This is a genomic window from Phenylobacterium sp. (genome assembly GCF_030651755.1).
GTDB lineage: Bacteria > Pseudomonadota > Alphaproteobacteria > Caulobacterales > Caulobacteraceae > Phenylobacterium.
The window spans coordinates 1-40,931 of the sequence record NZ_JAUSBZ010000042.1; the positions used below are offsets into that span (position 1 = coordinate 1).

General features: G+C 68.4%; 38 protein-coding genes and 2 pseudogenes. 15 read left to right on the top strand and 25 right to left on the bottom strand.

Going from position 1 to position 40,931, the window contains the following annotated elements; all coding sequences use genetic code 11:
* Nucleotides 1-526, bottom strand: a pseudogene (locus Q7V15_RS03370) (bifunctional uridylyltransferase/uridylyl-removing protein); the annotation flags it as partial.
* 268 nt (nucleotides 527-794) lie between these two features.
* Here Q7V15_RS03370 and Q7V15_RS03375 point away from each other — a divergent pair.
* Nucleotides 795-2,495 (top strand): AIPR family protein, encoded by a 1,701-nt coding sequence (locus Q7V15_RS03375; RefSeq protein WP_304753830.1) that lies wholly within the window; start codon nucleotides 795-797, stop codon nucleotides 2,493-2,495.
* 72 nt (nucleotides 2,496-2,567) lie between these two features.
* Here Q7V15_RS03375 and Q7V15_RS03380 read toward each other — a convergent pair whose 3' ends face one another.
* Complete coding sequence (locus Q7V15_RS03380) at nucleotides 2,568-3,320, bottom strand: molybdopterin-synthase adenylyltransferase MoeB (protein ID WP_304753831.1); 753 nt, start codon at nucleotides 3,318-3,320, stop codon at nucleotides 2,568-2,570.
* A gap of 41 nt (nucleotides 3,321-3,361) precedes the next feature.
* On the opposite strand from Q7V15_RS03380, the gene hslV reads away from it, so the two are divergent.
* Together hslV and hslU are read left to right on the top strand one after the other, a co-directional pair.
* Complete coding sequence (hslV, locus tag Q7V15_RS03385) at nucleotides 3,362-3,913, top strand: ATP-dependent protease subunit HslV (protein WP_304753832.1); 552 nt, start codon at nucleotides 3,362-3,364, stop codon at nucleotides 3,911-3,913.
* A 31-nt stretch (nucleotides 3,914-3,944) separates the two neighbouring features.
* Nucleotides 3,945-5,249 (top strand): ATP-dependent protease ATPase subunit HslU, encoded by a 1,305-nt coding sequence (gene hslU, locus Q7V15_RS03390; RefSeq protein WP_304753833.1) that lies wholly within the window; start codon nucleotides 3,945-3,947, stop codon nucleotides 5,247-5,249.
* Here hslU and Q7V15_RS03395 read toward each other — a convergent pair.
* Together Q7V15_RS03395 and epmA are read right to left on the bottom strand one after the other, a co-directional pair.
* The gene (locus tag Q7V15_RS03395; protein ID WP_370689762.1) at nucleotides 5,246-6,304 is read right to left on the bottom strand and encodes a lysine-2,3-aminomutase-like protein; all 1,059 of its coding nucleotides are present in this window, start codon (nucleotides 6,302-6,304) and stop codon (nucleotides 5,246-5,248) included. The two genes, hslU and Q7V15_RS03395, sit on opposite strands and share 4 nt — an antisense overlap.
* 39 nt (nucleotides 6,305-6,343) lie before the next feature.
* Nucleotides 6,344-7,390 carry an EF-P lysine aminoacylase EpmA gene (gene epmA, locus Q7V15_RS03400; RefSeq protein WP_304753834.1) on the bottom strand — a complete coding sequence of 349 codons (1,047 nt, stop codon included), beginning with the start codon at nucleotides 7,388-7,390 and terminating at the stop codon, nucleotides 6,344-6,346.
* Between the two features lie 141 nt (nucleotides 7,391-7,531).
* Between epmA and efp the strand changes: the two genes are divergently transcribed.
* Nucleotides 7,532-8,098, top strand: a complete 567-nt coding sequence (gene efp / locus Q7V15_RS03405) for an elongation factor P (protein WP_300579140.1) — start codon at nucleotides 7,532-7,534, stop codon at nucleotides 8,096-8,098.
* Between the two features lie 8 nt (nucleotides 8,099-8,106).
* Here the strand turns inward: efp and Q7V15_RS03410 are convergent, their stop codons facing one another.
* Both Q7V15_RS03410 and Q7V15_RS03415 read right to left on the bottom strand, forming a co-directional pair.
* Nucleotides 8,107-8,964 (bottom strand): Ku protein, encoded by an 858-nt coding sequence (locus tag Q7V15_RS03410; protein WP_304753835.1) that lies wholly within the window; start codon nucleotides 8,962-8,964, stop codon nucleotides 8,107-8,109.
* 203 nt (nucleotides 8,965-9,167) lie between these two features.
* Entirely contained in the window at nucleotides 9,168-10,682 is a 1,515-nt protein-coding gene (locus tag Q7V15_RS03415) for a carboxylesterase/lipase family protein (protein WP_304753836.1), read from the bottom strand.
* Nucleotides 10,683-10,942: 260 nt separating this feature from the next.
* On the opposite strand from Q7V15_RS03415, the gene Q7V15_RS03420 reads away from it, so the two are divergent.
* Nucleotides 10,943-11,938 carry a sensor histidine kinase gene (locus Q7V15_RS03420; RefSeq protein WP_304753837.1) on the top strand — a complete coding sequence of 332 codons (996 nt, stop codon included), beginning with the start codon at nucleotides 10,943-10,945 and terminating at the stop codon, nucleotides 11,936-11,938.
* A gap of 13 nt (nucleotides 11,939-11,951) precedes the next feature.
* On the opposite strand, the gene Q7V15_RS03425 is transcribed toward Q7V15_RS03420, so the two are convergent.
* The 3 genes from Q7V15_RS03425 to Q7V15_RS03435 are packed head-to-tail and all read right to left on the bottom strand — an operon-like array spanning nucleotide 11,952 to nucleotide 17,482.
* The gene (locus Q7V15_RS03425; RefSeq protein ID WP_304753838.1) at nucleotides 11,952-15,167 is read right to left on the bottom strand and encodes an error-prone DNA polymerase; all 3,216 of its coding nucleotides are present in this window, start codon (nucleotides 15,165-15,167) and stop codon (nucleotides 11,952-11,954) included.
* Between the two features lie 7 nt (nucleotides 15,168-15,174).
* Nucleotides 15,175-16,716: a DNA polymerase Y family protein gene (locus tag Q7V15_RS03430; RefSeq protein WP_304753866.1), complete on the bottom strand. Its 1,542-nt coding sequence runs from the start codon at nucleotides 16,714-16,716 to the stop codon at nucleotides 15,175-15,177.
* Nucleotides 16,616-17,482: an ImuA family protein gene (locus Q7V15_RS03435; RefSeq protein WP_304753839.1), complete on the bottom strand. Its 867-nt coding sequence runs from the start codon at nucleotides 17,480-17,482 to the stop codon at nucleotides 16,616-16,618. Before Q7V15_RS03435 ends, Q7V15_RS03430 begins: the two co-directional genes overlap by 101 nt.
* 250 nt (nucleotides 17,483-17,732) lie before the next feature.
* Between Q7V15_RS03435 and Q7V15_RS03440 the strand changes: the two genes are divergently transcribed.
* Nucleotides 17,733-18,266 (top strand): NUDIX hydrolase, encoded by a 534-nt coding sequence (locus Q7V15_RS03440; RefSeq protein ID WP_304753840.1) that lies wholly within the window; start codon nucleotides 17,733-17,735, stop codon nucleotides 18,264-18,266.
* Here the strand turns inward: Q7V15_RS03440 and Q7V15_RS03445 are convergent.
* Nucleotides 18,244-19,749 carry an inorganic phosphate transporter gene (locus Q7V15_RS03445; RefSeq protein ID WP_304753841.1) on the bottom strand — a complete coding sequence of 502 codons (1,506 nt, stop codon included), beginning with the start codon at nucleotides 19,747-19,749 and terminating at the stop codon, nucleotides 18,244-18,246. The two genes, Q7V15_RS03440 and Q7V15_RS03445, sit on opposite strands and share 23 nt — an antisense overlap.
* 171 nt (nucleotides 19,750-19,920) lie before the next feature.
* Here Q7V15_RS03445 and Q7V15_RS03450 point away from each other — a divergent pair, with 171 nt between their 5' ends.
* Nucleotides 19,921-20,244, top strand: a complete 324-nt coding sequence (locus Q7V15_RS03450) for a hypothetical protein (protein WP_304753842.1) — start codon at nucleotides 19,921-19,923, stop codon at nucleotides 20,242-20,244.
* Here Q7V15_RS03450 and Q7V15_RS03455 read toward each other — a convergent pair.
* The 5 genes from Q7V15_RS03455 to Q7V15_RS03475 all read right to left on the bottom strand — a co-directional run bounded on the left by Q7V15_RS03455 (nucleotide 20,223) and on the right by Q7V15_RS03475 (nucleotide 24,492).
* Nucleotides 20,223-20,618, bottom strand: coding sequence for a hypothetical protein (locus Q7V15_RS03455; protein WP_304753843.1), 396 nt, complete (start codon nucleotides 20,616-20,618; stop codon nucleotides 20,223-20,225). The genes Q7V15_RS03450 and Q7V15_RS03455 overlap by 22 nt on opposite strands.
* A gap of 41 nt (nucleotides 20,619-20,659) precedes the next feature.
* Nucleotides 20,660-22,237: a phosphoglycerate dehydrogenase gene (serA, locus tag Q7V15_RS03460; protein WP_304753844.1), complete on the bottom strand. Its 1,578-nt coding sequence runs from the start codon at nucleotides 22,235-22,237 to the stop codon at nucleotides 20,660-20,662.
* Nucleotides 22,238-22,339: 102 nt separating this feature from the next.
* Nucleotides 22,340-23,524 carry a phosphoserine transaminase gene (locus Q7V15_RS03465; protein WP_304753845.1) on the bottom strand — a complete coding sequence of 395 codons (1,185 nt, stop codon included), beginning with the start codon at nucleotides 23,522-23,524 and terminating at the stop codon, nucleotides 22,340-22,342.
* Between the two features lie 98 nt (nucleotides 23,525-23,622).
* On the bottom strand, nucleotides 23,623-24,108 hold the full coding sequence (locus Q7V15_RS03470) for a hypothetical protein (RefSeq protein WP_304753846.1): 486 nt from the start codon (nucleotides 24,106-24,108) through the stop codon (nucleotides 23,623-23,625).
* A gap of 51 nt (nucleotides 24,109-24,159) precedes the next feature.
* A complete protein-coding gene (locus Q7V15_RS03475; RefSeq protein ID WP_304753847.1) occupies nucleotides 24,160-24,492 on the bottom strand; it encodes a hypothetical protein in 333 nt (110 codons plus the stop codon).
* Nucleotides 24,493-24,682: 190 nt separating this feature from the next.
* Here Q7V15_RS03475 and Q7V15_RS03480 point away from each other — a divergent pair, with 190 nt between their 5' ends.
* Together Q7V15_RS03480 and Q7V15_RS03485 are read left to right on the top strand one after the other, a co-directional pair.
* A complete protein-coding gene (locus tag Q7V15_RS03480) occupies nucleotides 24,683-26,635 on the top strand; it encodes an ATP-binding protein (RefSeq protein WP_304753848.1) in 1,953 nt (650 codons plus the stop codon).
* Nucleotides 26,636-26,754: 119 nt separating this feature from the next.
* Nucleotides 26,755-27,222: a hypothetical protein gene (locus tag Q7V15_RS03485; protein WP_304753849.1), complete on the top strand. Its 468-nt coding sequence runs from the start codon at nucleotides 26,755-26,757 to the stop codon at nucleotides 27,220-27,222.
* A 153-nt stretch (nucleotides 27,223-27,375) separates the two neighbouring features.
* On the opposite strand, the pseudogene Q7V15_RS03490 reads toward Q7V15_RS03485, so the two are convergent.
* The 3 genes and pseudogenes from Q7V15_RS03490 to thiD all read right to left on the bottom strand — a co-directional run.
* Nucleotides 27,376-28,198, bottom strand: a pseudogene (locus Q7V15_RS03490) (PhzF family phenazine biosynthesis protein); the annotation flags it as partial.
* 79 nt (nucleotides 28,199-28,277) lie between these two features.
* Entirely contained in the window at nucleotides 28,278-28,853 is a 576-nt protein-coding gene (locus tag Q7V15_RS03495) for a nucleotidyltransferase family protein (RefSeq protein WP_304753851.1), read from the bottom strand.
* Complete coding sequence (thiD, locus tag Q7V15_RS03500) at nucleotides 28,850-29,659, bottom strand: bifunctional hydroxymethylpyrimidine kinase/phosphomethylpyrimidine kinase (protein WP_304753852.1); 810 nt, start codon at nucleotides 29,657-29,659, stop codon at nucleotides 28,850-28,852. The genes Q7V15_RS03495 and thiD overlap by 4 nt, the downstream gene beginning before the upstream one ends.
* Before the next feature lie 83 nt (nucleotides 29,660-29,742).
* On the opposite strand from thiD, the gene Q7V15_RS03505 reads away from it, so the two are divergent.
* The gene (locus tag Q7V15_RS03505; RefSeq protein WP_304753853.1) at nucleotides 29,743-30,495 is read left to right on the top strand and encodes an SDR family oxidoreductase; all 753 of its coding nucleotides are present in this window, start codon (nucleotides 29,743-29,745) and stop codon (nucleotides 30,493-30,495) included.
* Complete coding sequence (locus Q7V15_RS03510; protein WP_304753854.1) at nucleotides 30,479-31,246, top strand: hypothetical protein; 768 nt, start codon at nucleotides 30,479-30,481, stop codon at nucleotides 31,244-31,246. The genes Q7V15_RS03505 and Q7V15_RS03510 overlap by 17 nt, the downstream gene beginning before the upstream one ends.
* On the opposite strand, the gene folP is transcribed toward Q7V15_RS03510, so the two are convergent.
* On the bottom strand, nucleotides 31,243-32,037 hold the full coding sequence (gene folP / locus Q7V15_RS03515; RefSeq protein ID WP_304753855.1) for a dihydropteroate synthase: 795 nt from the start codon (nucleotides 32,035-32,037) through the stop codon (nucleotides 31,243-31,245). The genes Q7V15_RS03510 and folP overlap by 4 nt on opposite strands.
* A 219-nt stretch (nucleotides 32,038-32,256) precedes the next feature.
* On the opposite strand from folP, the gene Q7V15_RS03520 reads away from it, so the two are divergent.
* The gene (locus tag Q7V15_RS03520; RefSeq protein WP_304753856.1) at nucleotides 32,257-32,454 is read left to right on the top strand and encodes a hypothetical protein; all 198 of its coding nucleotides are present in this window, start codon (nucleotides 32,257-32,259) and stop codon (nucleotides 32,452-32,454) included.
* 22 nt (nucleotides 32,455-32,476) lie between these two features.
* Here Q7V15_RS03520 and ftsH read toward each other — a convergent pair whose 3' ends face one another.
* Together ftsH and rpsU are read right to left on the bottom strand one after the other, a co-directional pair.
* Entirely contained in the window at nucleotides 32,477-34,360 is a 1,884-nt protein-coding gene (gene ftsH, locus Q7V15_RS03525; protein ID WP_304753857.1) for an ATP-dependent zinc metalloprotease FtsH, read from the bottom strand.
* A gap of 218 nt (nucleotides 34,361-34,578) precedes the next feature.
* Nucleotides 34,579-34,812 carry a 30S ribosomal protein S21 gene (gene rpsU / locus Q7V15_RS03530; protein WP_300574753.1) on the bottom strand — a complete coding sequence of 78 codons (234 nt, stop codon included), beginning with the start codon at nucleotides 34,810-34,812 and terminating at the stop codon, nucleotides 34,579-34,581.
* A gap of 178 nt (nucleotides 34,813-34,990) precedes the next feature.
* Here rpsU and Q7V15_RS03535 point away from each other — a divergent pair, with 178 nt between their 5' ends.
* A complete protein-coding gene (locus Q7V15_RS03535; protein ID WP_304753858.1) occupies nucleotides 34,991-35,659 on the top strand; it encodes a COQ9 family protein in 669 nt (222 codons plus the stop codon).
* Nucleotides 35,660-36,044: 385 nt separating this feature from the next.
* Here Q7V15_RS03535 and Q7V15_RS03540 read toward each other — a convergent pair whose 3' ends face one another.
* Entirely contained in the window at nucleotides 36,045-37,127 is a 1,083-nt protein-coding gene (locus tag Q7V15_RS03540) for a 5-(carboxyamino)imidazole ribonucleotide synthase (protein ID WP_304753859.1), read from the bottom strand.
* Nucleotides 37,127-37,639 carry a 5-(carboxyamino)imidazole ribonucleotide mutase gene (gene purE / locus Q7V15_RS03545; protein WP_304753860.1) on the bottom strand — a complete coding sequence of 171 codons (513 nt, stop codon included), beginning with the start codon at nucleotides 37,637-37,639 and terminating at the stop codon, nucleotides 37,127-37,129. Before purE ends, Q7V15_RS03540 begins: the two co-directional genes overlap by 1 nt.
* 109 nt (nucleotides 37,640-37,748) lie before the next feature.
* Between purE and Q7V15_RS03550 the strand changes: the two genes are divergently transcribed.
* Nucleotides 37,749-38,468 carry a GGDEF domain-containing protein gene (locus tag Q7V15_RS03550; protein WP_304753861.1) on the top strand — a complete coding sequence of 240 codons (720 nt, stop codon included), beginning with the start codon at nucleotides 37,749-37,751 and terminating at the stop codon, nucleotides 38,466-38,468.
* Nucleotides 38,468-39,259, top strand: a complete 792-nt coding sequence (locus tag Q7V15_RS03555; protein WP_304753862.1) for a pseudouridine synthase — start codon at nucleotides 38,468-38,470, stop codon at nucleotides 39,257-39,259. Before Q7V15_RS03550 ends, Q7V15_RS03555 begins: the two co-directional genes overlap by 1 nt.
* 3 nt (nucleotides 39,260-39,262) lie before the next feature.
* Here the strand turns inward: Q7V15_RS03555 and Q7V15_RS03560 are convergent, their stop codons facing one another.
* Both Q7V15_RS03560 and ligD read right to left on the bottom strand, forming a co-directional pair.
* Nucleotides 39,263-40,216, bottom strand: coding sequence for an alpha/beta hydrolase (locus tag Q7V15_RS03560; protein ID WP_304753863.1), 954 nt, complete (start codon nucleotides 40,214-40,216; stop codon nucleotides 39,263-39,265).
* A 75-nt stretch (nucleotides 40,217-40,291) separates the two neighbouring features.
* A partial coding sequence (gene ligD / locus Q7V15_RS03565) for a non-homologous end-joining DNA ligase (protein WP_304753864.1) occupies nucleotides 40,292-40,931 on the bottom strand: 640 nt, incomplete at its 5' end.

The window sequence follows — 40,931 nt, forward strand, 5'->3', positions numbered from 1 at the left end:
GGATGGTGAAGTCTTCCCGGGCGAGCTTGACGCACTCATCCACCGTGCGCGAGGCGTGCCCCACCTTGAAGCCCAGATCCCAGAGCGCATAGAGCATGAACTCGATCACGCTCTCCACATGGGCGGTCTGCTTGTAGGGTCGCAGGAACAACAGATCGAGGTCGGAGAAGGGCGCGAGCGTGCCCCGCCCATAGCCGCCGACCGCCATCACCGCCAGGCGCTCGCCCTCGGTGGGATTGCGCGCCCGGATCATGTGGACGGTGGTGAAGTCGTACAGCGCGGTGACCACCTCGTCGGTGACCCCGGACAGGAGCCGTGCGGTCTCGATGCCGCCGGCCCCATTCTCCAGCCGCTCCTTGGCGATCATCCGGCCGCGAAACAGCGCCTGCTTGAGGATCTCCAGCGCCCGCCTGCGCTGCTCGGCCTCATCGCCGGCCGCATCCAGCGCCGCCGCCGACAACTGTGCCCGCAGCCGCACCCCATCGACGACATATTCCAGGCGGGTCGGCTTCAGACGAGGGGGCATGGGCTCTGGGGGCTGTGGCGGCGCAGGTACAGCATATAGGGGATCAGCCCTGGCGCGTCAGGTCGAGGGGTTTGGGGCCGGGGCAGGGTCGACCATGGCAGGTCAACTAAAGCGCAGGGCAACTTCGCTCTAGTTGCCAACCCTAGCATCTGCGAGCGGTCAGTCGCGGCGCTTCGGCGCGTTCGCCTACGACAGGGCGTCGGCAAGGGAAGTGGCGTTGGATAGACGTCCGCGATACAAAGATAGCGCTTCAAAGGGGGAACTTGTCATGGCGGATAACTCGCAGCAGTTGCTGGACGACGTGCTAAAACAACAGCGTGAGGAACTCGCGCCCGCACTCTCTGATCAAGATTACTTTGAGGTTTTCTGCGCCGAACAGATCCTCAAGGATTATGATCTTTCCTACGAGGAGGTGCAGGCGGGCATTGTGGACGGCGAACACGACGGGGGCATTGATTCTGCTTACGCTTTTGTAAACGGCGAACTTGTCTATGAGGATTTTGACGTCTCTCCGTTCAAGAAGGACGTGCGTATTGAATTGCACATCATTCAGTCGAAGACATCCGGGGGCTTCAGCGAAGTACCAGTTAACAAACTAATTTCCGTTACTCGGCACCTTCTAAAGCTCGATGCCGACTATGATCAATTTCCACAATATAACTCAGCGGTAAAAGGCGTACTAGAAAATTTTCGGCAGGCTTATCGCGGCCTCGCGGCCAAGTTTCCGACGCTCCGAGTCTGCTATCATTATGCTTGTAAGCGCGCCGACTCGGATATCCACCCAAACCTCGAACTTAAGGCAAAAGAACTATACGAGGTTGCTCTAAGTCTCTTTCTGGATGCAGAAGTAGAGATGGAGTTCTTGGGCGCTCGTCGATTGCTAGAGCTCGCCCGGCGCCGTCCGAAGACGACTTACGATCTAAGAATCTCTAAGAACTTAACTGGCACTAATGGCTACATCGTCCTCTGCCCGCTTAAAGAATATTCGCGGTTCTTGAAGACGGCTGATGGAAAAGTGCGTGCAGAGTTATTCGAGTCTAATGTGCGCGACTTCCAGGGCACGACAGAGGTGAACGCAGAAATTGTAGCGACTCTCCAGAACGAGAAGGTAGTTGATTTCTGGTGGATGAATAATGGAGTGACGATACTAGCTAGTCGCGCGACGCTTAATGGCGACGTTGTTACTATCGCCAACCCGCAGATCGTTAACGGGCTTCAGACCTCCACCCAAATAGCCCGCCACTTCGATGAGCAGGCCGATGATCAACGTAGCGTAATGGTAAAAATCGTTTCCTCAGAAGACGAAGAGACACGCGACAAGATCATTAAGGCAACGAATAGCCAGAATCCTGTACAGCCCGCCACCCTTCGGGCGACCGATAAGGTGCAGCGCGATATCGAGGACGCGCTTAAGTCTGCCGGATTGTATTATGATCGCCGCAAGAACTTCTATAAAAATGAGGGCAAGCCGGCCGACAAGATTATAAGCATTCCACTTATGGCACAGGCTGTAATGACGATTTTACTAGGGAGGCCTGACACCGCGCGCGCGCGCCCTTCGTCGTTGATTAAAGACAATGCAGTGTATGCATCAGCCTTTTCCGAAACCTATCCCATCGGGCTCTATACAAATGCTGCGCTTTTGATTCGTATGGTTGATGGAGTACTCAAAACACGCTCCGAAATGACCGGCCGCGACCGTTCGAACGTCCGCTTCTATGCCCTGTTCTGGTTGGCAGCACTGCTAACCCGTAAGGCCGCGCCCAAAGCGGCGGACGTCGCCAAACTCGACATTAAGAGTGTCGATGTCAGCGAGGTGGAGGCTGCGGCAGATGCGGTCTGGGGAATTTACGAGGCGCTGGGTAAAAGCGATCAAGCCGCGAAGGGCTCGGAACTTCGGAAGCTTACAATGGAAGGTGTCGCTAAGCGCGTCGCCGAGCTGAATGTACCATCTCCGAACGCAGCCTAGTTTCACTGATTGGGCGTGGATGAAGCTCGACGTTGTCGGACATATCCACAACCAACCTTCCGGCCGCGCTCGCTAGTTTCTGACAAGGTCCCCCCCACACACCTCACACCCCGGATCAGCGCCAATCCGTACCGTCCGCGTCTCCGCGGCCAGGCCGTCATAGATCAGCAGCCGGCCCTCCAGCGGCTCCCCCGCCCCCGTAATGACCTTGATCGCCTCCAGCGCCATCATCGAGCCGATGACGCCGGCGAGCGCGCCGATGACGCCGACGGCGGCGCAGGTTTCGGCGTCGGGGGGGATGGCGGGGACCAGGCACTGGTAGCAGGGCTGGCCGGTGAAGACGCCCACCTGGCCGGTCCAGCGGCCGATGGCGCCGGAGACCAGCGGCTTGGCATGGGCCACGCAGGCGGCGTTGACCGCAAACCGGGTGGCGAAGTCGTCGGTGCCGTCCAGCACCAGGTCGGCGCCGGCGATCAGGGGCCCGGCGTTGGCGCTGTCCAGGGCCAGGCGGACGGGATTGATCTTCACATGGGGGTTGAGGGCGGAAAGCTCGGCGGCCGCGGCCTCGACCTTGGCCCGGCCCACGTCTGAGGGGCGATAGATCACCTGCCGTTGCAGGTTGGAGAGGTCGGCCTCGTCGGGGTCCACCAGGGTGATCTGGCCCACGCCGGCGGCGGCCAGATAGAGGCTGGCCGGGGCGCCCAGGCCGCCGGCGCCCACGATCAGCACATGGGCGGCCTTCAGCCTCTGCTGGCCCGGCCCGCCCACTTCGCGCAGCACCAGATGGCGGGCGTAGCGCTCGACCTCGGCGTCGGAAAATTCCATGGCGCTTGACCTCACCTGCCCTGGTCGCCACATCCCGGCGGATGTCGCAGACTTCTTCCAACTTCCCCGACTGGCACGGCACGACCATCCTGGCGGTGCGCAAGGACGGCCAGACCGTCATCGCCGGCGACGGTCAGGTCTCCATGGGCCAGACCGTGGTCAAGGGCAACGCCCGCAAGGTCCGCACCCTGGCCGGCGGCCGGGTCCTGGCAGGCTTCGCCGGCGCCACGGCCGACGCCTTCACCCTGATCGAGCGGCTTGAGACCAAGCTCGAACAGTATCCGGAACACCTGGCCCGGGCCTGCGTGGACCTGGCCAAGGACTGGCGCACCGACCGCTACCTGCGCAAGCTGGAGGCCATGCTGCTGGTGGCCGACAAGGACGCCATCTACACGGTCACCGGCGTCGGCGACGTGCTGGAGCCCGAGAGCGGCGTGGCGGCCATCGGCTCGGGCGGCAACTACGCGCTCGCCGCCGGCATGGCCCTGATGGACTCGCAGCTTTCGGCCGAAGAGGTGGCCCGCAAGGCCATGGGCATCGCCGCGCGCATCTGCGTCTACACCAATGGCGAGCTGACGGTCGAACGTCTCTAAGGCGGCCCGTCGGCTCAAACCTAGTGAACCCATGACAGACTTCTCCCCCCGCGAGATCGTTTCCGAACTCGACCGCTTCATCGTCGGCCAGAAGGACGCCAAGAAGGCCGTCGCCGTGGCCCTGCGCAACCGCTGGCGCCGCCGTCGTGTGCCCGACGCCCTGCGCGACGAGGTGACGCCGAAGAACATCCTGATGATCGGCCCCACAGGCGTCGGCAAGACCGAGATCGCGCGCCGGTTGGCCAGGCTCGCCAACGCGCCCTTCCTCAAGGTCGAGGCCACCAAGTTCACCGAGGTCGGCTATGTCGGCCGCGACGTGGACCAGATCGTTCGCGACCTGGTGGAGAGCGCCATCGCCATGGTCCGTGACAAGCGCCGTGGCGCCGTCGCCGCCCGGGCCGAGGCTGCGGCTGAGGAGCGGCTGCTGGACGCGCTGACCGGCCCCGGCTCGACGGCCGCCCGTGAGAGCTTCCGCAAGAAGCTGCGGGCCGGCGAGCTGGACGACAAGGAGGTCGAGCTGACCCTGGCCGATTCCGGCGGCATGCCCCTGTTCGACGTGCCGGGCCAGCCGGGCGCGTCCATGGGGGTGATGAACATCTCCGACATCATGGGCAAGGCCTTCGGCCAGGGCCGCACCAAGACCCACAAGACCACGGTGATCGGCGCCTGGGCGCCGCTGATCGCCGAGGAGAGCGACAAGCTCCTGGACCAGGAGGCTCTCACCCAGGAGGCCCTGCAACTGGCCGAGAACGAGGGCATCGTCTTCCTGGACGAGATCGACAAGGTGGCCAGCCGTTCCGACCGCGCCGGCGCCGATGTCAGCCGCGAAGGGGTGCAGCGCGACCTGCTGCCCCTGATCGAGGGGACCACGGTCGCCACCAAGTACGGGCCGGTGAAGACCGACCACATCCTGTTCATCGCCTCGGGCGCCTTCCACGTGGCCAAGCCCTCGGACCTGCTGCCCGAGCTGCAGGGCCGCCTGCCGATCCGGGTGGAGCTGAAGGCCCTGACCCGGGATGACATGCGCCGCATCCTCACCGAGCCCGAGGCCAATCTGATCCGTCAGAACCAGGCGCTGCTCGCCACCGAGGGCGTGACGCTGACCTTCACCGAGGAGGCCATCGATGCGCTGGCCGATTCCGCCGTGGCGGTGAACGGCTCGCTGGAAAACATCGGCGCCCGGCGCCTGCAGACGGTGATGGAAAAGGTGCTGGAGGAGATCAGCTTCACCGCCGCCGACAAGGACGGCGAGACCCTGACCATCGACGCCGACTATGTCCGCCAGCGCCTGGGCGAGCTGACCGGCGACACCGACCTGTCGCGCTACATCCTCTAGGCTTTAGGCGGATAGGGGTGGCGGACCCCTTGCGGGTCCTCGACCGCGTAGGCGCCATCGCCGCCTTCGATATAGTCCGGGCCGATGGGCGACTTGCCGTGACCGCCGGGGATGTCCAGCACATAGGTCGGCTGGCAGAGGCCGGAATAGTCGCCGCGAAGGGCGCGCATCAGGGCCTGGCCCTCAGCTATCGGAACCCGCAGATGGCTGGTGCCCGGCGCGAGATCCCCCTGGTGAAGGTAGTAGGGCTTGATCCGGGTCTCGATGAAGGCCCGCATCAGGGCGCCCAGGATGGCGACATCGTCATTGATCCCCCGCAGCAGCACGCTCTGGCTGACCATGGCGATGCCGGCGTCGATCATCCTGGCGCAGGCGGCCCGCGCCTCTGGCGTCAGTTCGTCGGGATGGTTGGCGTGCAGGGCCACATAGACCGCCTTGCCGGGCGCGCTTAAGGCCGCGACCAGTTCGTCGGTCACCGCGGCCGGATCGACCACCGGCAGGCGGGTGTGGAAGCGGACCACCTTCACATGGTCGATGGAGGCGAGACCCGCCATCAGTTCGGCAAGCCTTCGCGGCGACAGCACCAGGGGATCGCCGCCGGTGACGATGACCTCCCAGATCTCGTCATGCTCAGCCACATAGGCCAGCGCCGCGGCGAGTTCGGCCGGCGTCAGCGCGCCTTCGCCGCCCGGCCCCACCATTTCGCGGCGGAAGCAGAAGCGGCAATAGACCGCGCAGACATGGGTGATCTTGAGCAGCGCCCGGTCGCCATAGCGGTGGACGATCCCCTTGACCGGCATGTGGGCGTGATCGCCGATCGGGTCGGCGCGCTCTTCGGGCGTGGCCTCCAGCTCGGCAGGATCGGGCAGGTACTGGCGGGCGAGCCCCGGCCCGCCCTCGGCGATCTGCTGGGCGAGATAGGGCGTGATCGCCACGGCGTAGCGGGCGGCGACCGCCTCCAGCGGCGCGATGTCGGCGGGCGCGATCAGCCCGGCCCCGGCCAGGGCGGCAGGCGTGCGCAGGGTCTTGGGCGCCGGGCTCGTCATCGGCGGCATATGGCTGAGATGCGCCCGGCCCGCAATGGAAGCCCCCTGTCAGACCTCGGCCACCGGGGTCCAGATCACCTGTTCGATCCGCTGGGCGCCAGAGGCCAGCATGACCAGGCGATCGAAGCCGAGCGCGGCCCCGCTGGCGGCCGGCATGTGGGCCAGAGCGGCCAGGAAATCCTCGTCGATGGGATAGCGCTCCCCATAGACCCTCGCCTTTTCGTCCATCTCGGCCTCGAACCGCCGGCGCTGTTCATCGGCGTCGGTGAGTTCGCCAAAGCAGTTGGCCAGCTCCACCCCACAGGCATAGAGCTCGAACCGCTCGGCCACCCGGGGATCGCTGGCCTTGGGCCGCGCCAGCGCGGCCTCAGCGGTGGGATATTCACAGAGGATGGTGGGCCGGCCAAAGCCCAGGTTTGGCTCCACCTTTTCGACCATCACCCGGCTGAAGATGTCGGCCCAGGTGTCGTCGGCGGCCACCCGGATGCCCGTGCCCGCCGCCGCTTGAGCCAGGGCCGCCCGGTCGGTGGTCCCGCCATCGCCCACCGTCGCCAGCAGGTCAATGCCTGCGAACTGCGCATAGGCCTGGGCCACCGTCACGCGCTCCGGCTCGGCGAAGGGGTCGGCCTCCGCGCCCCGCCAGGTCAGCACCTTGGCGCCCAGGGTCTGCGCCGCCAGGGCCAGCAGGCTGGCGCAGTCCTCCATCAGGGTCTCATAGGGGGCGTCCGTCCGATACCATTCCAGCAGGGTGAATTCCGGATGGTGCAAAGGCCCGCGCTCGCGATTGCGCCAGACCCGGGCCAGGTCAAAGATCTTCGTCTCCCCCGCCGCCAGCAGCTTTTTGCAGGCGAATTCCGGCGAGGTGTGCAGGTGCATGGCCGCCCGGCGCCCGTCGTGCCCGATGGCCTCTGTCGAAAAGGCGTGCAGGTGCGCCTCATTGCCCGGCGAGACCTGCAGGGCCGCCGCCTCCACCTCGGTGAAGGCCTGATCCTCGAACCAGCGGCGTACGGCCTTGGTGACCTGCCCGCGGGCGGTCAGGAAGGGGCGGCGGTCGCGGTGGGCGTCCCGATCCCACCAGGGCGTCACGTGCGGCATGAAGTTGTCCGGCCAGTAATGGAAAATCAGCGCCAAAGCTGGCGAAAACGCCTGCGATCCTATAGGTGCGCGGGACCTCTATAGGTTTTTGAGATCAAACGGGCCCGCGTCGGCCCGCCCCAGGTTCGAGGAAGACATCACGTGAAGGTCGCCGCCAGCTCGCTCCGCAAGGGTAATGTCGTCGATGTGGACGGCAAGCTCTACGTGGTCCTGACCGTCGAGAACATCCACCCCGGCAAGGGCACGCCCGTGACCCAGCTGAACATGCGCCGCATCTCCGACGGGGTGAAGGTGTCGGAACGCTACCGCACCACCGAGCAGGTGGAGCGGGCCTTCGTCGAGGAGCGGGAGCACACCTTCCTGTACCAGGACGGTGAGGGCTATCACTTCATGAACCCGGAAAACTTCGACCAGCTGGTGGCCCCGGAAGACGTGATCGGCGACGCCAAGGTCTATCTGCAGGACGGCATGGCCGTGCAGCTCTCGACCCATGAGGGCGTGCCCATCGCCATCTCCCTGCCCTCTCGGGTGACGGTCGAGATCACCGAGACCGAGCCGGCCATGAAGGGCCAGACGGCGTCCTCCTCCTACAAGCCGGCCATGACCGACGCCGGCCTGCGGGTGATGATCCCGCCCTACATCACCGTGGGCACCCGCATCGTCGTCCTCACCGAGGATGGCTCCTATGTGGAACGCGCCAAGGACTGAGCCTCGGTCTAGGCGCTCTTCTTCCGGGTCGATTTGGCCGGCCCGCGCTTGGCCTTGGCGCCGGCGCGGCTGGCGGGCTTGCGCCGGGCGCCGCCGGTGTCGCCCAGGCTGCGCTTGAGCTGCTCCATGAGGTCGCTGACCTCCAGGTCCTTGGGCGCCTCAGGCGCCTCGATGGTGTGGCCCTCCTCCTTTTCGGCGATCAGGGCGCGCAGGGCCTCTTCGTAGCGATCGGCGAACATGGCCGGGTCGAAGTCGCCCTCCTGCTGCTCGATGATCTTGGTGGCGATTTCGACCATCTTCTTGTCGGGCTTGAGGTCGGGAATGTCCTCAAAGGCCTCATCGGCGCTACGCACCTCGTCGTTCGAGCGCAGGGTGTAGGCGAGGATGCCCAGGCCCCGGGGCTCCAGGGCCATGACCCGCTCGCGCTGGTGCATGGCCAGCCGGCCCAGCGCCACCTTGCCCGAGGCCTCCATGGCCGAGCGGATCACCGTATAGGCCTCCACCGCCATGTCCCCATCGGGGACCAGGAAATAGGGGGCGTTCCAGTAGAGCCGGTCGATATCGGTCTCGTCGACGAACCGCTCGATATCCAGGCTGCGGGTCGTCTCCAGCTTGACGTTGTTGATCTCGTCCTGGGTCAGGACGACATAGCGGCCCTTCTCGATCTCATAGCCCTTGACGATATCGGCCCGATCCACCGGCCCGCTGTCGGGGTCGGTGGGGATCATGCGGATGCGGTTGTGGGTATCCTTGTGCAGCATGTTGAAGCTGACATCGCCCGAGCGGCTGGTGGCCGTGTAGAGCGTCACTGGGCAGCTCACGAGGGACAGGCGCAGATAACCCTGCCAGGTGGGACGGGCGGCCATGGGAGGAACTCCGGCGAATTGTTGAGTCACCTCAACGCCTTGGCCGGTGATTCGTTCTTAGGCTGCGGAGTCAGAAAGAGGGGACACGAAGACAGCCAAGGACACGAAGGCGCCGGCGACCTTGTTCTTAGTGTCCTTCGCGCCCCTTTGTGTCCTTCGTGACCCGTTCTTTATAGCGCCTGCGGCGCGTAAGCCGCCGTCGGCTACTTCGCCGGCAAGCCGAGCGTCGGCAGGGTGAACTGTTCCAGGGCGTCCAGCTGGCGGCGGCCAAAGCCCTGGCGCACGGCGGTCTCGGCGCCGAACTCCAGGAGTTGATCGGAGACGGGGTCATAGGCCGGCCAGGCCTGGTCCTCGCAGGACGGCGCGCCCGTCCTGGCGAAGGCGACCCAGCAGCCGTGCATCAGGGTCGCCATGGCCCGGTCCTCGTCGCTGACCACGCTGTCGGGCGTCCGGCGGCCCCAGTATTCGAAGACGTACTGGATCTCCGCCGCATGATGGGCCCGGTCCAGGACCCGCCGGAACCGGTCGCCCACATAGGAGAAGTGATAGAGGAAGGCCGGCGCCCCATCGGCGGCCTGGCCGGCGATCCAGCGGGCCGGCGCGCCGAACACCCGGTCGGTGAAGACCGCCCGGCCCAGGGCCTCGTCCCCCTCGGCGGCGGCTTCCTCGTAGAAGGCCCGCGCCATGGGCGGCAGGTTGGCGGCGAACCTCGCCCCGCCGCCGGGACCGCCCAGCAGGCTGTCCTCTCCATTGTTCCAGCCGATGATCATCGGCACGTCGATCTCAGCGCCGGCGGCGAAGGCCTGGGTCGCCGTGCGCGGCAGGAGCCGCCCGTCAGGGAAGGGGCCAAACTCGCCCTCGACGGTTTTGATCAGGGTGTCTGCGGGCACGGCGCGCAGCTGGGCGGTGGTGGCCTTGGCGGGCAGGCCGAGCTTCTCGCCCGCCGCAACGCCGATCTTTTCCCGGGCCGCCAGACTGTCCGGCTCAAACCAGCCCCCGCCCGACTGGACGATGGCCTTGTGGAACAGGCCCTTGGCCTGGGGCGTCGCCAGCAGGGCGAGCGTGCTCATGCCGCCCGCCGACTCGCCGAAGACCGTCACATTGCCGGGATCGCCCCCAAGGGCGGCGATGTTGCGCTGGACCCACTTCAGCGCCGCGATCTGGTCCATCAGCCCATAGGACCCCAGCGGGGCCTTGGCGCCGGCGGACTTGGTCAGGGCTGGGTGAGCGAAATAGCCCAGCGGACCCAGGCGATAATTGATCGCCACCAGCACTATCCCGTCGCGGGCGAAGTTCTGGCCGTCATAGACCCAGCCGGCGCCAGTGCGGTGCGAGCCGCCGTGGAGCCAGACCATGACCGGGGCGGGCTTGGCGTCCGGCCGGTAGAGGGGGGCGAAGACATTGAGCTGCAGGCAGTCCTCGCTCATCGGCCCATTGGCGCCGCCGGCGTTGGGGGCGCCGTCCTCGCGCATGGGCTGGGGACAGGAGGGCCCGGCCGCCACCGCCGGCCGCGCGCCGGTCCAGGGCTGGGGCGCTTGCGGCGGCGCCCAGCGCAGGGGCCCCACCGGTGGGGCGGCATAGGGGATGTTGCGGAAGATCCGCGCCCGGTCGGTGGCCTCGCCGGCCAGAACCCCGCTCTCGACGCCTACCCGAACCGTCTCTGCGCCCACCGGCGACGCCAGAAGCGCCAGGGCCGCCGCCATGATCCAAGCCCGCATCCCGAAAGCCTCCATCCCCGATTTAGCAGGAGGAGACGGGGCGGCAGGGCCAAGGTCAAGGGAAGGGTGTTTGACATCTAGGCGGCGACGTCGCCCCCGGGAGGGCGGCCGCGGTTTTGTCATGACATGTGCTAACTGGAGATCCCGGCGCTCCCTTGGCGCAGCGCCTGAGCGATCTTGCCTTGGCAAAGGTTGCTACGGGTCGCCGATATCCGTCATTGGGCTGCGGTCGTCCTGAAAGGACTGAGGAATGCGTGTCCATGGCTGAGCCGAGCGCCCCTGTGTGGGATGAAAGACGCCTGCGGCTCGGCGTGACCGCCGCCGGTGTCGCCCTATGGTCATGGAACGTCGACAGTGACGCATTGACCATGGACGACGTCGGTTACGAGCTCTGGACCGTGCCCAATGACGTGATCGTGACATTCGAGGATCTTTCGGCGCACATCCATCCCGCCGACCGCGACCGGGTGCGGGTGGCCTTCAACGCCACCCGCGGCATTGTCGGGCCCTATGAGATCGACTTCCGGATTCTGGTCGGGGACGACGTGCGCTGGATTTCCGCCCGCGGGCGGGGTGATGACGAGGATATTGAGGGCCGCGTCATGTACGGGGTCTTTCTAGACGTCACCGGCCGCAAGCAGGCCGAGGAGGCGAACGAGCTGCTGGCGGGCGAGATGAGTCATCGGGTCAAGAACCTGATCACCATCGCCGGGGCGCTCACCTCGATGACATCGCGATCGGCGGAGACCAAGGAAGACATGGCGCGGGAGCTGATTCAGCGTCTCTCCGCCCTGGGCCGGGCTCACGACCTGGTCCGTCCTGTGCCGGGCCAGACTGATGAGGCCACCTTGCTTGGCGACCTGCTGTCGGTGCTGCTCAATCCCTATGACGACCTCGGCGCGTTCAGCGGACGCATCCGCGTGGCTGTGCCGCGGGTTGGAATAGGCGAGGGCGCCGCCACCGCCCTGGCCCTGGTGATCCACGAACTGGCCACCAACGCCGTCAAGTATGGCGCGCTCTCGGTGGCGGCCGGGTTGCTCGATGTGTCGTGCAAGATCGTGCAGGACGAGGCGGTGATCGTCTGGACGGAGCGCGGCGGGCCGGCAGTCAACGCCCCGAACCCAGGGTCGGGATTTGGCGGACGCCTCCTGGACCGTGTGGTGGAACGTCAGCTGCGCGGGTCGGTGGAGTACCAGTGGCCCGTCGAAGGCATGATCGCGACCCTGACGTTCAAGGCCGACCGCCTGGCGAGCTGAGACCCGCGCCCGATCAGTGAAAATCCCGGCTGCGGATCAGGCGGCCGGTGACCTTGGAGGCGGCGGCGATCTCGGCCCGATCCTCCCGCAGGCGGGAAAGCTGGGGGGTCAGGTCCTCGAAGCGTTCGGCCACCACATGGATCACCTCGCCGGCCTTCTGCAGCCGGCCGTGGACCAGCAGGAAGGCCGAGGTCATCACCAGCCGGCGGTGGGCCTCGAAGGCGTCCTTCCAGATCACCAGATTGGCCCCTCCGGTCTCGTCCTCCAGGGTGACGAAGGTGACCCCCTTGGCCGTGCCCGGCCGCTGGCGGACCAGGACGAGGCCGGCCACGCAGACCTTGGCGCCGTGCCGCAGGCCAGCCAGCTGGACGGCGGGAACCGCGCCCCGGTCCGCCAGCCCCCGGCGGAAGAAGCCGCAAGGGTGAGCCTTCAGGGACAGGCGCGTGGTCCTGTAGTCCTCGGCCACCTGGTGAGGCAGGCTCATCAGGGGCAGGTCGGCCTGGGTCTCCGCCGCGGCCAGCCCGCCTTGGCGAGCGAACAGGGGAGCGGTGTCCTCGACGCGGCCCTCGCCGGTCAGCCCCTTGGCCAGCCAAAGCGCGGCGCGCCGGTCGAGACCCAGGGACCGACAGGCGTCGGCCTCGGCCAACAGATCCAGGGATCGCTGCGACAGACGGGCCTGGCGGGCGAGCCGCGGCAGGGTGTCGGCGCCGGCCGCCCGGGCGTCGACCAGGCGGTCCATCTCCTCGCGGCTCAGGCCCTTGATCATGCGCAGGCCCAGGCGCACGGCCTTCAACCGGCCCTCCGCGTCCGGAGTCTCCAGGGTGCAGTCCCAGGCGCTGGCCAGAATGTCGGGGCCGCGCACCTCCACCCCATGGTCGCGGGCGTCCCGGACCAGCTGGGCGGGCTGGTAGAAGCCCATGGGCTGGCTGTTGAGGAGCGCGGCGCAAAAGACGTCGGGCCAGCGCTGCTTGACCCAGGCCGAGGCGTAGACCAGCAGGGCGAAGCTGATCGCGTGGCTCTCAGGGAAGCCATAGGAGCCGAAGCCCTCGATCTGGGCGAAGCAGCGCCTGGCGAAATCGGGGTCATAGCCCCGGGCGACCATGCCTTCGATGAACTTGACCCCATAGTCCCCCACATTGCCGTGGTGGCGGAAGGTGGCCATGGCCCGGCGCAGGCCGTTGGCCTCGGCGTCGGTGAACTTGGCCGCCTCGATGGCTAGGCGCATGGCCTGCTCCTGGAACAGCGGCACGCCGAGCGTCTTGCCCAAGACCTGTTTCAGTTCGTCAGCCGGCCCGTGGTCGGGATGGGGGGCGGGGAAGTCCACCGGGTCCTTGCCCTCCCGGCGGCGCAGATAGGGGTGGACCATGTCGCCCTGGATGGGGCCTGGCCGCACGATGGCCACCTCGATCACCAGGTCATAGAACCGCCGGGGCTTGAGCCTGGGCAGCATGGACATCTGGGCCCGGCTCTCCACCTGGAAGACGCCGACGGAATCGGCCCGGCTCAGCATGTCATAGACCGCCGGGTCCTCCTGAGGGATGTCGGCCAGGTCGTGCAGGTGCTGGCCGTGGTCGGCCCGCAGCATGGTGAGGCTCTTGCGCAGGGCGCTCAGCATGCCCAGCGCCAGGACATCGACCTTCATCAGGCCCAGCGCATCGATGTCGTCCTTGTCCCACTCGATGAAGGTACGGTCCTTCATGGCCCCATTGCCAATGGGTACGGTCTCATCCAGCCGCCGCTTGGTGAGGATGAAGCCCCCCACATGCTGCGACAGGTGCCGGGGAAAGCCGATCAGCGCCGTGGCGAGCGTGGTGGCCCGGCGAATCTGCGGATTGTCGGGATCGAGCCCCGTCTGGCGGACATGGTCGTCAGGCGTGCCGGTCCCGTAACTGCCCCAGACCGTGCCGGCCAGCGCCGCGGTCACGTCCTCGGTGAGGCCGAGCGCCTTGCCCACCTGGCGGATGGCCATGCGCGGGCGATAGTGGATGACGGTGGCGCAGATCGCCGCCCGGTCGCGGCCATAGCGGCCATAGACGTACTGCATCACCTCTTCGCGCCGCTCGTGCTCGAAATCCACGTCGATGTCCGGGGGCTCGCCGCGCTCTTCAGAGATGAAGCGGGAGAACAATAGGTCCTGGTCGGGCTTGGTGGGGTCCACCGCCGTGACGCCCAGACAGAAACAGACGCAGGAATTGGCCGCCGATCCTCGCCCCTGGCAGAGAATGCCCTGGGCCCGCGCCCAGGCGACGATGTCATGGACGGTGAGGAAATAGTTGGCGTAGTCCAGCCGCTCGATCAGATCGAGCTCATGGTTCAAGAGCTTGCGCACCTTGTCCGGCACGCCCCGCCGGTAGCGCTGGGAGGCGCCGCGCCAGGTGATGTCGCGCAGGTGGGCGATGGGGGTCTTGCCCGGCGGCACGGGCTCGTCGGGATATTCGTAGCGCAGCTCTGACAGGTCGAAACCGATCAGGCCGGCGATGGCTGTCGACCGTTCCAGGGCCTCTGGAAAGCGGGCGAACAGCCGGGCCATCTCGGCCGGCGACTTCAGGTGCCGCTCGGCATTGGCCGCCAGGCGCCAGCCGGCCTGGTCGATGGTGGTCTTTTCGGCGATGCAGGTCAGGACGTCCTGCAAAGGCCGCCGCTCCGGCCCGTGATAGAGCACGTCATTGACCGCGGTCATGGGCGCGCCGCTGGCCGAGGCCAGGGCCTCCAGCTGGGCCAGCCGGGGCAGGTCCCGGGCGCCATAGCCCCTCGCCGCCGCCAGCCAGACCTGGCCCGGAAAGTCCCCGGCCACCTTGGCCAGGGCCTGGGCGAAGGCCTCGTCCAGGTCGGTGGGCGGGACGGCCAGCACCACCTGGTCCTCCGCATGGGCGGCGAAGTCCTCGTAGAAGAGCTCGCAGCCCCCCTTCCTCGCCCGCCGCTGGCCGAGCGTTAGCAGGCGGGTCAGGCGGCCATAGGCCTCCCGGTCCTTGGGATAGCAGACCAGGCTCGGCGTCCCGTCGGCGAAGTCCAGGCGGGCCCCGGTCAGGACGCGGATCTTTCGCTCGCGTCCGGCGCTCCAGGCCCGCACGACGCCGGCCAGGCTGTTGCGGTCGCAGACGCCGATGGCCGCAATCCCCAAAGCCTCGGCGGTGGCCACCAGCTCCCACGGGTGGGAGGCGCCCCGCAGGAAGGAGAAGTTGCTGGCCGCCATCAGCTCGGCATAGGCGGGGGAGGGGTTAGGCGACATGGCTCGCCTATCCGAACAGGCCGTGCAGCCACCACCTGGCCGGGGCGCCCGCCTCATAGAGGCCGGCGCGGAAGATCCAGAACCGGGCGCCGGCCTGGTCCTCCACCCGGTAATAGTCCCGCACATGGGTGGTCGAAGCCGCCTCGATGGGCGCCTTCCACCATTCCTCGGCGATCCGTTCGGGCCCCTCGGCCAGACGCACCCGGTGCAGCTGGCCCCGCCAGCGGAACTGCACCGGCGGATCGTCCGGCACAGGGGCCGTGGCCTCAATGGGTTCGGGCCGGCGAAACAGGCGGATGGGCCTGGGCCGCGCCGGGTCCCAGCGGGCTGGCGGCTCGGGAGAAAAGGGCGCGCGCCTGGCCACCGCCCGCTCGGGCACATGGCTCTCCACCGCCTGGCTGGTCCAGACCCGCTCAGCCCCCAGGCGGTTGGCCAGGCGGTCCACCAAAGGTGCGATCTCCACAGCGCTCTGGCCCACAGGCTCCGGGGCCAGGGCCGCCTGCCGGGCGCTCAACGCCTCCACCTCGAAGGCCGCGAGCGTCACCTGCTCCACCCCAAAGCCCGGATCCACCTGGTCGAGCCTGGGCAGGAAGAGGCGGGTGATCCGCGCAGCCTCCCGGGCGCCGACGGCCAGGCCCACCTCCACGGTCTGGGGCCGGCCGTCCACCCGGTGATAGGCGAGCTCGAAGCGCCGGGCGCCCTGGCCCTCGGCGCTCAGCCGGGCGCAGAGCCGCTCGACGATGTCGCCGCACACCCGGGCCAGATCCTCTGGCGTGCTGATGGGCTCGGCCAGGATCAGGCGGTCGAACCAGGGATTGGGGGGCCTGCGAAAGGCCAGGGCCTCGGGCGCCTCGCCCAGGGCCTGATCCAGGCGGGTGATCAGCTCCAGGCCAAAACGCTGGGCGAGCTGGCTGCGCGGCAGGCGGCGGACCTCGCTGACCTTGCGCAGGCCCAGGCGTTCCAGCTGGGCGCAGGCGGCCTCTGAAATGCGCAGGGCGCTGGGGGGCAGGGGATCGAGCACCTGTCCTTGCCGCCCCGGCGGGCAGAGGCCGGCCCCGTCCCCGTGGCGGGCCAGGGCCCAGGCGGCGCCCGGCGTATCGGCCACCCCGCAGACCACGGGCAGACCGTTGCGGGCCAGGCGGCGGCGGAAGTCGGCTGTCAGGGCGGCCTCGCCCCCCCAAAGATGGGCCAGCCCCGTCACGTCCAGGAACAGGCCGTCAGGCGGATCGGGCGCCACCGCCGGGGAAAAGCGCACGCACCAGTCCACCAGGGCCCCGAGGGCCTGGGCGTCGGCCTCAGGCTCGGCCTCGGCGGTGACGAGATCAGGGACATAGGCCAGGGCGTCGGCGGCCTTCTGACCGGGAAACAGGCCAAGGGCCCTGGCCGCCCTGTCCACGGCCGCCAGCCGGCGGGTTCCACGGCTGGTCTCCACCAGGGCCAGGGGGGCTTCAGGCGCGGCGCCGGCGCGGCGCCCCTTGCCCCCCGGCGGGGAAGGGGACGGCGGGGCTTGCGGGGCGGGCGGCGGGTTGCGTCGGCGCCAGTTGTCGATCGCCCAGGTCGGCGACCAGGCGCAGAGGATGCGTGCCATCCTGGATCTCCGTATCGTCATAGGCGGCGGGACTTTCAAACAGCCAGGCGCCGGGGCGTCCGCCGCGACAGCGCTCCAGGGTGGCGCGCCAGCGGGGCGCCCCCAGGCCCGGCCGCCCGGCCATAGGCGCGCTGGGGGCCGGGGCGATGGACCAGCGGGAGGCCGCCGCCGATCCCTGGGCCGCGCCCGCCGCTCCGCCGCCAAAGGGCCGTCGGGCGATGAGGAAGCCGGTGGCCTGACCCTTTTCGCAGGCCAGCTGCAGCCGGCGGCCCGCCGTCAGGTCGCAGGCCTGGGCCTCCACGAACACGACGCCCACCCCGGACGCCGCCAGGGCGTCCTCGGCCGCGGCCAGGGCCTGGGCCTCGTCCCTGGCCCAGACCTCGATCAGGGCGCCTGCGGGAAAGCCCAGCCCCGCCAGGCCGGGCGCGTGCAGGTCGTCCCGCCGGGTGATCCATACCGCCGGCCTCTTCCTCAGGAGGGGCAGGGCCATCAGGGCGGCGAAGGCGGCGGGCGCGGCGGCGGTCTCGGTCTCCATCCCTTCGCCCCCCACCTCATGCCAGCGGCGCAGGGGCAGGCCCCGGCCGCCCGGGAAGCAGCGGTCGATGCGCGGGTCGCCGAAGGGGAGGGACTCAGACTCCCCCCGCCCGCCCGTCTCCAGGGCGGCGATCTTCGCCCGCACGGCGTCCAGAGCGCGTTCCGCAGAGGTGGACCCCGGTTTTACGGTCAAGATGCGCTCCTGCTCGGGGCGCCCGCTGCAAAAACCGGCCATGGCTCCTCATCCTTTGTTCTAGTTTTGTTCTAGTCCGGAGTCCGCCAGAGTCAATCAACCCAGAATGAGTCGGCGGACCTCGGCCCTCGCCGGCCCTCGCGAATCTGATACCCCCAGGGACCGCGTGGGCGCCGGCCAGACCGCGAACCGGAGCCCGCGCCCCGCGTTGCGTCCTGGTTCAGGCGACGCATCGTCAGGAAGGGCGCGCATGCTGCGACGATTTATCGACTGGTGGCGGGGGCCAGCCCCCGTTCCCCGGACGCCCGCGGCGCCGACCCGGCAGGCCGGCGCGGTGCCCTATCGCGTGACGGACAAAGGCGTGTCGGTCCTGCTGGTCACCTCGCGGCGCACCGGCCGCTGGGTGTTTCCCAAGGGCGGGCTGATGAGCGGCCGCACCCCCTGGGAGTCCGCCGCCCAGGAGGCCCTGGAGGAGGCCGGGGTCGAAGGTGAGGTGGAGGATGTGGCGCTCGGCGCCTATCCTTCCGTCCGCATTCGCGGCGATCGTCGGGAGGATCTGGAGGTCAGCCTCTACCTCCTGCGGGTGACCCGTCAGCTGGACCGCTGGCCCGAGCGGGGGCAGAGGCGCCGCCGGTGGATGAGCCTGTCCGAAGCCGCCGTCCGCCTCGGCGACCCGGGCCTGGTCGATCTGCTGAACCGGGCGGCCGAGCGCCTGGAGGCCCAGGCCGCGCCGGTCAAGGCAGCCAAGGGCCGCCGCAAGATCAAAGCCGCGTCAGGACGCTGAGCAGGCCATACATGCCGGCCGCCAGCCCTCCGGCCGCCGGGACGGTGATCACCCAGGCTGCGGCGATGCTCCAGGCGTGACGCCGGCGCACCAGGCGGCGCTTCTCCGTCTTCTCCCGCTGACGTTCAGTGAGCTCGACAGGCGGGGGCGGCGGGGCGGCGAGGCCTTCGGGCGCGACCCCGTTGGGCCGCCGCCGCACCCCGCGATTGGTCAGGATCTCCCGCAGCAGACCCACCCCGAAAATGCCGCCAATGGCGATGTGGGTCGAGGAGACCGGAAGGCCCAGGGTCGAGGCGCCCAGCACGGTGATGGCCGCGGCCTGGGCCACGCAATAGGCCCGCATGGCGTCCATCTTGGTGATTTTCTCCCCGACCGTGCGGATCAGGCGGGGGCCGAACAGAGCCAGGCCAAGGGAGATGCCCACCGCCCCGATGGCCAGCACCCAGAGCGGCAGGGCGACATCGCCGGCCGTGGTGGCCGAGCCGGTCTGGGTCGCGCTGACGATGGCCGCCAGGGGACCCACGGCGTTGGCCACATCATTGGCGCCGTGGGCGAAGGACAGCAGCGCCGCCGCGCAGATCAGCGGCAGGACGAACAGCCGGCTGACCTCCTTGCGACGGTTCTCCATCCTGGCCGCGCGCCGCGCCACCCATGGGCGGGCCGCGAGCCAGCCGGCCAAGGCCATGATTCCGCCCAGGACCAGAGCGGTCTGGCCAGACGGGCTCCAGACCCGGTTCAGGCCCTTGCTCAGCATGTAGAGGGTGAAGACTCCGCTCATCAGGCCAATCAGCACCGGCACCCAGGTGCGAGCCGCTGCGACCCGGTCCTGACGGAACAGGATGGTCACCTTGATCAGGCCCAGCAGGCCCGCGGCCACAAGTCCTCCAAGGACTGGCGAAATCACCCAGCTGGCGGCGATGGCGCCGAGCGTCGGCCAGGCCACCACCCCGAAGCCGGCGGCGGCGACGCCGGAGCCCAGGACGGCGCCGACAATGGAGTGGGTGGTGGAGACCGGGGCCCCGATCACCGTGGCCAGGTTGATCCAGACCGCAGCGGCGAACAGGGCGGCGGTCATCACCAGTATGAAGTTCACCGTCCCCAGGTCGGCCGGCGGGGTGATGATGCCCTTGGAGACGGTGGAGACCACGTCGCCCCCGGCCAGGATGGCGCCGGCCGCCTCACAGACCCCGGCGATCACCAGGGCCGCGGCCATGGGCAGGGCCTTGCCGCCTACAGCCGGGCCCATATTGTTGGCCACGTCATTGGCGCCGATGTTCAGGGCGAGGTAACCGGCGATCACGGCGCCGACGATGGCATAGATGGCCAGCGGGCCGTCGCCGACCACCAGGGTGGCGAAGATGGTGACCGCCACCAGGAACAGGACTGACAGCCCCGGCAGGGCGATGGAGCGCGACAGGTCGTGGGTCGCGCTCTGCAGGCGGGTGACCTTACCGAGGTCCTTGTCGAGGGTGGTCTTGGCCAAGGGGCGTGTCTTCCGTGGAGCCGATCGTCCGTCGGCGGCGCATTAGCACAGACGGTCGTCCAAAACAGGGGCGCGACGCGCCCGGGACGACGCGGGGCCGGACATTTCACTTGTCGGCCGCCCCTGGGTGGTCAAACCTGACGCCGCAGTTTGATGGAGATTTTGAACTTCATGCGCCATGTCCTGCTCGCCACGCTGGCGGCCATCCTGCTGGCCGGGCCGGCCGCCGCCCAGGAGACGCCGCCGCCGCAGGGGCCCGCCACCGAGGTGAGTGGGGTGAATGTGGATGGAGAGACGCCGCCCGTTCCACAGACCGACCCGGTGATCTGCCGGCGGGTGGAATCGACCGGCTCACGGATCTCCACCCAGAAGGTCTGCAAGCCCAAGAGCGAGTGGGTCGCCCAGAGCCGGCGACGCTCGGGCGGCGGAGACGTCAACCAGTCCGACTGCGGCGGCCCCTCGGGCTGCGAAATCTACGCCTTGCCGTCCACCTGAGGGAGGCCAGCGGCGGGGACCATCCAGTCGGGTTCCGGCGTGACCGGGAAGCGGACGGCGGCGATGTGGGTGCGGCCTTCCAGCCAGGCCTTGGCGAGACGGTGGGCGCCGTCCATCAGCTGACCCTCGGCGTTGAGGATCACCGGATAGGTCAGATCGGCGTTGAAGATGCGCTGCGCATGGCCCGCCACCTCGCGGATGCTGGGCTTATGACGGCCCTGGAACCAGCAATCGACGTCAAACTCAGGAATGTCGGAGAGGGCGACCGGCTGCACGGGCAGGTCGGCCGCCAGGGTCCAGAGGCGCTGAGTCCACCAGTACCCGCGCCCGCCGGGCACGGTGCGGGAGTGCTTCTCATCAGGGGGGCCGGCCATGGCGGCAGCGTCGCTTTGACGCCGCCGCCTGGCAAGACCGATCAGAAGCGCAGGGTGCGGGCTTCCTTGACGTGGGGCAGGGCCTGGATGTTGGTCATCAGGGCCTCGCTGGGCACCTGGTCGACGCCGACCAGGGCGATGGCGTCGTCTCCGGCCGAGACGCGACCGAGGTTGAAGGTGGCGATATTGACGCCGGCCTCGGCCAGCATGACCCCGAGCGCGCCGATAAAGCCCGGCTTATCCTCATTGTTCACATAGAGCATGGTCGGGCCGAAGGGCGCGTCCAGATCCATGCCCTTGACCTCCACCACCCGCGGCGTGCCGGCCAGGACCGAGCCGGCGAACGAGCGCTTGCCCTTCTCGGTGGTGACCGTGATGCGGATCAGGCTCTCATAGATGGGGGAGTCTTCCTGGTGCGACTCCGACAGGGTGATGCCGCGTTCCTTGGCCACGGCCGGGGCCGAAACCATGTTGACCGCGTCGCCCAGCATGGGCCGCAGGACGCCGGCCAGGGCCGCAGCGGTCAGCGGCTTGGCGTTCAGCTTGGAGACCTCGCCCTCATAGGCGATGTCGATGGCCGCCACCCCGTAGTCGACCATCTGGCCGGCGAAGACGCCGAGCTTGCCGGCGAGGGCGATGAAGGGCGCCAGGCGCGGGGCCTCTTCGGCGGTGACCGAGGGCGAGTTCAGCGCATTGGTGACCGCGCCGGTGAGCAGGTAGTCGCTCATCTGCTCGGCCACCTGCAGGGCGACATTTTCCTGGGCCTCGTTGGTGGAGGCGCCCAGGTGCGGGGTGGCGATGAAGTTCTCGGCCCCGAACAGGACATTGGCCTTGGCCGGCTCCTCGACGAAGACGTCAAAGGCCGCCCCGCCGATATGGCCTTCGTCCAGCAGCTTGCGCAGGGCGGCTTCGTCCACCAGGCCTCCGCGGGCGCAGTTGATGATCTTCACGCCCTTCTTGGTCTTGGCCAGGTTCTCGGCCGACAGGATGTTGCGGGTCTTGTCGGTGAGCGGGGTGTGCAGGGTGATGAAGTCGGCCCGGGCCAGCAGATCCTCCAGCTCCACCTTCTCCACACCCAGCTCCACGGCGCGCTCCGGCGATAGGAAGGGGTCGTAGGCGACCACCTTCATCTTCAGGCCCAGCGCCCGGTCGGCGACGATGGAGCCGATATTGCCGGCGCCGATCAGACCCAGGGTCTTGGCGTAGACCTCGACGCCCATAAAGCGGTTCTTCTCCCACTTGCCGGCCTGGGTGGAGACGTCGGCGGCGGGCAGCTGGCGGGCCAGGGCGAACATCATGGCGATGGCGTGCTCGGCCGTGGTGATCGAATTGCCGAAGGGGGTGTTCATCACCACGATGCCGGCGGCGGTGGCGGCGGGGATGTCGACATTGTCGACCCCGATGCCGGCCCGGCCGATGACCTTCATCTTCTTGGCGGCGGCGATGACATCCTTGTCGGCCTTGGTGGCCGAACGGACGGCCAGGCCGTCATAGTCGCCGATGATCTGCAGCAGTTCGTCCTTGGTCAGGCCGGTCTTCACATCGGCGTCGACGCCGCGTTGCTTGAAGATCTCGATGGCGGCGGGGCTCAGCTTGTCAGCGATCAGGACGCGGGGCATGGGGGGTCTTTCTGGGATGCACGCCTGCCGTTCGCGGTCAGGCGGTGATGTCGGGGAAGGCGGGAGCGTGCGCGGCACGCCCCCTTCAGGTCGGACGGAGGCTCAAGCCGCCTGGAGGTCGGCGACCAGGGACTCAAAGGCCCAGTCCAGCCAGGGCGTGAGCGCCTCCAGGTCGGAGGTCTCCACCGTGGCGCCGCACCAGATGCGTAGGCCCGGGGGAGCGTCGCGATAGCCGCCGATGTCCAGGGCCACGGCTTCCTTCTCAAGCGCTGAGGCCAGCTTCTTGGCGAAGTCGGCCTGGGCCGCTTCGTCCAGGGCCGTGACCTTCGGATCGACGACCTTCAGGCAGACCGAGGTGTTGGAGCGGAGGGCCGGATCGGCGGCCAGGAACTCGACCCAGTCTGTCTTTTCGACCCAGCGGGCCAGGACGTCGAGATTGGCGTCGGCCCGGCGGCGCATTTCCGTCAGGCCGCCGATGCGCTCGGCCCATTTCAGGGCGTCGATGGCGTCTTCCACACACAGCATGGACGGCGTGTTGATGGTGGCGCCCTCGAAGATCTCGAGATTCACCTTGCCGCCCTTGGTCATGCGGAAGAGCTTGGGCATCGGCCAGGCCGGGCTGTAGCTTTCCAGGCGGGCGACGGCGCGGGGTGACAGGATCAGGACGCCATGGGCGGCCTCGCCGCCGAGCGCCTTCTGCCAGGAGAAGGTGACCACATCGAGCTTGGCCCAGGGCAGGTCTTGGGCGAAGGCCGCGCTGGTGGCGTCGCAGATGGTGACGCCCTCGCGGTCGTCGGCGATGAAGTCGCCGTTCGGGACTCGCACGCCAGACGTGGTGCCGTTCCAGGTGAAGACCAGGTCGGCGTCCTTGCGCACCTTGGTCAGGTCCGGCAGCTCGCCATAGGGGGCCGACAGGACCTCGGCCTCGATCTTCAGCTGCTTGGTCACGTCGGTGACCCAGTCCTTGCCGAAGCTCTCAAAGGCCAGCAGCTGCACGGGTCGCGCGCCCAGCATGGACCACATGGCCATCTCGACGGCGCCGGTGTCGGAGCCCGGCACGATGCCGATCAGGAAGTCGTCGGGGACCTGCAGCACCTGGCGGGTGCGGTCGATGGCGTCCTTCAGCCGCGCCTTGCCCAGCTTGGAGCGGTGCGAGCGTCCGAGGACGGCGTTGGTCAGATTTTCGGGGGTCCATCCGGGGCGCTTGGCGCACGGGCCGGACGAGAATTCAGGGCGAGCCGGCCGCATGGCGGGCTTGGTATGGTCAGTCACTGCGATGTCTCCCATCCTTGCAGATGAGCAGCGCCCCGTTGGGAGGGCGTGGCCCGCCGCGCACAAACGCCCATTTGCGCGTCAGGACAAGCAGTTTTTTGCTGAAAACCCCGTCAGATTGTCTCAGCGCGGGCAGGAATGACCGCCGCCTCAGCCCGCCGCCGCCGCCGGCTGGCGGCCCAGGTTCCCAGGGTCAGACAAGCCAGAATTCCGAAGAAGTTCAAATTGTTGATGACGACATAGATGGCGTCATGCTTCCGCTCCAGGACGAAGTAGGCAGCCTGAAGAGAGAATTGGACCGCCTGGAACAGCATGGCGCCGCCAAGCCAGAGGCTTGTGAAGCGTATAGCTAGCCCCAGAAACCCCAGGGCAAGAGCGCCTTCAAGGATCATCCGCCCGACAAGAAAAGCCTCATACTGCCGCAGGCCATTCGAGTACGCGAAGAGGTCGCCAGCCGCGGTAACAACCGTGAGCGTGAGGATCAGGCCAGCGCCGACGCGTTCAGGGGCGCCACCACGGCAAAATGCGAAAGCGCACACCGTCAATAGTAGGGTCCAAAGGAGAACCCACGTCAGAATATAGATTGTGCCAGCAGTCATCGTTGCGCCTCTAAACCCGATTAGAGGCGCAACGAAGTTAATCTATTGCAATCAGCCGACGTCGCGCATGGCCGGGACGTTGCGGGCCGGCTCGAAGGGCTTGTCGGGGCCGACCAGCTTGGTGCGGATGCCCAGGCGGAGCTTGGCTTCGTTGAGTTCGCCATGCACGCCGACCATGGCGGTGCGGGCTTCGCCCAGCGCCTTGATGGCGTCCACCAGCTTGGCGGCGGCATCGTCGCCGAACACGGTGGAGACGCCGACATCCTTACGGGCCTTGAGCATTTCGGTCATCAGCTCGGTGGCTTCGACCAGGGCCGCGTCGACCGACTCTTCGGTCGCAAACAGCTTATTGGCCACACGCTGGGCTACAAACGCCTTTTCCATGGGGGCATCCCTCCTCGGGGGTTAACGGAATGCTAACCAAGCTAAACCAAAAGTTAACGCCCGTCCTCCCTTGCAACCGTGACAACTTCACGCAGGGGTTGCGTCGCCTATTAGGCGAGTTCGAGAAGCGAATGATTAGGACTATTCCCTTAGAACGGGCGCTCGATCCTCCCAGGAGCTCGCCTCAATTTTGGTCACGCCCCCCCCTTCCGACCCTGCTGGCGCCCGCCACGAAGCGACCTTCCATGCGAAGATCGCCGGGGTGGCGCTTGTCACGACGGTGGTGGTCCTGCTGGCGGCCTGCGCGACCTTCATGCTCCAGCAGTGGGCTGTGGCCCGCGAACAGGCCCGGTCGAGCTATCAGGCCCTCGCCGTGGTCACCGCCGATCTGGCCGCCCCCGCGGTCGCCCGCGGCGACCTGACCGCCGCCGGCGCCGCCGTTGACGCCCTCAGCCGCGACCGCCGGATTTCAAGCGTCCGCCTGACCGACGCCACGGGCGCGACCCTGGCGGCGTTCGTCGCCGAAGGCGTCGCGGAAGGTCAAACCCTGGCGGTGTCCCAGCGGCTAAGCTGGGAGGGCCGGGTGATCGGCGAACTCAGCGTCAGGGCCAAGCCGCCGGAACTGGCCGCCCTGCTGCCTCAGTTCGCCGCCCTGACCGCCGCCTTGTTCTTCGGCGGGGTGGGGGTCGCGCTGTTCCTGTCCCGGAGCCTGGCCCACCAAGTCATCGCCCCGGTGAAGGGCCTTTCGGAGGCGATGCGCCAGGTGGCGGCCAGCGGCCAGTTCAAGCCTGTCGGCCTGACCGCCCGCGACGACCTGTTCGGCAGTCTGGCGGTGAGTTTCAATCACCTACTGACCCGCCTGGACGCCCGGGAGCAGGACCTGAACAAGACTCTGGACGAACTGGTGGAGGCGCGGGATGCGGCCAACGCCGCCAATGTCCTGAAATCCCAGTTCCTGGCCAATATGAGCCACGAAATCCGCACCCCCCTGAACGGCGTGCTGGCCATGGCCGATGTCATGGCCATGGACCGGCTGCCCGCCGCCCAGCGCGGCCGGCTGGAGGTGATCCGCCAGTCGGGCGGCCTGCTGCTCACCGTGATCAACGACGTATTGGACATCTCCAAGATCGAGGCCGGCAAGCTCACCCTCGTGGAGGAGGACTTCGATCTGGAGACCTTGGCGGCCACCGCCCGGGCCAGTTACGGAGTCCTTGCCGAGAGCCGCGGCCTCGCCTTTTCGGTGGAGATCGACGACAGCGCCCGGGGCCTCTGGCGGGGCGACCCCAACCGGATCCGGCAGATCCTCGGGAACCTGCTGTCCAATGCAGTGAAGTTCACCCTGACGGGCTCGGTCTCGGCCCGTTTCACCGCCGACCCCCTGGGGGGCCTGATCCTCACCGTCCACGACACCGGGGTGGGCGTGCCCGCCGGCAAGCTCCCGCAACTGTTCGAGAAGTTCACCCAGGCCGATTCCACCGCCACCCGGCGCTTCGGGGGAACGGGCCTTGGCCTGTCCATCTGCCGCGAGCTGACCCAGATGATGGGGGGCGAAATCAACGCCCGCAGCCGCGAGGGCGAAGGCTCCCTGTTCGAAGTGCGTCTCCCCCTCTCCCGGGGCGTGAGCGTCGCCCCGTCCGCGGCCGAAGACGTGACGGCGCCTGCGGCCTCGCCGCCCCTGGTGGCGGTCGACGACCTGGACGATATCCCAGGGGAGGCCGCGCCCGATGAGGGCGAGGGGCGCCCCATGCGGATCCTGGCTGCGGAGGACAATCCCACCAACCAGCAGGTCCTGGCCGCGGTGATGTCCTCCCTGGGCCTGGAGGTGGAGATCGTCAATGACGGCGCCGCCGCCGTGGCCGCCTGGACCACCGGCGCCTATGACATGATCCTGATGGACATCCAGATGCCGGTCATGGACGGGATCGCCGCGGCCCGGGAAATCCGCCGTCTTGAGGCCGAGACCCGACGCCTGCGCACCCCCATCGTGGCCCTCACCGCCAACGCCCTCTCCCACCAGGTCAGCGACTACCTGGCCGCGGGAATGGATGATCACGTGGCCAAGCCCATCGAGATCGCCAAGCTCTACCAGACCATCTGCGCGGTGGTCGGCCGGGCTGAAGAGGCCGCCGCTCAGGTCGCCTGAGGCGCCTGAATCCAGGTGAACGCCTGACAACCATCCACTCAGACGCCTGTCAGCGTCGCCATGGCTTTCTCTCCTCAACGCCGCCCATCGCGGCTGACCTACCCACGAGGAGTTAGCCCATGAAGTCCCTGCTGATCGCCCTGACCGCCGGCGCCGCCCTGACCGCCGGCCTCGCCACCGCCGCCGCCGCCGCCCCTGGCGGCTACGGTACGCCCAACCACGCGCCGGCCTATGGCGCTCAGCATGGGCCGGGCCAGAACATGGGTCCCCGTCCCGGTCATCCGGTCCGCGCCCCGGCCTGGATCCCGATCAACCAACGACAGGCCGCCCTGGAGCGCCAAATCGACCTTGGCCAGCGCACAGGCGCCCTGTCGCGCCGTGACGTGCTCCAGCTTCGTTCAGAGTTCCGGAGCATCCAGAATCTTGAGGTCAACTACCGTCGGGGCGGCCTGACCCGCTGGGAGATGTCCGACCTCGACCGCCGGATGGACGCCCTGAGCGCGCGCATCAACTATGCGATGCGCCATGTCGATCGTCGCTATGGCCAAGGCTATGGCCAAGGCTATGGCAACGGCTATCGCCGCTAGAGCCTGATGCGATCAGACGGAATCTGATCGTTGAATCAGGCTCTGCACTCCAAGTCTTGAGCGCGTTTCGTCCCGATATCTGGTTCCCGCCTGTCGGAACGCGCTCGAGGCCTGACGCGCTGCAAAGGACAAGCCGGGGTGGACCCCCGGCTTGTTTCGTTTGGGCTCAGAGCCGCAGCCGGCTGTCGATGACGCTGACCGCCTGGCCGCGCAGGATCACCCGATCCCCGGCCAGTTCGCAGTCCAGGTCGCCCCCCCGCCCAGGATAGGCCTGATGGAAGGCCAGTCGCGCGCGCCCGAGTTTCGCCGCGTAGATCGGGCTCAGCATGCAATGGAACGAGCCCGTCGCCGGGTCTTCGGGAATCCCTGACCCCGGGGCGAAGAAGCGGCTGACCACCTGGTAGGACAGGCCCTCGGCCAGGGCGCTCACCCCAACATTGCCCCGTCCCTGGGTGGCGGCGCTGGAGATGGTCTTGAGCGCCGCCAGGTCGGGGCTTGCCGCGCGGACCGCCGCCTCATCCTTAAGAATCGCCACCAGGAACGGCCCGGCCCAGACCTCGTCTGGCTCGATCCCCAGGGCCGCGGCGAGTCCCGCCGGGGTCTCCACCTGGCGGATGGGCGAGGCCGGGAAGTCCATGGCGTAGGCCCCGTTCTCCCGAGAGACGGTCAGGGGTCCCGAGAGGGTGTCGAAGGTGACGGTGTCAGCCGAAAGGCCCAGTTCAGCGAACAACATATGGGCGCTGGCCAGGGTGGCGTGGCCGCACAGGGGCACCTCAAGGCTGGGTGTAAACCAGCGCAGGCCAAACCGCGCGGGGTCGCTGGTGCGCAGCAGGAAGGCGGTCTCGGCCTGGTTGTTCTCCGCCGCGAGGGCCTGCATCCAGCCGTCCTCGGGCCAGGCGTCGAAGGGTTCGACCACACAGGCCGGATTGCCCCGGAAGGGGGCGGAGGCGAAGGCGTCGATGGTCCACTGGCGCATGGAAAGGCTCGCGGCTGAAGATGTTCGGCCCACTTATGCCCTCAACGCCACGCCATCAAGGCAGAGCTTGCCCTTTGTCTCAGGCCTGGACGGCGAGTTCCGGCCAGCGGGCCTGGGCGGCGGCGGCGGTGCGCGCAAAGCCCAGGGTCTTTCGGCTGGGATTGGGGACCAGCCGCAGGGCGAAGAGGTCGGAGAGACCGAAGGGGGCGAAGATGCGCAAGGTCCCATCCGGTTCGAGTCGGGCGCCCACGGCGAACATGGTCGAGGTGAAGCGGCTCAAGGCCTCGGCGCTGGAGGCCAGCGGGGCATAGGGCTCGCCGAACCGATCCTCGAACCACAGGTGCACGCGGGCCTGGTTACGCACCTCCACCAGGGTGTCCAGGGGCGGAGGATAGGCCGCCGCCCGGCGGATGACCACATCCTCGGCCTCATAGCTGAGGTCGCCAGAGTCGAAATAGCCGAGGTCATAGTCCTTCAGCCCATAGTCCGGGTCGCGGCCCGTCAGATGGTTCAACGCCTTCTGATAGATGGCGCCGGAGAAGATCATCCAGTCGGGCAGGGCGAGGTCCCGGGCGGTCTCCATCACCCCCATCAGGCTGGGCGCCCCCTGCAGGATGGTCGCCAGCCGGTGTTCCAGGTCAGCCTCTGAGATCATGCGCGCAGGGTCCAGCCGTGGTCCAGGGGGCCGTGGCCCTGGCCAAGGCCCGGGGCGCTGGCCATGGCCTCCTGCACATAGGCCCAGGCATGGGCCACGGCGGCGTCCAGGGGCAGGCCCTGGGCCAGTCCGACCGCACAGGCCGAGGCCAGGGTGCAGCCGGTGCCATGGGTGTGGCGGGTGTCCTGGCGGTCGGTCTCGAACACGGTCTCGCCTGTGGGGGTCAGCAGCAGGTCGATCACCCGATCGCCGGCCACGTGCCCGCCTTTCATCAACACCGCACGGGCGCCGAGCTGAAGCAGCGCGGTCCCGGCGCGCCGCTGGTCGTCCAGGCTTTCCACCACAAGTCCGGTCAGGGCGTGGGCCTCAGGGGCGTTGGGGGTCAGCAGGGCCGCCCGGGGAACCATCAGGCTGCGCACCGCGTCGACGGCGTCAGACGCCAGCAGGCTCGCGCCGCCCTTGGCGATCATCACTGGATCAATCACCGCCGGGATCGGGGCGGCCTCGTCCAGCAGGGCGGCGACGGCCTCCACCATGGCCACATCGCCCAGCATGCCGGTCTTGATGGCGTCGGCGCCGATGTCGCTCAGCACCGCCCGGGCCTGGGCCTGGACGATGTCGACGGGGATCGGATGGACCCCGGTGACGCCAAGGGTGTTCTGCACGGTCACCGCCGTGATGGCGGTGGCGCCATAGCCGCCCAGCGCCATCACGGTTTTCAGGTCGGCCTGCACGCCGGCGCCGCCACCGGAATCGGAGCCGGCGATGATCAGCACCCGGCCGAGGGGAGAGGTCAGAGAGGTCATGGCCGCTTCTTCCATATCCTTGGGCGTCTGACGAGGGGGCCGGCGGGCTTGCCCACAGGGCTGCGCCGGGCGAGGTTCGCCCCATGACACAGCTTGCCAAGATCGCCCTGGTCACCGGGGCGGGTTCAGGGATCGGACGGGCCTGCGCGCTCGCTCTGCACCGTGGGGGATTCGCCCTGGCCCTCACCGGACGGCGCCGGGCGGCGCTGGACGACACGGCGGCAGGGTTGCCTCCGTCCGACGTCCTGATCCACCCTGCCGATGTGTCCGACGAGGATCAGGTGGGCGCCCTGTTCGCCACCGTGCAGGCGCGGTTCGGCCGGCTCGACCTGTTGTTCAACAACGCCGGGACTGGCGCGCCGCCGGTTCCTCTCGAGGATCTGTCGCTGAAGGCCTGGCGCCGCGTGGTCGACGTCAACCTCACCGGCGCCTTCCTGTGCACCCAGGGCGCCTTTCGCCTGATGAAGGCCCAGGACCCCAGGGGCGGGCGGATCATCAACAACGGCTCGATCTCGGCCCACACGCCGCGGCCGCGCTCGGCGGCCTACACCGCCACCAAGCACGCGATCACCGGCCTGACCAAGTCGACCAGCCTCGACGGCCGGGCCTATGGCGTCGCCTGCGGCCAGATCGACATCGGCAACGCCGCCACCGAGATGACCGCCGCCATGACCGGCGGGGTCCCCCAGGCCGACGGGACCCTGAAGCCTGAGCCGATGATGGACGTGGCCGCCGTCGCCCAGGCGGTGGTCTACATGGCGAGCCTGCCGCTGGAGGCCAATGTCCAGTTCATGACGGTGATGGCCACCCAGATGCCCTATGTCGGCCGTGGCTGACGCCCGCGCCGCTCAGGTCGCGGTGTTCCGGGACTATTTCGGCCTGCAGCTCGCCTTCGCCGAGACGCTGGCGGCCCGCAGCGGCCTGCCGCTGTCGGAGGCGGTTCGCGGCTTCACCAACCTGCATCGCCGCCTCAGCCTCGGCGAGGTGTCCGAGGCGCCGCCGGGAGCCGAGTGGCGGCGCTACGCCGAGGGGCTGGACCGCGCGCCGGACGCCCCCTCGCGCCTCGACTGGACGATGGAGGTAATGGCCGCCGCCCCGGACGAACCGCCCCAGCCGAACAAGGTCCGCTTCGGCTGTTTCAGCTATGACCCGCCCGACGCCGGCGTGGTTCGCATCCACTTCAACAACCACGACAGCCGCGACGGCGCAGGACCCCTGGCCCGGTCCAAGGTCGGGGCGCGGCGTTCAGAGCTGGCGCGGATGTTCGCTCATCTGCGGCGGACCGCGCCGGAAGCCGAGACGGTGGCCGGCGCCTCTTGGCTCTACCATGTGGAAGCCTATCGCCGCCTGTTTCCGCCCGCCTATACGGCCTCGGCCACCCTGGCGGGGAAGGTCGGCCTGACCGGCGTCTCCAGCTGGGGCCAGTTCCTGACTCATCAGGGCGCGGTCAAGGGCGACCTGAGCCAGACCTTCCTTGAGGGGCTGGGAGGCCTCGATCCCGACGCGCCCTGGCTCGCCTTCCCCTTGCGCCCCCTTCGGGTCTCGGCGCCGATCGCGTGCTTTGAGGACCATTTCGGTCTCGGCTAAGGGCGTCGGGCCGCCTTGATGGCCGACCAGACATCCAGAGCCTGGATGGTTTCCCCCACATCATGGACCCGCACCGCGGCGACGCCGGCCTGCGCGCCGGCGAGGGCTGCGGCGATCGAGCCCGGCGCCCGTGCGTCCGGCGCCTCGGCCCCCGGATGGATGGCGGCGATGAACCGTTTCCGGCTGGCGCCCAACAGAACGGGAAAGCCCAGGGCGCAGACCGCGTCCAGATGGGCGAGCAGGGCCAGGTTGTGGTCCAGGGACTTGCCAAAGCCTATCCCAGGGTCGAGCCAGATCTTCTCCCGGGCCACCCCTGCGGCCATGGCGGCCGCCGCTCGATCGACCAGGAAGGCGCAGACCTCGGCTGTGACATCCTCATAGTGAGGGGCCGCCTGCATGGTGCGCGGCTCCCCCTGCATGTGCATCAGCACCACCTGGCAGCCGAGCTCGGCGGCCACATCGGCGCTGTCGGGCGCATGGGAGAGGGCGGTCACATCGTTCCAGATCGTCGCCCCGGCGGCCACCGCCGCCCGGGCCACCTGCGGTTTCATGGTGTCCACCGACAGGGGTGGGGCGGCTTCCGCAGCCAGGGCGGTGATGACCGGGACGACGCGACCGATCTCCGCCTCGGCCGGCACGGGTGAGGCGCCAGGGCGGGTGGACTCCCCGCCGATATCGAGGATGTCGGCGCCCTGGCCTATCAGTCGGCGGGCCTGGGCCAAGGCGGGCTCAAGTCCCTCATATCGACCCCCGTCGGAAAAGCTGTCGGGGGTGAGGTTGAGGACGCCCATCACGGCGGGTCGGCGGGGGGGGCGGATCAGGGCGGACCTCCAGGACTTCTCGCAGGCGCGCAACGCCCAATCGGTTATCCCACAAGGACCAGGGCGCCAATCGTGCGGGCGCCGCGGGCGAAATGCTGCGACTGCTCACATCGGGCGCCGGAAGTCTGTCACACCTTCGCCTTAAGGTGCCAGCAGGGATGGCCAACCTCGGACCTGGGATGCACGCCCGTGATCATGAACCCGATACGCCACCTGCGGCGCCGCAAGCGCCTGCAGGCCGAGGCGGAGGAAGAGGCGGCCTATCTGCGCCGCAGGTTTGGGGCTGAGGCCCATGGCGCCGCCATGGAGAAGCTCAAGCGCGCGGACCTGACCAGCTGGGGTCGCCAGGTGGTGGCTGAAGCCGCCCGGCGCCTGGAGCAGAGCTGAGCCCTGCTCCAGACGGTCGGGATCAGGCCGGCTCGGGACCTGGCCGCGGCGAGATCGGCACCGCCACGGTGGGGCCGAGGGAGCGATGGCTCTCGGGCTCTTCGCGCTTGGGGGCGACGCCCTTGATCACATTGACGATCTCGTCGCCGGACAGGGTTTCGTACTCCAGCAGGGCCTGGGCGACCTTGTGCAGTTCGTCGATCCTCTCGGTGAGGATGCGGCGGGCCTCGTCGAAGGCGTTCTGGACCAGGGCCTTGACCTCCTGATCGATCAGCCGAGCGGTCTCTTCGGACACGCTCTGGGTGCGCGACACCGAATGGCCCAGGAAGACCTCATCCTGGTTTTCGCCATAGGAGACCACGCCGAGCTTGTCGGAGAAGCCCCACTTGGTGACCATGGCCCGGGCCAGGCGGGTGGCCTGATCAATGTCGGACGAGGCGCCCGAGGTGATCTTGTCCTTGCCGAAGATCAGCTCCTCGGCCATCCGGCCGCCCATCAGGATGGTCAGGCGCGAGGTCATCTGTTCGTAGGACATCGACAGCTGATCCCGTTCAGGCAGCTGCATGACCATGCCCAGAGCCCGGCCCCGGGGAATGATGGTGGCCTTGTGCACCGGGTCGGTGGCCGGGACGTTCAGGGCCAGCAGGGCGTGGCCGCCCTCATGATAGGCGGTCAGGCGCTTCTCATCGTCTGTCATGGCCATGGACTTGCGCTCGGCGCCCATCATGACCCGGTCCTTGGCGTCCTCGAAGTCCCGCTGGGTGACCATGCGGCGGTTCTTCCGCGCGGCCATCAGGGCGGCCTCATTGACCAGATTGGCCAGGTCCGCGCCGGAGAAGCCAGGGGTCCCGCGGGCGATGGTCTTGACCTCCACATCGGCGGCCAGCGGCACATTCTTCATGTGAACTCGCAGGATGCGTTCGCGGCCGTTGATGTCGGGATTGGGCACCACCACCTGGCGGTCGAAGCGGCCGGGACGCAGCAGGGCCGGATCGAGCACGTCGGGACGGTTGGTCGAGGCGATCACTATGATGGCGTCGGTGGGATCAAAGCCGTCCATCTCCACCAGCAGCTGGTTCAGGGTCTGCTCGCGCTCATCATTGCCGCCGCCCAGGCCTGCGCCGCGATGGCGGCCAACGGCGTCGATTTCGTCGATGAAGATGATGCACGGGGCGTTCTTCTTGGCCTGTTCGAACATGTCGCGCACCCGGCTGGCGCCGACGCCGACGAACATCTCCACGAAGTCCGACCCTGAAATATAGAAGAAGGGCACGCCGGCCTCGCCGGCCACCGCACGGCCGAGCAGGGTCTTACCGGTGCCGGGAGGGCCGACCATCAGGGCGCCCTTGGGGATCTTGCCCCCCAGGCGCTGGAACTTCTGCGGGTCCTTCAGGAAGTCGACGATCTCGGTCAGCTCTTCCTTGGCCTCGTCCACCCCGGCCACATCCTCGAAGGTGACGCGGTTCTTGTTCTCGGTCAGCATCTTGGCCTTGGACTTGCCAAAGCCCATGGCGCCGCGGGCCCCGCCCTGCATCTGGCGCATGAAGAAGATCCACACCCCGATCAGCAGCAGGATCGGCAGGCTCTGCAGGATGAAGCCCACCAGGGTGAAGCCCCCGGCCGGCTTGACCGTGATGTCCGCGTTCTGGGCTTCCAGGCGCTTGACCAGCTCTTCCTGGTTGTTCGGGGTCACGGCGGTGGAGACCTGGCCCTCGGAATTGCGCACCTCGACGGCCGAGCCGCGGATGACCGCTGAGGCCACACGGCCAGAATCGATCTGGGCGAGAAGCTGCGAGTAGGTGATCTCGCGCGTGTTGGCCGCCTGGCCGCCGCCGCTCATCATGCTGTAGAGGCCAATCAGGACGACGACGATGACGCCCCAGATCGCCATATTGCGCATGTTCATGGTGCTTTTGATCCGTCTCGGGAAAACGCGTGTTCAGACCCTAAGATAGGATGGCCTGAGCGGTTTCACCAGCAAGGGGCGGGCCAGAGTGACCGCAGGTCGCGGTCTGGCTGCAGAATCTCTGGGCTCTGGGAACGAGAAAGGCCGCGCAGACGGGCTGCGCGGCCTGATATCTCTTCACGATCGCACGTCCCGCCAGGGCGAAGACGCAGGCGTCCTTAGCGGGCGCGCGGCTTGGGGGCCGCGATCAGACCTTCGCGCTGGGCGCGCTTGCGGGCCAGCTTGCGGGCGCGGCGGACGGCTTCAGCCTTCTGGCGCGCGCGCTTTTCCGAGGGCTTCTCGTAATGGACGTGGCGCTTCATCTCGCGGAACGAGCCTTCGCGCTGCATCTTCTTCTTCAGGGCCTTGAGGGCCTGGTCGACATTATTGTCGCGGACGAAAATCTGAACCAGGGGACTCTCTCCTGCCTGCCTGCCGTTGCGCCACCCGGCGCACATGGCGGTGGCGGTGAAACAAAAATACGAAATAGCCCCGAAAGCGACCGCTCCGGAGCCGAGGGCGGCGAAATAGCAGAAGGCTTGGCCCATGTCCACGCAAGACGGCGGCTTTCGGCAGGGTTAGACTGGGCGAATGTCAGACTCCGCCTCATCCCCCCACCCCGATCCCGACGCCTGGGCCCGCAATGTCGAGGACCAGGTCCTCTCCCTCGCCCTGCCCCATGTGCCGCAGATGGGCTGGAGTCCCCTGCTTGTGGCCCGCGCCGGGGCCGAGGCTGGCCTCTCCAGGGGGGAGATCGAGCTTTTGTTCCCCAATGGGGCGGCCGACCTGGCGGCCCTGCTGGGCCGTCGCCATGACCGCGAGGCCCTGGCGATCCTGGCCGAAACCGATCCCCGGGCCCTGAAGATCCGCGAGCGCATCCGCCTGGCGGTGGAGACCCGGCTGGACGCCGCCGCCCAGGACGAGGCCATCGCCCGCCGCTGGAGCGGCTTCCTCGCCCTGCCACAGAACCTGCCCCTGGCCAGCCGCCTCCTGTGGGACAGCGCCGACCAGCTCTGGCGCTGGGCCGGCGACACCGCCACCGACGAGAACCACTATTCCAAGCGCGCCATCCTCTCGGGAATCCTGTCGGCGGCGCTCGCCATCCGCGTGGCCTCGGGCCGCGGGACCTCCATGGACTTCGTGGACGCCCGCATCGCCAATGTGATGAGCTTCGAGAAGTGGAAGGCGACGACCAAGCTACGCCCGTCCGAAGCCCTCAAGACCTTCGCCCAGACCCTTGGCCGCATGCGTTACGGCTGAGGCGCCTTGCGTCCTTCGAGGCTCGCTATCGCTCGCGCCTCAGGATGAGGAGGGTGGGTTGAGGCCTCTCCCCGCCCTCGTCATGCTCGGGCTTGACCCGAGCATCCATGAACACTGGTCCGGCCACGGTGTGCATGGGCCCTCGGATCAAGTCCGAGGGCGACGGAGGAGAGGTTGGGGCTCTCTTCGTGTCCTTCGCGCCCCTTCGTGTCCTTTGTGTCCGATCTTGAGTGCGCCCGCCGCACGCGAGGCTGAGGCGCCTTTGCGTCCTTCGAGGCTCGCTACCGCTCGCACCTCAGGATGAGGCAGGTGGGGTGAGGCCTCTCAGTCCGTCCTCATCCTGAGGCGCCCGAAGGGCCTCGAAGGACGAGGGCGGCTGCGCCGCCTATAGCCCCGACAGCCGGTTGATATGGCCCATCTTGCGGCCGGGCTTGGCCTCGCGCTTGCCGTAGAGGTGCAGGCGGGTCTCGGGCTCGCTGGCCAGTTTCAGCCAGGCCTCGGCCTCGTCGCCCAGCAGGTTGAGCATCTCCACATGGGCCCGGGCTGCGGTGGGCCCTAATGGCCAGCCGGCCACGGCGCGGATGTGCTGCTCGAACTGGCAGACCTCGCAGCCGTCCTGGGTCCAGTGTCCGGTATTGTGCACCCGGGGCGCGATCTCATTGGCCAGCAGGCGGCCGTCCGCCAGCTCGAACAGCTCGATGCCGATGACGCCCACATAGTCCAGGCGGGTGAGGATCTGGGCGGCGATCCGTTCGGCCTGGTCCGCCAGGTCGGGACTGGCCGGCGCGGGCGCCACCGTGCGGCGCAGGATGCCGCCCTCGTGATGGTTTTCGCCCAGGGGATAGATGGCCAGCTCGCCGTCGCGGCCCCGGCCGGCGATCACTGAAAGCTCGCGCACGAAATCGGCCGGCGCCTCCAGGATGCAGGGGACGCCCCCCAGGGCCTCAAAGACGTCGGCGGCTTCGGCCGCATGCTCGACCCACTTCTGGCCCTTGCCGTCATAGCCCTCCCTGCGGGAATTCATCAGGGACGGGACGCCGATGCGCGCGGCGGCCTCCAGGGCGTCCTCACCGCTGTCCACCTGGGCGAAGGCCACGGTGCGGACACCGGCCTCATTGAGGAAGGTCTTTTCGGCCACCCGGTCCTGGGCCACGGCCAGGGTTTCGCCATTGGGCGCCACCGGGGCCCCAAGCGCCCTCAGCCGCTCGACCGCGGCGGCGGGCACGTTTTCGAACTCATAGGTGATGACGTCACAGAGGTCGGCCAGCCTCGCCAGCCCGTCGGGGTCGTCAAAGGGGGTGATGAGGGTTTCCCGCGCCACCCGGCTGGCCGGGGCGTCGATCTCCGGCGTCAGGATGACCACGTCAAAGCCCAGACGGGCGGCGGCGAGCGCCAGCATTCGTCCCAGCTGTCCGCCGCCGAGAATGCCGATGGTCGCGCCGGGCGCGAGGGGAAAGCCCGAGTCCATCAGTCTTCCACCGTCTCGGACACGGCGTCCGCCAGGCCCTGGGCGAAGGCGGTGAGGCGTTCGGCCAGAGCGGGATCGCCCAGCGCCAGGATGCGAGCGGCGAGAATGCCGGCGTTCTTGGCGCCCGCCTCGCCGATGGCCAGGGTCGCCACCGGAATGCCCCCGGGCATCTGGACGATGGAGAGCAAGCTATCCATACCCTTCAGGGCCTTGGACTCCACCGGCACGCCCAGCACCGGCAGTTCGGTCATGGAGGCGGCCATGCCCGGCAGGTGGGCGGCGCCGCCGGCGCCGGCGATGATCACCTTGTAGCCCGCAGCCTTGGCGGTGGTGGCGAAGTCATAGAGGCGCTTGGGCGTGCGGTGGGCCGAGACCACCTTGGCCTCCCAGGTCACGCCAAGCGCGTCGAGCTGGTCTGCGGCGCACCGCATGGTGGGCCAGTCGGAGCGGCTGCCCATGATGATGGCGACGGGCGGGCGACCGCCTGGGCCGGCGGGGTTGGAACTGGCCATCGGACGGCCCCCTTAATGGGAAAGGCGCGGAGTATAGGCGCCGCCTTTGCGCCGGCAACCGATCACCGGTAGGTTTCTTATGGTTAAGGCTGGATGTGATTCCCTCCCCATGAAGATCACGGGCGCGCGCACCGAACCCTTTGCGGCCATCCGCAAACGGGCCCTGGCCCAGGCCGGCGCCCAGAGCTCTGCGGCCCGCGCCCTGCCGGCCGACAAGGCGGGCTTCCTCGGCGTCTCCGAAACCGAGATGACGCCGGCGGTTCGCGGCGCCCTGCAGACCCTGCTGACCGAGATTGATGATCTGCGCGGCGAGGTGGCCCGGCTGAAGGCCAAGCTGATCGAGGCCGAGGGTCTGGCCGACCGGGACGCCCTGACTCCGGTGCTCAATCGCCGGGCCTTCATGCGCGAACTGGCCCGGGTGCAGACCTTCTCCCGCCGCTACGCCTCGCCGGCCAGCCTGGTCTATTTCGACCTGGACGACTTCAAGAGCGTCAATGATCGCTTCGGCCATGCGGCCGGCGACGCTGTGCTCAAGGCCGTGGCCGAGCGGCTCACAGGCCTGGTGCGCGACAGCGACATTGTCGGGCGCATGGGCGGGGACGAGTTCGCCGTGGTGCTGGTCCAGGCCACCGCCATGACCGCCCAGGCCAAGGCCGAGGCCCTGGCAAGGACCCTGGAACAGGCGCCCATCCAGTTCGGCGACTGGTCGGCGCCCCTGCATCTGTCCTACGGGGTCTGTGAAATCCCCCATGACGGCGAGCCCGAGGCCATTGTCGCCCAGGCGGACGCGGCCATGTTCATCCGCAAGCGCGAGCGCCAGACCGGCTGATGGCCTGGACGCGCACCTACGAAGAGGCCGAGCCCCAGCGGGTCAATCGCTGGCTGGCCCAGAGCGGCGTCTGCTCCCGCCGTGAGGCCGAGGCCCTGATCGCCGCCGGCCAGGTCTCCATCGACGGAGAGACGGTCTCCGATCCTGGCCGCAAGATCGAGCAGGGCCAGACCCTCACCCTCGACGACGGCGCCCAGGCGAGACTCCAGGGCCAGATGACGGTGATCATCAACAAGCCGGTGGGCTATGTCTCGGCCCAGCCGGAGCCTGGCCAGATTCCCGCCGCCCGCCTGCTGACCCGCCAGGGTCTCTGGGGAGAGGCCGCCGAAATCCCTGCCGCCGACCGCAGCCTGGCGCCGGTGGGCCGCCTGGACCTGGACAGCCGCGGCCTGCTGATCCTGTCGGAGGACGGGGTGGTGACCAAGGCGGTGATCGGCCCGGACTCCCTGATGGAGAAGGAATATCTGGTCCGGGTGCGCGGCGACATTGCAGAGCCCGTCCTCGCCCGCCTGCGCCATGGGCTCGAACTGGACGGCCGCCAGCTGAAACCCGCCAAGGTCACCCTGGCCGGCGACCAGCGCCTGCGCTTCATCCTGACCGAGGGCCGCAATCGCCAGATCCGCCGGATGTGCGACCTGGTGGGGCTGTCGATCATCGACCTCTACCGCCTGCGGGTCGGCCCCCTGAAGGTCGGCGACCTGCCGGAGGGCCGCTGGCGGCCGATCACGGCCCGCGAGCGCGAGGCCCTGATCACCCCGGGTTTCAGCCCCAAGTCCGTCCGCCGCCGCTGAGCCTCAGGCCAGGGCCCGGGCGAGCGCCGCGCGGCTGTCCCGGGCGGCCGTCTGGCTGACCTTCGCCTCCGGCGCCCACTGGAAGCCGTGGAAGGCGCCGGGATAGACGTGCAACTCCACCGGAACCCCGGCCCGCAGCAGCCGCTGGGCGTAGGCCAGGTCCTCCTCCAGAAACAGGTCCAGGGCGCCGGTGGCGATGAAGGTCGGCGGCAGGCCAGAGACGTCCGTGGCCCGGGCGGCCGCCGCATAGGGGGAGACCCCGTCCACGCCAGGCTCATGTCCCAGCAGGGCCCGCCAGCCAAAGGTGTTGGCCTGGGGCGTCCAGACGAAGGCGCCGGCATAGGGGTGCGGATCGGTGGTGACGCAGGTGCGGTCATCGATCATCGGATAGATCAGGTGCTGGAAGGCCAGGCGATAGTCCCCCCGGTCCCGGGCCAGTAGCGCCAGCCCCGCCGCCAGGCCGCCGCCGGCGCTCTCCCCCATCAGACCGATCCGACCCCGGTCGATCCCCAGGGCTTCGGCGTTGGCGAACACCCAGGCGAGCGCCGCATAACAATCCTCCACCGCACCCGGGAAGGGCGTCTCCGGCGCCAGCCGGTATTCCACCGAGACGATGCAGCAGGCGAGGTCAGCGGCCAGGGGCCGATGGACCGCCTCGTTGTCGGCCGCCGCGCCGGCGACATAGCCGCCCCCGTGGATATGCAGGATGCAGGGCAGCGGCCCCGCAGCGTCCTTGGGGTGATAGACCAGCACCTCGACCTCTGGCGCGCCAGCGGGTCCAGGAATCGTCCGCCGCTCCAGGCTGGTGCGAGCCAGGTCCTCGGGCCGCACCTGAAAGCGAGCCGGCCGGCCGCGCATCAGGGGCAGGATCTCCTCCGTCAGGTCAAAGGCCGGGAAGGTGTCGAGCAGGGGCAACAGCTCCGGATCGACCAGGTCTCGGTTGGCGGCCCTGTCCATGTCTCGTCCCCTTGGCGATTTTCCGAAAGCTTGGCAGGCGCCGCGCGCTCTAGGAAGCCTGGACGCAAGGGAAGCCTAGACCTTTCCGAGCTTGCGGATGGCCGGCGCCAGCGGCCGTTCGCCTTGCGAATAGTCGGCCCAGGCCTCGGTCTTCTTCAACAGGTCAGGCACGGTGCGCAGGGTGAAGCGCAGGGGGTCGAGACCCTTGCGCACCTGGCCCCAGGTCAGCGGCATGGAGACCCCGGCGCCCTCCCGGGCCCGGGGGGACAAGGGCGCCACGGCCGTCGCCATCCGGGCGTTGCGCAGATAGTCGACGAAAATCCTTCCCTCGCGCCTGGCCTTGGACATCACCGCCACATAGCGATCAGGCTCGTCGGCGGCCATCTGGCGGGCCACGTCATGGGCGAAGGTCTTGGCCTTGTCCCAATCCAGTCCGCGGCCCTTGGCCAGCGGGGTGACCACATGCAGCCCCTTGCCGCCGGTGGTCTTGCAGAAGGCCACCAGACCCAGCGCCTCCAGCCGGTCTTTCACGTCCTTGGCCGCGGCGACCACATCGTCGAAGTCGAGACCAGGGCCGGGGTCGAGGTCGAACACCAGACGCCCCGGGGTCTCCGGATCACCCTCGCGGCAGTTCCAGGGGTGCAGTTCGATGGCCCCCATCTGGGCGAGCGCCGCCAGGGCCGGGATGCGGTCGATCTGCAGATAGGGCTGCTTG

Excerpts from the sequence above, each read along its gene's own strand:
- Q7V15_RS03375 (WP_304753830.1), top strand. The coding sequence starts at position 795 with ATGGCGGATAACTCGCAGCAGTTGCTGGACGACGTGCTAAAACAACAG.
- Q7V15_RS03380 (WP_304753831.1), bottom strand. The coding sequence starts at position 3,320 with ATGGAATTTTCCGACGCCGAGGTCGAGCGCTACGCCCGCCATCTGGTG.
- hslV (WP_304753832.1), top strand. The coding sequence starts at position 3,362 with ATGTCGCAGACTTCTTCCAACTTCCCCGACTGGCACGGCACGACCATC.
- hslU (WP_304753833.1), top strand. The coding sequence starts at position 3,945 with ATGACAGACTTCTCCCCCCGCGAGATCGTTTCCGAACTCGACCGCTTC.
- Q7V15_RS03395 (WP_370689762.1), bottom strand. The coding sequence starts at position 6,304 with ATGCCGCCGATGACGAGCCCGGCGCCCAAGACCCTGCGCACGCCTGCC.
- epmA (WP_304753834.1), bottom strand. The coding sequence starts at position 7,390 with ATGCCGCACGTGACGCCCTGGTGGGATCGGGACGCCCACCGCGACCGC.
- Q7V15_RS03410 (WP_304753835.1), bottom strand. The coding sequence starts at position 8,964 with ATGGCCGCCCGTCCCACCTGGCAGGGTTATCTGCGCCTGTCCCTCGTG.
- Q7V15_RS03415 (WP_304753836.1), bottom strand. The coding sequence starts at position 10,682 with ATGCGGGCTTGGATCATGGCGGCGGCCCTGGCGCTTCTGGCGTCGCCG.
- Q7V15_RS03420 (WP_304753837.1), top strand. The coding sequence starts at position 10,943 with ATGGCTGAGCCGAGCGCCCCTGTGTGGGATGAAAGACGCCTGCGGCTC.
- Q7V15_RS03425 (WP_304753838.1), bottom strand. The coding sequence starts at position 15,167 with ATGTCGCCTAACCCCTCCCCCGCCTATGCCGAGCTGATGGCGGCCAGC.
- Q7V15_RS03440 (WP_304753840.1), top strand. The coding sequence starts at position 17,733 with ATGCTGCGACGATTTATCGACTGGTGGCGGGGGCCAGCCCCCGTTCCC.
- Q7V15_RS03450 (WP_304753842.1), top strand. The coding sequence starts at position 19,921 with ATGCGCCATGTCCTGCTCGCCACGCTGGCGGCCATCCTGCTGGCCGGG.
- Q7V15_RS03455 (WP_304753843.1), bottom strand. The coding sequence starts at position 20,618 with ATGGCCGGCCCCCCTGATGAGAAGCACTCCCGCACCGTGCCCGGCGGG.
- serA (WP_304753844.1), bottom strand. The coding sequence starts at position 22,237 with ATGCCCCGCGTCCTGATCGCTGACAAGCTGAGCCCCGCCGCCATCGAG.
- Q7V15_RS03465 (WP_304753845.1), bottom strand. The coding sequence starts at position 23,524 with ATGGGAGACATCGCAGTGACTGACCATACCAAGCCCGCCATGCGGCCG.
- Q7V15_RS03470 (WP_304753846.1), bottom strand. The coding sequence starts at position 24,108 with ATGACTGCTGGCACAATCTATATTCTGACGTGGGTTCTCCTTTGGACC.
- Q7V15_RS03475 (WP_304753847.1), bottom strand. The coding sequence starts at position 24,492 with ATGGAAAAGGCGTTTGTAGCCCAGCGTGTGGCCAATAAGCTGTTTGCG.
- Q7V15_RS03485 (WP_304753849.1), top strand. The coding sequence starts at position 26,755 with ATGAAGTCCCTGCTGATCGCCCTGACCGCCGGCGCCGCCCTGACCGCC.
- Q7V15_RS03495 (WP_304753851.1), bottom strand. The coding sequence starts at position 28,853 with ATGATCTCAGAGGCTGACCTGGAACACCGGCTGGCGACCATCCTGCAG.
- thiD (WP_304753852.1), bottom strand. The coding sequence starts at position 29,659 with ATGACCTCTCTGACCTCTCCCCTCGGCCGGGTGCTGATCATCGCCGGC.
- Q7V15_RS03505 (WP_304753853.1), top strand. The coding sequence starts at position 29,743 with ATGACACAGCTTGCCAAGATCGCCCTGGTCACCGGGGCGGGTTCAGGG.
- Q7V15_RS03510 (WP_304753854.1), top strand. The coding sequence starts at position 30,479 with ATGTCGGCCGTGGCTGACGCCCGCGCCGCTCAGGTCGCGGTGTTCCGG.
- folP (WP_304753855.1), bottom strand. The coding sequence starts at position 32,037 with ATGGGCGTCCTCAACCTCACCCCCGACAGCTTTTCCGACGGGGGTCGA.
- ftsH (WP_304753857.1), bottom strand. The coding sequence starts at position 34,360 with ATGAACATGCGCAATATGGCGATCTGGGGCGTCATCGTCGTCGTCCTG.
- Q7V15_RS03535 (WP_304753858.1), top strand. The coding sequence starts at position 34,991 with ATGTCAGACTCCGCCTCATCCCCCCACCCCGATCCCGACGCCTGGGCC.
- Q7V15_RS03540 (WP_304753859.1), bottom strand. The coding sequence starts at position 37,127 with ATGGACTCGGGCTTTCCCCTCGCGCCCGGCGCGACCATCGGCATTCTC.
- purE (WP_304753860.1), bottom strand. The coding sequence starts at position 37,639 with ATGGCCAGTTCCAACCCCGCCGGCCCAGGCGGTCGCCCGCCCGTCGCC.
- Q7V15_RS03550 (WP_304753861.1), top strand. The coding sequence starts at position 37,749 with ATGAAGATCACGGGCGCGCGCACCGAACCCTTTGCGGCCATCCGCAAA.
- Q7V15_RS03555 (WP_304753862.1), top strand. The coding sequence starts at position 38,468 with ATGGCCTGGACGCGCACCTACGAAGAGGCCGAGCCCCAGCGGGTCAAT.
- Q7V15_RS03560 (WP_304753863.1), bottom strand. The coding sequence starts at position 40,216 with ATGGACAGGGCCGCCAACCGAGACCTGGTCGATCCGGAGCTGTTGCCC.